55 protein-coding genes (2 of these 55 cut by a window edge) are annotated in these 57,137 nt (G+C 55.9%); 25 read left to right on the top strand and 30 right to left on the bottom strand.

The annotated features are described in order from the left end of the window. Window positions 1-201 carry the 3' portion of an AraC family transcriptional regulator gene (locus ACCD05_RS06160; RefSeq protein WP_413391760.1) on the top strand. Its footprint begins 792 nt before the window's first position, so the window shows 201 of its 993 coding nt (coding positions 793-993); the start codon falls outside the window, past its left edge; the stop codon is at window positions 199-201. 51 nt (window positions 202-252) lie between these two features. Here ACCD05_RS06160 and ACCD05_RS06165 read toward each other — a convergent pair whose 3' ends face one another. From ACCD05_RS06165 to ACCD05_RS06195, 7 genes are all read right to left on the bottom strand, one after another. Beyond that, the gene (locus tag ACCD05_RS06165) at window positions 253-1,239 is read right to left on the bottom strand and encodes an alpha/beta fold hydrolase (RefSeq protein WP_413391762.1); all 987 of its coding nucleotides are present in this window, start codon (window positions 1,237-1,239) and stop codon (window positions 253-255) included. Between the two features lie 71 nt (window positions 1,240-1,310). Continuing rightward, a complete protein-coding gene (locus ACCD05_RS06170) occupies window positions 1,311-2,159 on the bottom strand; it encodes an enoyl-CoA hydratase/isomerase family protein (RefSeq protein ID WP_413391764.1) in 849 nt (282 codons plus the stop codon). A gap of 108 nt (window positions 2,160-2,267) precedes the next feature. Further along, window positions 2,268-2,696 (bottom strand): OsmC family peroxiredoxin, encoded by a 429-nt coding sequence (locus ACCD05_RS06175; RefSeq protein WP_413391766.1) that lies wholly within the window; start codon window positions 2,694-2,696, stop codon window positions 2,268-2,270. Between the two features lie 393 nt (window positions 2,697-3,089). Then, window positions 3,090-4,625 (bottom strand): MFS transporter, encoded by a 1,536-nt coding sequence (locus ACCD05_RS06180; RefSeq protein WP_413391768.1) that lies wholly within the window; start codon window positions 4,623-4,625, stop codon window positions 3,090-3,092. A gap of 168 nt (window positions 4,626-4,793) precedes the next feature. After that, complete coding sequence (locus ACCD05_RS06185; protein ID WP_413391770.1) at window positions 4,794-5,450, bottom strand: response regulator transcription factor; 657 nt, start codon at window positions 5,448-5,450, stop codon at window positions 4,794-4,796. Window positions 5,451-5,550: 100 nt separating this feature from the next. Continuing rightward, window positions 5,551-5,922: a response regulator transcription factor gene (locus tag ACCD05_RS06190; protein ID WP_413391772.1), complete on the bottom strand. Its 372-nt coding sequence runs from the start codon at window positions 5,920-5,922 to the stop codon at window positions 5,551-5,553. 33 nt (window positions 5,923-5,955) lie between these two features. Beyond that, window positions 5,956-7,587, bottom strand: coding sequence for an ATP-binding protein (locus tag ACCD05_RS06195; protein WP_413391774.1), 1,632 nt, complete (start codon window positions 7,585-7,587; stop codon window positions 5,956-5,958). A 501-nt stretch (window positions 7,588-8,088) separates the two neighbouring features. On the opposite strand from ACCD05_RS06195, the gene ACCD05_RS06200 reads away from it, so the two are divergent. Further along, on the top strand, window positions 8,089-8,586 hold the full coding sequence (locus ACCD05_RS06200; protein WP_413391927.1) for a Dps family protein: 498 nt from the start codon (window positions 8,089-8,091) through the stop codon (window positions 8,584-8,586). 28 nt (window positions 8,587-8,614) lie between these two features. Here ACCD05_RS06200 and ACCD05_RS06205 read toward each other — a convergent pair whose 3' ends face one another. Beyond that, window positions 8,615-9,799, bottom strand: a complete 1,185-nt coding sequence (locus ACCD05_RS06205) for a thiolase family protein (RefSeq protein WP_413391776.1) — start codon at window positions 9,797-9,799, stop codon at window positions 8,615-8,617. Window positions 9,800-9,974: 175 nt separating this feature from the next. Here ACCD05_RS06205 and ACCD05_RS06210 point away from each other — a divergent pair, with 175 nt between their 5' ends. Beyond that, a complete protein-coding gene (locus tag ACCD05_RS06210; RefSeq protein WP_413391778.1) occupies window positions 9,975-10,433 on the top strand; it encodes a DUF4126 domain-containing protein in 459 nt (152 codons plus the stop codon). Between the two features lie 5 nt (window positions 10,434-10,438). Here ACCD05_RS06210 and ACCD05_RS06215 read toward each other — a convergent pair whose 3' ends face one another. Next, window positions 10,439-10,999, bottom strand: a complete 561-nt coding sequence (locus tag ACCD05_RS06215) for a TetR/AcrR family transcriptional regulator (protein ID WP_413391780.1) — start codon at window positions 10,997-10,999, stop codon at window positions 10,439-10,441. Window positions 11,000-11,152: 153 nt separating this feature from the next. Between ACCD05_RS06215 and ACCD05_RS06220 the strand changes: the two genes are divergently transcribed. Next, a complete protein-coding gene (locus tag ACCD05_RS06220; protein WP_413391782.1) occupies window positions 11,153-11,956 on the top strand; it encodes an SDR family NAD(P)-dependent oxidoreductase in 804 nt (267 codons plus the stop codon). An 88-nt stretch (window positions 11,957-12,044) separates the two neighbouring features. On the opposite strand, the gene ACCD05_RS06225 is transcribed toward ACCD05_RS06220, so the two are convergent. The 3 genes from ACCD05_RS06225 to ACCD05_RS06235 form a co-directional block, all read right to left on the bottom strand. After that, window positions 12,045-13,559: a mechanosensitive ion channel domain-containing protein gene (locus tag ACCD05_RS06225; protein ID WP_413391784.1), complete on the bottom strand. Its 1,515-nt coding sequence runs from the start codon at window positions 13,557-13,559 to the stop codon at window positions 12,045-12,047. Between the two features lie 90 nt (window positions 13,560-13,649). Next, window positions 13,650-15,542 carry a monovalent cation:proton antiporter-2 (CPA2) family protein gene (locus ACCD05_RS06230; protein ID WP_413391786.1) on the bottom strand — a complete coding sequence of 631 codons (1,893 nt, stop codon included), beginning with the start codon at window positions 15,540-15,542 and terminating at the stop codon, window positions 13,650-13,652. Beyond that, window positions 15,539-16,153: an NAD(P)H-dependent oxidoreductase gene (locus tag ACCD05_RS06235; protein WP_413391788.1), complete on the bottom strand. Its 615-nt coding sequence runs from the start codon at window positions 16,151-16,153 to the stop codon at window positions 15,539-15,541. The genes ACCD05_RS06230 and ACCD05_RS06235 overlap by 4 nt, the downstream gene beginning before the upstream one ends. Before the next feature lie 213 nt (window positions 16,154-16,366). On the opposite strand from ACCD05_RS06235, the gene ACCD05_RS06240 reads away from it, so the two are divergent. The 5 genes from ACCD05_RS06240 (at window position 16,367) to ACCD05_RS06260 (ending at window position 23,275) form a co-directional block, all read left to right on the top strand. Continuing rightward, the gene (locus tag ACCD05_RS06240; protein ID WP_413391790.1) at window positions 16,367-16,996 is read left to right on the top strand and encodes an isochorismatase family cysteine hydrolase; all 630 of its coding nucleotides are present in this window, start codon (window positions 16,367-16,369) and stop codon (window positions 16,994-16,996) included. Between the two features lie 16 nt (window positions 16,997-17,012). Next, window positions 17,013-17,624, top strand: coding sequence for an isochorismatase family cysteine hydrolase (locus ACCD05_RS06245; RefSeq protein WP_413391792.1), 612 nt, complete (start codon window positions 17,013-17,015; stop codon window positions 17,622-17,624). A gap of 101 nt (window positions 17,625-17,725) precedes the next feature. Beyond that, window positions 17,726-18,892 (top strand): efflux RND transporter periplasmic adaptor subunit, encoded by a 1,167-nt coding sequence (locus ACCD05_RS06250; protein ID WP_413391794.1) that lies wholly within the window; start codon window positions 17,726-17,728, stop codon window positions 18,890-18,892. Next, the gene (locus ACCD05_RS06255; protein ID WP_413391796.1) at window positions 18,889-22,107 is read left to right on the top strand and encodes an efflux RND transporter permease subunit; all 3,219 of its coding nucleotides are present in this window, start codon (window positions 18,889-18,891) and stop codon (window positions 22,105-22,107) included. Before ACCD05_RS06250 ends, ACCD05_RS06255 begins: the two co-directional genes overlap by 4 nt. A 178-nt stretch (window positions 22,108-22,285) precedes the next feature. After that, window positions 22,286-23,275, top strand: coding sequence for an NADPH:quinone reductase (locus ACCD05_RS06260; protein ID WP_413391798.1), 990 nt, complete (start codon window positions 22,286-22,288; stop codon window positions 23,273-23,275). An 87-nt stretch (window positions 23,276-23,362) separates the two neighbouring features. On the opposite strand, the gene ACCD05_RS06265 is transcribed toward ACCD05_RS06260, so the two are convergent. Then, window positions 23,363-23,851 carry a hypothetical protein gene (locus tag ACCD05_RS06265; RefSeq protein ID WP_413391800.1) on the bottom strand — a complete coding sequence of 163 codons (489 nt, stop codon included), beginning with the start codon at window positions 23,849-23,851 and terminating at the stop codon, window positions 23,363-23,365. Window positions 23,852-23,993: 142 nt separating this feature from the next. Between ACCD05_RS06265 and ACCD05_RS06270 the strand changes: the two genes are divergently transcribed. Then, complete coding sequence (locus ACCD05_RS06270) at window positions 23,994-24,521, top strand: winged helix-turn-helix transcriptional regulator (protein WP_413391802.1); 528 nt, start codon at window positions 23,994-23,996, stop codon at window positions 24,519-24,521. A 15-nt stretch (window positions 24,522-24,536) separates the two neighbouring features. Here ACCD05_RS06270 and ACCD05_RS06275 read toward each other — a convergent pair whose 3' ends face one another. The 4 genes from ACCD05_RS06275 to ACCD05_RS06290 all read right to left on the bottom strand — a co-directional run bounded on the left by ACCD05_RS06275 (window position 24,537) and on the right by ACCD05_RS06290 (window position 30,039). Continuing rightward, a complete protein-coding gene (locus ACCD05_RS06275) occupies window positions 24,537-25,601 on the bottom strand; it encodes an HlyD family secretion protein (RefSeq protein WP_413391804.1) in 1,065 nt (354 codons plus the stop codon). Window positions 25,602-25,614: 13 nt separating this feature from the next. Beyond that, window positions 25,615-27,189, bottom strand: coding sequence for an MFS transporter (locus ACCD05_RS06280; RefSeq protein WP_413391928.1), 1,575 nt, complete (start codon window positions 27,187-27,189; stop codon window positions 25,615-25,617). Window positions 27,190-27,323: 134 nt separating this feature from the next. Next, complete coding sequence (locus tag ACCD05_RS06285) at window positions 27,324-28,994, bottom strand: FAD-dependent oxidoreductase (protein WP_413391806.1); 1,671 nt, start codon at window positions 28,992-28,994, stop codon at window positions 27,324-27,326. 16 nt (window positions 28,995-29,010) lie between these two features. Beyond that, a complete protein-coding gene (locus tag ACCD05_RS06290; protein WP_413391808.1) occupies window positions 29,011-30,039 on the bottom strand; it encodes an NADP-dependent oxidoreductase in 1,029 nt (342 codons plus the stop codon). A 202-nt stretch (window positions 30,040-30,241) separates the two neighbouring features. Between ACCD05_RS06290 and ACCD05_RS06295 the strand changes: the two genes are divergently transcribed. The 10 genes from ACCD05_RS06295 (at window position 30,242) to ACCD05_RS06340 (ending at window position 39,700) form a co-directional block, all read left to right on the top strand. Continuing rightward, window positions 30,242-30,571 (top strand): XdhC family protein, encoded by a 330-nt coding sequence (locus ACCD05_RS06295; protein WP_413391810.1) that lies wholly within the window; start codon window positions 30,242-30,244, stop codon window positions 30,569-30,571. Beyond that, complete coding sequence (locus tag ACCD05_RS06300) at window positions 30,571-31,260, top strand: XdhC family protein (RefSeq protein WP_413391812.1); 690 nt, start codon at window positions 30,571-30,573, stop codon at window positions 31,258-31,260. The genes ACCD05_RS06295 and ACCD05_RS06300 overlap by 1 nt, the downstream gene beginning before the upstream one ends. After that, the gene (locus tag ACCD05_RS06305) at window positions 31,257-31,862 is read left to right on the top strand and encodes a hypothetical protein (protein WP_413391814.1); all 606 of its coding nucleotides are present in this window, start codon (window positions 31,257-31,259) and stop codon (window positions 31,860-31,862) included. The genes ACCD05_RS06300 and ACCD05_RS06305 overlap by 4 nt, the downstream gene beginning before the upstream one ends. Window positions 31,863-31,949: 87 nt before the next feature. Then, window positions 31,950-32,897, top strand: a complete 948-nt coding sequence (locus tag ACCD05_RS06310; protein WP_413391816.1) for an NTP transferase domain-containing protein — start codon at window positions 31,950-31,952, stop codon at window positions 32,895-32,897. Window positions 32,898-33,067: 170 nt separating this feature from the next. Continuing rightward, a complete protein-coding gene (locus ACCD05_RS06315; RefSeq protein ID WP_413391818.1) occupies window positions 33,068-35,458 on the top strand; it encodes a xanthine dehydrogenase family protein molybdopterin-binding subunit in 2,391 nt (796 codons plus the stop codon). Next, complete coding sequence (locus ACCD05_RS06320; protein ID WP_413391820.1) at window positions 35,455-36,303, top strand: FAD binding domain-containing protein; 849 nt, start codon at window positions 35,455-35,457, stop codon at window positions 36,301-36,303. Before ACCD05_RS06315 ends, ACCD05_RS06320 begins: the two co-directional genes overlap by 4 nt. After that, window positions 36,296-36,757 (top strand): (2Fe-2S)-binding protein, encoded by a 462-nt coding sequence (locus ACCD05_RS06325; protein WP_413391821.1) that lies wholly within the window; start codon window positions 36,296-36,298, stop codon window positions 36,755-36,757. Before ACCD05_RS06320 ends, ACCD05_RS06325 begins: the two co-directional genes overlap by 8 nt. 11 nt (window positions 36,758-36,768) lie before the next feature. Further along, entirely contained in the window at window positions 36,769-37,560 is a 792-nt protein-coding gene (locus ACCD05_RS06330) for a cyclase family protein (RefSeq protein ID WP_413391822.1), read from the top strand. 27 nt (window positions 37,561-37,587) lie between these two features. Further along, window positions 37,588-38,907, top strand: coding sequence for an MFS transporter (locus ACCD05_RS06335; protein WP_413391823.1), 1,320 nt, complete (start codon window positions 37,588-37,590; stop codon window positions 38,905-38,907). 136 nt (window positions 38,908-39,043) lie between these two features. Continuing rightward, window positions 39,044-39,700 (top strand): TetR/AcrR family transcriptional regulator, encoded by a 657-nt coding sequence (locus ACCD05_RS06340; protein ID WP_413391824.1) that lies wholly within the window; start codon window positions 39,044-39,046, stop codon window positions 39,698-39,700. A 6-nt stretch (window positions 39,701-39,706) separates the two neighbouring features. On the opposite strand, the gene ACCD05_RS06345 is transcribed toward ACCD05_RS06340, so the two are convergent. The 3 genes from ACCD05_RS06345 to ACCD05_RS06355 are packed head-to-tail and all read right to left on the bottom strand — an operon-like array spanning window position 39,707 to window position 42,116. Beyond that, window positions 39,707-40,357, bottom strand: coding sequence for a CoA transferase subunit B (locus ACCD05_RS06345; RefSeq protein ID WP_413391825.1), 651 nt, complete (start codon window positions 40,355-40,357; stop codon window positions 39,707-39,709). 9 nt (window positions 40,358-40,366) lie between these two features. Continuing rightward, window positions 40,367-41,074 carry a CoA transferase subunit A gene (locus ACCD05_RS06350; protein ID WP_413391826.1) on the bottom strand — a complete coding sequence of 236 codons (708 nt, stop codon included), beginning with the start codon at window positions 41,072-41,074 and terminating at the stop codon, window positions 40,367-40,369. A 25-nt stretch (window positions 41,075-41,099) separates the two neighbouring features. Continuing rightward, window positions 41,100-42,116, bottom strand: a complete 1,017-nt coding sequence (locus ACCD05_RS06355; protein ID WP_413391827.1) for a fumarylacetoacetate hydrolase family protein — start codon at window positions 42,114-42,116, stop codon at window positions 41,100-41,102. 261 nt (window positions 42,117-42,377) lie between these two features. On the opposite strand from ACCD05_RS06355, the gene ACCD05_RS06360 reads away from it, so the two are divergent. The 5 genes from ACCD05_RS06360 to ACCD05_RS06380 all read left to right on the top strand — a co-directional run bounded on the left by ACCD05_RS06360 (window position 42,378) and on the right by ACCD05_RS06380 (window position 46,976). Next, complete coding sequence (locus tag ACCD05_RS06360; protein ID WP_413391828.1) at window positions 42,378-42,941, top strand: TetR/AcrR family transcriptional regulator; 564 nt, start codon at window positions 42,378-42,380, stop codon at window positions 42,939-42,941. A gap of 274 nt (window positions 42,942-43,215) precedes the next feature. Then, window positions 43,216-43,893, top strand: a complete 678-nt coding sequence (locus ACCD05_RS06365) for a glutathione S-transferase family protein (RefSeq protein WP_413391829.1) — start codon at window positions 43,216-43,218, stop codon at window positions 43,891-43,893. A 94-nt stretch (window positions 43,894-43,987) separates the two neighbouring features. After that, complete coding sequence (locus ACCD05_RS06370) at window positions 43,988-45,187, top strand: MFS transporter (protein ID WP_413391830.1); 1,200 nt, start codon at window positions 43,988-43,990, stop codon at window positions 45,185-45,187. 16 nt (window positions 45,188-45,203) lie between these two features. Beyond that, window positions 45,204-45,893, top strand: a complete 690-nt coding sequence (locus tag ACCD05_RS06375; RefSeq protein WP_413391831.1) for an SDR family NAD(P)-dependent oxidoreductase — start codon at window positions 45,204-45,206, stop codon at window positions 45,891-45,893. Window positions 45,894-45,986: 93 nt separating this feature from the next. Further along, entirely contained in the window at window positions 45,987-46,976 is a 990-nt protein-coding gene (locus tag ACCD05_RS06380; RefSeq protein ID WP_413391832.1) for a quinone oxidoreductase family protein, read from the top strand. 92 nt (window positions 46,977-47,068) lie between these two features. Here ACCD05_RS06380 and ACCD05_RS06385 read toward each other — a convergent pair whose 3' ends face one another. From ACCD05_RS06385 to ACCD05_RS06430, 10 genes are all read right to left on the bottom strand, one after another. Continuing rightward, complete coding sequence (locus ACCD05_RS06385; RefSeq protein ID WP_413391833.1) at window positions 47,069-47,947, bottom strand: HNH endonuclease; 879 nt, start codon at window positions 47,945-47,947, stop codon at window positions 47,069-47,071. Further along, window positions 47,944-49,479 carry an AAA family ATPase gene (locus tag ACCD05_RS06390; RefSeq protein WP_413391834.1) on the bottom strand — a complete coding sequence of 512 codons (1,536 nt, stop codon included), beginning with the start codon at window positions 49,477-49,479 and terminating at the stop codon, window positions 47,944-47,946. The genes ACCD05_RS06385 and ACCD05_RS06390 overlap by 4 nt, the downstream gene beginning before the upstream one ends. A 115-nt stretch (window positions 49,480-49,594) precedes the next feature. After that, window positions 49,595-50,977: a c-type cytochrome gene (locus ACCD05_RS06395; protein WP_413391835.1), complete on the bottom strand. Its 1,383-nt coding sequence runs from the start codon at window positions 50,975-50,977 to the stop codon at window positions 49,595-49,597. Next, entirely contained in the window at window positions 50,974-53,259 is a 2,286-nt protein-coding gene (locus ACCD05_RS06400; RefSeq protein WP_413391836.1) for a molybdopterin cofactor-binding domain-containing protein, read from the bottom strand. The genes ACCD05_RS06395 and ACCD05_RS06400 overlap by 4 nt, the downstream gene beginning before the upstream one ends. Continuing rightward, window positions 53,256-53,708, bottom strand: coding sequence for a (2Fe-2S)-binding protein (locus ACCD05_RS06405; protein ID WP_413391837.1), 453 nt, complete (start codon window positions 53,706-53,708; stop codon window positions 53,256-53,258). Before ACCD05_RS06405 ends, ACCD05_RS06400 begins: the two co-directional genes overlap by 4 nt. 154 nt (window positions 53,709-53,862) lie before the next feature. Further along, window positions 53,863-54,612, bottom strand: a complete 750-nt coding sequence (locus ACCD05_RS06410) for an alpha/beta fold hydrolase (protein ID WP_413391838.1) — start codon at window positions 54,610-54,612, stop codon at window positions 53,863-53,865. Window positions 54,613-54,664: 52 nt separating this feature from the next. Continuing rightward, the gene (locus tag ACCD05_RS06415; protein WP_413391839.1) at window positions 54,665-55,489 is read right to left on the bottom strand and encodes an enoyl-CoA hydratase/isomerase family protein; all 825 of its coding nucleotides are present in this window, start codon (window positions 55,487-55,489) and stop codon (window positions 54,665-54,667) included. Window positions 55,490-55,519: 30 nt separating this feature from the next. Continuing rightward, complete coding sequence (locus ACCD05_RS06420) at window positions 55,520-55,942, bottom strand: OsmC family peroxiredoxin (protein ID WP_413391840.1); 423 nt, start codon at window positions 55,940-55,942, stop codon at window positions 55,520-55,522. A 247-nt stretch (window positions 55,943-56,189) separates the two neighbouring features. Continuing rightward, complete coding sequence (locus tag ACCD05_RS06425; RefSeq protein WP_413391841.1) at window positions 56,190-56,894, bottom strand: SDR family NAD(P)-dependent oxidoreductase; 705 nt, start codon at window positions 56,892-56,894, stop codon at window positions 56,190-56,192. Window positions 56,895-56,978: 84 nt separating this feature from the next. Next, window positions 56,979-57,137, bottom strand: partial view of an isochorismatase family cysteine hydrolase gene (locus ACCD05_RS06430; RefSeq protein ID WP_413391842.1) — the end only. It continues 468 nt past the right edge of the window; 159 of the gene's 627 nt are visible here — the last part of the coding sequence; the start codon falls outside the window, past its right edge; the stop codon is at window positions 56,979-56,981.

The following is a 57,137-nucleotide window of genomic DNA, read 5'->3' on the forward strand; positions in this document are numbered from 1 at the left end:
CTGTTTCTTACAACGGTTGGAGAGGCACCACTGCGCTACCTTCATAAGTGGCGTTTGGCGACCGCTTCTGACTTGCTGAAGCGGTCGAGTCTTGCGGTGGGAGAGATAGCGCACAGGATCGGGTACGAATCCGAAGCTGCTTTCAGTCGAGCGTACAAGGCACAGTACGGTGTCAGTCCAAGAGATGCACGAACACTCTAAGCAGGGCGGCAGGGGTTCTGCAAAATCGAGAAGGACCCCTGCGCCGTGTCGTTACTTGCTCAGGAAGTCCTTCAAGTAACCGAGCAGCGCCTCGGGCTTTTCCTCGGCGATGAAGTGACCACTTCCCTCGACGTGAAACGTGTTGGAACCAGGAGCCCGATCATCGAGCGATGCCTTGAGCCGCTTGAATCCTGGCCCGCCAAGGCCGAGAACCGGCATCGTCAGCTTTCCGTAGGTCCCGTCGTCAGCAATGTCTTGAAGGAACGCCTGATACCATCCATTCGTAGCGCGGATTGCATCGCTGCTAGCGTAGGCGTTTGAGTAGACCGCTCGGTCGGTTGCGTCGATCGCAGTTTCGTCCTTCGCCATATAATGGAAGAACCATTCCTGCTCCAAGTGCTCGCGGCCGTCCATGAGCTTCTCGGGAAGGCCCTTCACCTGATGGAAGGCAAACCACCACAGATAGACGTTATCTTCATCTGCCTTATCATTGAACGAACCCGGGGCAGGGAGCATCGGGATCTTGAAGTAGCCAGCGGATGGGTGGCCAACGTCCAGCATCACCAGCTTGGTCGTCTGTTCGGGATGGTTGGCGGCGAAGCTGAATGCAACCATCGCACCGATATCGTGACCGACGATGGTCGCTGATTTCAGGCCGAGCTGCTTGACGAGTTCGGAGATGTCCAATGCCATCGTCTTCTTGTCGAACCCGCCGTCCGGGCGATCCGAGGCACCCATCCCACGCAGATCGACGGAGATGACACGATGCGTCTTCGCCAACTCAGGCATTATCTTATGGTACGACCACCAAGTCTCCGGCCAGCCAGGGAGGAGGATGATCGGATCGCCGTCACCACCTGCGACGTAGTGAAGCTTGATTCCGTTCACATTCGCGAAATTGTCCGTAAAGCCGGGGAGGGTCTTGACCAGCGCGGTGTCAGAGATGTCTTGGGTCGTCTGTGATGCTGTTTGAGCCGATGCCATGCTGACACTCGACAGAGCCAGGCCAACGGCAAGAATATACGGGCGAATACTCATGTCTGAAATCCTGCTTGAGTTATTGATGAAGACGAAAGAGCCTCCCGCTAACACGGAAGGCTCGTGAGTGGTCAGTTCTTCTCTGGGAAGATCGTGCCGACTTCGCGGCCGAGATTGTATTCAAGGTCACCGCGTGTTTGCAGACCGCGATCAAGGAGCTGCTTCGTGATCGACGGGAACTCCGGACGGCTCGCTGCACCCCAGAAGGCGTCGGAATGAAGCGGGTATTCAGCGTCGGGCAGCAGTGTATACTTGTTGACGTACTGCTTGATCTCTTCGAGCACGCGACGCTCCCACTTCGACACACGAAGTGCATAGGCATCGACGAATGCGGCAAAGTCCTTGTCCGGAATAGCACGGTTCACGTAGCCGTACTTCTCAGCGATCTCAGCGTTGAAATCGTCACCACCGTACAGGATTTCGAAGGTGCGTCCACGGCCTACGAGGGTCGGCAGGCGACCGGCTGCGCCACCGCCCGGAAGTGCCGTGAAGCCAACTTCCATCTGCCCAAGGATCGCCTTCTCAAGGCTTGCGAAGCGAAGGTCGGTCGCGAGCAGGAATTCGCTACCTGCGCCGCGTGCGATGCCTCGGATGGCAGTGATGGTGACGACCGGCAGATGCTGCATGCGTACCAGAATGTCGACCCAGGCAGCGTAACCCGTCGGGCTCGGCAGGGCTTCCGCGATGGCCGGATCCGCAACGAGGTCATAGTGCGCCAGGAAAAAGTCCTCGTCTGCGCTTTCGAAGACAACGACATTCACGGTCTTGTTGGTTTCAAGCTCCGTGAGAAGGAGCTTCATTTCGCGCATCATGTCAGGACCAATGACGTTGACGGGCGGGTTGTTGAAGGCGACCTTCCAATACTGCGGCGTCACTTCCGTGAGGTGGAACTGTGTGGGCTTGAATTCTTTGATAAACATTTGAATCTCCTAGTGCTGGACACGCGCTGACGTAGAGACACGCGAGCCAGAGAATGAATCTATCTCCAATCGAAAGATCGGAGCCTGTGATTGCTGCAGCCGCTCCGATTAAGCGATGAGCGTAGCTTTCATGCCGATGTCGAGCTTGAGGATCACGGCGATGGTGCATGTGGTCCGCGCACGCTCTGCGCAATATTCGAACCGCTCCTGAGAGATGCCCGGAACTTTCGCTTCGACCGTTACGAACGAGCTTTTGATCGCCGGATGACCGTTGTCACCATAGCCAAGCTCAACTTCGACAGAGGTCTTGATGCTCTCGGCTTCGAAGCCGATCATTCCGAAGTTGTTAGCGAGAGCCTGATTGAAGCAACCTGCCTGAGCAGTCGCCAACAGCTCTTCAGGGCTTCCGCCTGGCGTGCCTTCAAAGCGGCTCGAGAAGCTGTAGGGCTTGTCCTTGAACATGTTTGTTCCAGTCGAGAGAGTTCCCGAACCCTGCTTCCAATTGCCCTTCCATTCTGAAAGTCCAGTTGCCTTCATCGTCCAATTCCTTATCAACGTTTGGCACTTGCGCCGGATATCTCCTGGGGTCAGGAGCTACCGACGGCCGGAGATGTGCGGTTTCCGGCTATAGGCGCGAGGTTGACACGCCAAAGGGTTGCCACGCCGGACACGGCGCGGTTGCGTTTCGGTCAAAACTCGAAGTCTGGCATTAGCCGGTGTTTCGCCAACACGCGGGCATCCATCTGGCTACCTCGCGATGGGCTGGGCTGACACCCACACGGCTTGAACGAGCCGATCATCCCGCGTTCCCTGCTCTGTCATCGAGAGGTTGCTTTCATCTGCTGTACGAAACCTCATTGGGATGGGCTATCATACATAGGTCGTAGCGACTTTGGGCCCGACTGGCGGGCCCATAGCGACTTCCGAGAGTCAGGCTGTTTCCAAAGTTTCGGCTTCCGACAGTGCCTCCGAGGTAACCTTGCGCAAGGAAGCGAACACGACGCAGGCAGTCACCACTGTGATCGCCATCAGGATCCACAATAGCGACGTGAACGAGGTTCCGTAGTCGAGTGTCAGGTCGACAGCCGAGCCAGCTGGTAACAACGTACGAGCGCCAGCAATGTCGCCGGTCACGAGCTGCTGTGCGACGTCAGCGGAACTTGCGCCGACGCTAGCAGGAAGATTCCCTTTGATAAGGGCGGACAAAACCGCTGTGACGATGGCTAGAGCAACGCCTTCTCCAGCGACCCGCGTCGTGCTGAAAATACCAGTGGCCATACCAGCCCGTTCTTTCGGGACAACGCTGACTGCCAGACCATCCATAAGCCCCCAAGGCAGACTGATGCCAACGCCAATCATGAGCAACGGGACCGTAAGAGCAGTTGGCGTGGACCCGACTGGCGTTTGACTCAGATAGTAGAGCCCGCAAGCTGAGATAAGCAGACCGACACTGCAGACTAACGCGGGAGAGAACCATCTCGTGAGGAGACCCGCAGCTATGGGGAGCACGAGAAGGGGTCCCGACAGCGCCATCATGAGCTGGCCAGCAGCGATCTCGTTCATGCCCTCTATCCCGACAAATCGAACGGGGAGAAGCACGAGGAGTACAACAAATGCGTAGGCGGGCGCGGCCGCGAGAAGCTGGACGCCGACAAAGCGTGGATAGCGGAAGAGCGTGAGATCCAGCATGGGATGTTTTGCTGAGCGCTCTACGAAATAAAACGCGATCATTAAGAGCACAGAACCGGCGAGCGGCCCAGCGACGGTAACATCGCTCCAGCCGACGGCGGGTCCTCTAAGGACGCCAAACGTGAAGAGGGTGAGCGCAAGCGTGAAGGTTGTCGCACCCATCCAATCAAGTCCAGCCGCGCCGGGGTTCTTGGTTTCGTGCAGAAGCGGAAGTCCAAGCGAGATTGCAATGACGGCGAGGAGCACCACCAGGGCAAATATTGAGGGCCATCCCAGCGCTTCGATCATAGCGCCTGACGCAATGGGCCCAAATGCAAGGCCTACGCCAAAGCTTGCCCCGACAACGCTGAATGCCCGCATCTGCGCCGGACCTTCAAACTCCTGAGCAAGCGAAGCCATGCCAGCGGAGAAGGCGGCAGCAGCTCCGAAGCCCTGAAGTGCGCGAAGACAATCAAGAGCCAAAATGTTCGGCGCAAAAGCGAGTGCGGCCGAGAACACAGCGAACGCAGTCAGACCAAGGATATAGACACGCTTTCTTCCATAAAAGTCCGCCAGGGCACCAAAAGCCATGAGGGTGCTTCCGAAGGTGAGCATGAACGCATTGGTCACCCAGTTCAGTGCGACCGGATCACCTCCAAGCGATCTGCTGATTGCCGGTATTGCCACTGCTGGCCCGGTGAAGGTGAGCGGCATCGCAGCTGATGAGCAGCAGATTGCGAATAGAACAAATAGTCGTTTCGCCAGCCCACGGGGGCTTTGAGCATGTGTACTGTCCATGGAGGACTCCAAATAGGGTTGAGATTGCGTCGGGAGGACGGGCTAGAAGATACTGGGAGTTACCTTGAAGCCCTGAGCAGCGGGTTATGCCGCTTGTTGGTAATAGGACTAGAGGCGCAGCAAACTGGATGAGCGCGTCGCGGCGACAGGGTGGAAACGGTATTGCCCTTAGGCTGCTTGGGCTTCCACGATTAGATCAGTTCTCCGAATTAGCTCGGCCACAGACCTGACCTTCATTTTTTTCATAACGTTTCCACGGTGGATCTTCACGGTCACTTCGCTGATGCCAAGCTCGTAGGCGATCTGTTTGTTCATCAGGCCCTTGCAAACGACGGTCATAACTTCACGTTCACGTGGAGTTAGTGTGGCTGCTAGTGCTCGAACTTCGTCAGCTTCGGATGCGCTTTTGACCTCCTCGGCGCTTTTCGTTAGTGCAATCGAAATGGCACCTAGCAGCACGTCTTCGCGGAACGGCTTCTCGATGAAATCTGATGCCCCGGCCTTAAGTGCTTGAACGGCAACAGGAACGTCACCGTGTCCCGTTATGAAAATGATCGGGATCTTGCGGCCTTGGCGATCAAGATGCTGCTGAAGCTCAAGTCCGCTGAGGCCCGGCATTCGCAAATCAAGCAAGATGCATGCGGGACCCTCGATGTGGCCCTCGTCAAGGAACGCCTTCGCCGATCCATAGGCGCGGGTTTTCATATCAAGGGACTGCAGTAGATCAACGATGCCGGTACGAAACTCGTCATCGTCATCGATGACAAAGATTGTCGCGCTGGAATCGAGCTGGGAGCTATGGCGGTGCTGTATCCTTACGTCCATGATATTTTTCTCTCCGCTGAGAAGATCAACTGGATCGAGGATGTTGCAAGGACCGAGACGTTAACTGAGGTGTTGCATTCGACCGGCTCGCGGGCGATTGTCATTTGGTCCCGAGCAATTTCTCCAGGTGGCTGATCAGAAGGTTGAGATCCACGGGCTTTCCTAGAAACGCATGCGCTCCGGCTGCCATCGCGGCTCGCCTGATTGCGTCTTCTTGATGTGATGTCATGAAGATAATAGGGGTCGGGCTTGAGCCGCCTCTCAAGATTGCCTGCAATTCCAGACCGGATAGACCATGCATTTTGACGTCGAGCAGGATGCAGTCGATCAATCCACGCTCGCCGTATGTTAGAAAGTCTTCGGCAGAGGAAAACGAACAGCTCTCGTAGCCATACGACCGCAGAAAATCTCCCATAGCTTCGCGAATCGACTGGTCGTCGTCCACAATCGCAATGATGCAATTGGATTTCATCGTCTTCTATGCCTTTGACTGTATTCGAAGGCTTCATCCTATCTGCGCCACCATTTGCGGGACATCATACATACGTGTGAGACGACCCTGGTTCTCAACCGGAAGTGCGATTTCGAACGTCGCGCCGACCGTTTCATTATTTCTGGCTGTGAGCTTTCCGCCCCGTGCCTCGACTGTTGATTTACAAATGGCCAAACCCATCCCCATTCCGGACGGCTTGGTGGTGAAGTACGGCTCGAAGACGTTCTCGATTGCCTCATCCGACAGGCCAGGACCTGTATCGCCAATAGTCATCACCACGAAGCCGGTGTCGGACGTTGAAAGACGGATGGAGATACGACGGGTCTTCGACCCAGCCTCCTCCATCGCCTGCATGGCGTTCGTGATCAGATTGATCAGAACTTGCTGGATCTCGCTCTTGGACGCGTTGGCTGGGGGAACATCAGGTGGTGAGGTGAGATCTATCGAGATATTTTGACGATCAATCTCGTATTCGAGAAGCGATCTTGTCTCTTCCACAAGACTTGGGAGATCGACTTTTTCAGAAGCTATCGGGCTACGTGACAGCATCGCCTTCGTTGTCTTCACGATCTGACTTGCCCGTTCCCCATCGCGCATAGTGCGTTCCGCAGCACGGATAGCAGCATTGAGATCGGGCGGGTTCCGGCTCAGCCAGCGCAGGCAGGCTTGAGCGTTCATGAGCAGGGCACCCAAAGGCTGGTTAAGCTCGTGTGCCAAGGAAGCTGAAAGTGCTCCAACAGCAGAAGCACGGGAGGCACGAGCCAGCTCTGCTTGCGCGGCCATCATCGTGGCTTGAGCCTCTTCTCTTTCGGTAATATCGACAAGGCCGATAACAATACGATCCAGTCCGGACTGGTCATCGGGGAATTCCACCGCCATGAGGATCACAGATTCTTCGCCGTGATAGTCTCGTATGCGTCCCTTCGCCTCAAACCGTCTCTGTCCGTGAAAAAAGGCCTTCACGAAGCCAAACAGCGACGGACAATCATGTGGAATAAAACGCGCTATAGGACCGATTGCCTGTTCGTGAGTGATGTTCCCTAGCAGCTCAAGCGCGGCGTCATTGACTGCGACTGTGCGGATGGCATCAACGCAAGCCTTGGGGAAGTCCGGATGCGTGCGCGTATAAGCGCAGAGGTCCACCACGCCTTGGGCGCGTAGGTTTTCCAGCAGGCGGTTAAGCTCTGTCAGGTCCTGTTCCCAGAGGGCGATACCACTTTGTTTGAAGATTGATCGGTAGCGATATTCGCTGCTCTTGGTGCGGTGGTGAGATGCGAGAAGTGCAAGGCGACCAGTCTCATTCTTGTAGAGCAGTGCCGTAGTGATCAGGAGCGCTGACAATGAGCCCACCAAGCGCAGGAAGGTGGCGAGATCATTATCCAGACCGTGCGACAGGAAGAAGGAAATTACACATAGTCCCGTGCACAACGCCCCGGCAGCCAGCACACCGAAGCGCGACAGGAAGTCCGCAGAAAGGAGCATGATAATGACGTAGAAGACCGCGACGGCACTTTCGATACTGGTGAAGGTATCGATTATGAAAACAGCAAACGCGTTTGATCCTGCCGCAATCGCTAAGGCGGTGTCGTTCTCACGCTCAATGGCAGATCGCTCCCCAGGGAGCCATTTCCATAGCCTGACCAAGACAGGTTTCCTTCAAGCAAAGACGCCGGAGCCGTCGCTGCCCGCGAGAAGCGAGCCATCAACAGCTATACATTTCAAGCCTGATAGTCATCAGGTTAGAAATATATAGTAGCTTTCGATTGATGGGGGAACCCAAATTTTGTCCTCGGGTCTGGCTTCTACAGCCCCGATCTCTGACTTTTGCGTGATGCGTTCGTGGAGAATCGAAAGACCGCTCCTGAGGGAGCGGTCTTTGCGGATAGCTCCGCTGGCCGGGCGAGGGGTGATACCCGGCCACAGGTGGATGGGGGAAGTGCTCCACCTTCGCCCCGGCTGGGAGATGCGGGGCGATGTATTGACGGTAAGCAAAATCACCGGTGCGGCATATCATACACAAGTGTGAGATCGCTCAACGGCCTGGGGCATTAAAGGTCGCTTCGAGCCGTTCAACAGCTCCGATTACTCGATTGATGGGCGCACCGATCTCCGAGCAATTCCCCTCAAAGCTAAATGAAGGATATGATGATGTCAGCGACGCGTACTTCTCGCCCCGTGCTGGGCGCTTTTGATGATAAGGCTGTTTCCGAAATTTCATCCGCCCTGGCTGTACTGCTCGCAGACACTTTTGCGCTCTACATCAAAACCAAAAATTTTCATTGGCATGTACGTGGTGGTCACTTCCGAGATTATCATCGGATGTTGGACGAACAGGGCGAGCAGATCTTCGCAATGACGGATGCGCTTGCCGAACGCGCTCGCAAAATCGGCGGTACGACAATTCGCTCAATCGGTCACATCGCCCGGCTTCAGACAATAAGGGATAACGATCTGGAGCTGGTCGATCCCGCTGCGATGATTTCAGAGTTGTGCGAAGACAACAAAAAGCTAGCGGCCGACATGCGGCGCACCCATGAGTTGACGTCGGGTTTCAATGATTTCGCAACAACGAGCGTGTTAGAAAACTGGATTGAAGAAACGGAAGGCCGTGCTTGGTTCCTTTACGAGACGACGGCCGACTGACGCAACACTAGCGAGACGAATTGCTCGATCAATCGAGCAATTCGAACGCCAGGGCGATCCCTTGGCCACCGCCGATGCAAAGAGCGACTAGACCCTTCTTGAGGCCATCCCGGCGCATTGAATGCAAAATCCTGGTCGTGAGGATCGCGCCAGTTGCACCGATCGGATGACCGTGAGCGACTGCTCCGCCTTCAACGTTCACAATGTCTTCCGGAATGCCAAGAGATTTCATCACGGCAAGAGGAACGGCGGCATACGCCTCGTTGATCTCAAGTCGATCCAACTCCGACAGCTTCCAGCCTGCTCGCTGAAGAGCGAGATTGATGGCTGGAATCGGACCCAAAGCGAACCTCTCTGGCTCTACTGCCCCAACGGCATAAGAGACGATGCGGGCAATTGGGCTGAGCCCTTCTCGCTCGGCGTAATCCTGATCTGCGACGATCATTGCAGATGCGCCACTGTTCAAGCCTGGTGCGTTACCGGCGGTGATCGAGCCATCAGGTCTGAACACGGGCTTCAGGCGTGACAAGACCTCGATAGTCGTGCCCGGTCGCGGGGCTTCGTCGACATCGAATGTGACGAGTTCTTTCTTCGATGCGATGGATATGGGCGTGATCTCTGCCTCGAACTTCCGATCTAGCTGAGCAGTGATGAACCGCTCGTGAGAGCGAGCTGCCCAGCGATCCTGATCTTCGCGGCTGATGTTGAGTTCGTTGATAACGTCCTCAGTGTGCCACCCAGAATGTTTGCCCGAGAATGCGTCATGGAGGCCGTCTGCGAGCATGCTGTCGATAATTTCAGCGTTCCCCATCCGGTATCCACCCCGACCCTTGGACAGAAGATATGGAGCTCGGTCCATGTTCTCCATCCCCCCGGCGATCGCAAGTTCTGCGTTGCCGAGTAGAACATCTTTCGCGGCGGAGACAATCGCCTCGGCCCCGGAGCCACACACCCTGTTCACTGTGGACGCCGTTGCGCTGACCGGCAGCCCTCCACCCAGCGCAGCTTGGCGTGCGGGGTTCATCTTGTTGCCAGCCTGGATCACATTGCCGAAGTAAACGCTTGTGACATCGCTACTTTTAACGCCCGATCGAGATACTGTTTCTTTGATAACTGCGGCACCCAGCTCGGTTGCGGCTACCGTTTGAAGGCTGCCTTCAAATTTGCCGATCGCGGTGCGGACTGGTTCGATGATGACAACACGGTGAGTCATGGACGTCTCCAATTTCGACAAAGGGCAAGAACCGAGGCGCAAGAAGCGCCCCATCACATAATTATCTTGCTTCAAAAAATGAAGTAAATAATACTAAATTGTAAGTCAGGGTTCTTCTCGCTCACGGCGGACGCACTCGCGCCATCAACCGAATCTGAAAAGCAGCGAGGCCGATATGATGTTTTTACTTGCCCTTCTGATTGGCGTCGTTGCTGGGCTTAGAGCATTAGTAGCGCCGTCTGCGGTGGCTTGGGGTGCTGCCATGGCGATCGTCGCGGTAGGTGAAACGCCATTGGCATTTATGGGCTACCGGTTTACGCCGTGGATTTTCACCGCGTTTGCAGCAATAGAACTCGTCAGCGACAAGCTGCCGTCGACGCCAAGCCGTAAGGTGCCCGTTCAATTTCTCACTAGAATTCTCATGGGCGGCCTGTCAGGCGCTACTATCGGGGCGGCGGGTGGGTCGCTCGCAGCTGGACTAGCGCTAGGGATCATGGGAAGCGCGATTGGGACATTTGCTGGTTCGGCAATGCGATCCCGGCTGGCAGCGTTCTTCCGTTCAGATCGGCCAGCTGCGGTAACCGAAGACGTGTTGACCATCATCCTCGCCGTAGTCGTGGTCATACTCTGCTAAGACCGTTAAGGCTTAACCAGCCCATCGGCGACTACTGAGAGAATTTCGTTTGCGAGTTCATCGTCATCGACCGCTCTGGCGAGCACAAGGGCACCGACCATGGCTGCGAGCGTGCGAAGCGCCTCCTTCTTCGCACGCGACCTGGATGTCCATGGAAAGCGCTCGGCCATTTTGGCGATGACTCCCGTCACGTGACGCGTGAAGGTCGGCTTGAACGCAGGTTCGCGAGCAATTTCGGGTCCCAGAGATGCCATCAGGCAGCCTTTGCCAGAGTCATTCCGGTGTGCCTCCGACAAATAGGCCCGGACGAAATCCGCTTTTCCCTTCCCGCTAGCTTCAAATCCGTCAGTTAGATTCACACTGCTGTCGGAGATGTGCTGCAAGGCCGCAGAGATGAGCGCATCTTTCGAGGTGAAATGGTTATAGAACGGGCCGTGGGTCAAGCCCGTGGCCTTCATGATCTCCGCTACACTGACGCCCGAGAACCCTTTCTGGCGATACGCTTGGGCGGCCGCTTCAAGTATCCGTGTATGCTTTTCTGCCGTCTCTGCTGCCGGGTATCGCACCATCATCTCCTTAAAAATTCTGATTGACACTATACATGATAACCGTCATGCATCAACTGCCAAGCATGATAACCATCATGCTTAGAAATTCGGCGATCGCCGCTTTTGGAAATTCAAACAGGGCCGTTAGCTATCGACCCAAACGGAGTGACAATGACTACGAACGAAAACAAGGGCACTGCCGTTATCACGGGTGCCTCCGCTGGTATCGGCAAGATCTATGCACAGCGTCTCGCTAAGCGTGGATACGACCTGATTCTCGTCGCCCGCCGCGCTAATCTCCTGGAGGAAGTGGCGACCTCCATCCGCGCCGACTTCAGCGTCAAGGTGAAGACTGTAGTAGCAGACCTCGCGATTGGTGCTGATCTCGATGCTGTCGCTGATCTGTTTTCGAATGACGACAGCATTTCGCTTCTCGTCAACAACGCGGGTACGTCGACCCTGGGCTCGCTGACAGCGGTCAAGCAGGCCGAAGTTGATGCGATGACCGGCCTGAACATCGGCGCTCTCGTGCGTCTTAGCCTTGCTGCCCTTCTCGCATTCAAGTCCAGGGACAAAGGCACGATCATCAACATTGGCTCCGTGCTTGGCTTCCACACACTGCCGATCAGCAGCATCTACAGCGGTACCAAGGGCTTCGTGAATAACTTCACACGCGGGCTCCAGGACGAAGTAGCAGAGACGAACGTGAAGGTTCAGCTCGTGCTGCCAGCCGCAACCGCCACTGATATTTGGCCTCTGTCTGGTGTGCCTATCTCTGCTCTGGACCCGAACACGGTTATGGACGCAGAGCACATGGTTGATGCAGCCTTGGCCGGTCTCGATCAGGGAGAAACGATTACGCTTCCTTCAGTTGAGGACCACCAGCTGTTCGCTGAGTATGACGCTGCTCGCTTGAAGCTCCTGCTCGCGTCGCAGAGCAGCAAGTCGGCTTCCAGATACGCGGCCGGAAAATAACAAAAGGAATGCTAGGTGGCAGCCATGACAGCTGCCACCTGGTAAACAAACTGCCCTAGCTACCGGCCCTGGATTGCTGGACGTCGTGTCAGCCCGCACGTTGCAGTTTAAACAGGTGCCGGATTTTTTGGGCCAGGCTATGGGGATGGTTGTCGTTCGAAGAGCTTCGGAATGCGCCGATTAGCTTGTGTTCGGCCTCAAGTCTCTGGGAAAGCATGACCCCAAGCTCCTCAGCTAGTGCTGGCCGCTCGCGCATCAGCTCCGCGAGGGTTTCTTGGGAGATCTCGTATACCACGGCAAAGGTAAGAGCTGTAATTTTGCCGACCTCCTCGACGTCCGTCAGAACCCCACCTTCGCCAAAGCAATCGCCCGGGGCCAATCGCGTCAATTCCGTCTCCGCACCGAGCTCGTAGCGCGTGACGAGGAGGACACCACTGCGGACGATCATTAACGAACGTAGTGTCGAGCTTTGCTCCGCTATGACGGCTCCCCTCGGAAAAACTTGCCGAGACATATTGGTGGAGAGCGTTTCGCGCTCGCCGTCGGTCAACGGCGCGAACAAGGGTATGGAAGCCAGCAAGCGTGAGGCAGATCCAGTTTGGGCTGTGTGAGCTTGGTCGCCATGCTGATTAGGTCCTGGTTGCGGTAGGAGGGGCAGGTCTTGTCCAGCCAGGGGTAGACCGGCTGCCCGACAGTGACGGAACGCGAGGTCGTAAAGCTCATTCTTGGCGGAAGCCGCCAAGGTCCTGTCGGCTACTCGACACGAGAGTTCGACCTCAATGGCACTGTTGGAGATACTTGCGATGGTCACCGACGGGGGCGGGAATTTTAGAATCGAGTTACTGCTAAGAAGGACGTTTCGCATCACATCCTCTGTTGCAGCCGGTGTTCGCACCGGCGCAACACTTAGCGTAAGAGTGATGCCGTGACTTTCATCCGGCGTCGAGAAGTTAGTCAACGTTGCCTTCGCGAGCGAACTGTTCGGGATAACAATGAGATCGTTTGATCCGCTCAGGAGATGAGTGGAGCGCCAGTTGGTCTCGACGACACGGCCCTTTGCCCCATCCGCTAATTCAATCCAGTCTCCCACGCTGTAGGGGCGTCCGAGGTTCAAGGCGATTCCGGAAAAAACGTCATTGAGAGTGCTCTGCAAGGCCAGGCCGAGAATAACCGCCAGCACTCCCGACGTAGCGAATACGGTTCCAACTGGAACGCTGAAGACATTCGCGACCACCGACAGTCCAGCGCCAAGGTAGATTGACCCGACCAAAACGTCCTGGAGAAGCCTGCCTTCCCGGGAATGTTTCTCGAAAGTTCGAACCATGCGGACGACGCTGACCAACACCATTGCGCCGCCTATCCACCAAACGGTTTTGGCCATTCCGGCGAACAGTCCTTGAGCCATGCTGACGTCTTCGCCGCCCGGTCTATATGGCTCTATCCCATTGGCGATAAGCAGCGTGGTCAAGGACGCGAAGAAGGCGATGTGGACGAGCAGCCTGGATAATGGATGTTGTCTAAGAATTGCTGCGCTGAGGATGATGTCTAGTGCGACAAGAGCGAGGAACTGCGAGACAGGGCTGTGAGCAATAGAAAAAGACATTCATTCAGCCCTCTGACAGCGAGCAACTACCCGCGTCCTGCCATCGATATAGCTTTAATAAAGGAAGCTAAATGCGGCGCTTTTCGGTCGCTAAGCCGCCGGGGTGGCCGGAGGTGTCCAACCTCGGTCGAGTTCCTCCAAGAGCGCGCCTCGGTTGCCCAGCATCGCTTCCTCGATAGCGCCGGTAATCTCCTTGACCTTTGCGACATATTCCGGATTATCGAACACCGGAACGTCTTCCCGCCAAAGGGGAGCCAATTGGCGTAGTCCGTCGCGGTCGTGCTGCACGAACACGTTCTTGCTCTTCTCGACATCGTAGGGATGCATGCCTGTCGCACTCAAAGCGTAGCCCGCCGCCCGAACAGAACTGTCGAAAACTTCACGGACGATATCCGTGGCACCTGCCTGATATAGCCTGTAGACATCTGCGCGGTCTCCGGCGCGAGCGACGATATGCAGGCTGCTGTTTTCTCGTCGCGCATGTTTGACGATCTCAAGCGCTCTCGGCATGTCGTCAATCGCGACGACGAGAACTTTGGCTTCATGGAGCCCTGCCGAATGCAGCAGATCTGGCCTACTTGCGTCGCCGAAAAATGATCGCATCCCCATCTTTCTGAGGCCGTCAACAATGTCCGCGCGGTAGTCCAGAACGACCGTCTTGTGCCCATTAGCGACCAGGATGCGGTTGATAACTTGGCCGAACCGTCCAAGCCCTGCGATGATGATGTGTGCTTGCTCGGCTATCTTATCCGCTTGCTTGCTTTCCACGCGGTTGAACCGAGGGATAATCACCTTGTCCAGCAGAATGAACAACAAGGGGGTGAGCATCATGGAAAGGGCGATGACGAGGAGCAGTATCGCGGCTATTCCCTCAGCAAGGACTGCGCTTTGGACCGTGAATGACAGCAGCACAAAGCCGAACTCCCCGGCCTGGGCAACACCAAGCGCGAACAACCATCGATCAGAGCCCTGAAGGTTGAAGAGGCGTCCAAGTCCGTACAACACTGCAGCCTTCGTCGCCATCACGGCAGCCGTCAAGGCAGCGACCAAGGGAAGTTGATCCCACAATAGAGCGAAGTTTACGCTAGCCCCGACGGTGATGAAGAAGAGGCCTAAGAGTAGACCTTTAAAAGGTTCGATGTCGCTCTCGAGCTCATGACGAAACTCGCTATTCGCGAGGACCACGCCCGCCAGGAATGTGCCCAGCGCTGGCGAAAGACCCACTGTGGTCATCAACAGAGCGATGGCTATAACGAGCAGAAGACCCGCAGCGGTGAAGACTTCTCTGAGCTTTGAAGCGGCTATAATCCGGAAAAAGGGCCGCGAGAGGTAGTTCCCTGCGATCACAACGAATGCGACGGCAGCCACCGTTATCAGGGCGACTTCCCAACCCGGCATGCCTTTCATCCAATCTGCTGCCTGCGATCCGTGACCACCAGCGTGTGATGTCGATTGAGACGCAATCAGCTCTGGTCGAGCCAGAAGCGGGATTACTGCCAAAATAGGGATAACCGAAATGTCCTGGAAAAGAAGGACCGAGAAGCACGACTGACCGCCATCTGACTTGAGAAGGCCTTTTTCGCCAAGAGTTTGCAGGACAATCGCCGTCGAGGACATTGATAGCACGAAACCAGCGACCATAGAGACGTCCCAAGAGACCCCTACGGCCACACCCAGGCCGGTCAGGACACCGCCTGTCACAAGGACCTGAAGGCCGCCAAGACCAACCAGCTTCGTCCTCATCTGCCAAAGCGTCCGAGGCTGAAGCTCCAAACCTACCAGGAAAAGCATCATGACAACGCCGAACTCGGCAAATGTCTGTAGATCTTCTGTTTCGTTTCCGACCAGATGCAGGAGAGGGCCGATCACTACCCCAGCTATAAGGTAGCCAAGCACCGATCCAAGGCCGAGCCTTTTGGCGATGAGAACTGCGACAACCGCTGCCAGCAAATAGATGAAGGCCTGAAAAAGAAAACCATTCACGCTTCGATCCCCGCGTTCATCGGTATGAGGTCGTAGTTCAAGAACTCACCATGCTCTCGTGCGTTGGTGTCGATTGTATCGTCACGCAGCGCCTCCAAAAGCGAGCGATACGCGAGAGTATGCAAAGGCGCTCGGCCATCGGTGTGGGCATCGATAGCACCGAACAAGACAAAGGGCGGGAGAAACGTCATTCCACACACTTCCACCGATCTCTGCAGGGGGCTCAGTAGCGATCTCAGCCCGTGCATTTGATTGACTGCAGGATCATAGGCAGCCGGTCGCCCGCCGGTCGTCACTACCGCAAGAAACTTCTTGCCGTGGAGCTTGTCACCACTGGGCCCGTAAGCAAACCCATACTCAAGTACGAGATCCTGCCACTCTTTCAGGAGAGAAGGTGTCGAATACCAATAAAGCGGAAACTGAAACACAATAGTGTCGTGCGCTAGGAGCCTTCCCTGCTCGACATCGATATTGATGCCGAAGGTTGGATATTCGGCGTACAGATCGGCGAACGTTATATCGGCGACAGACCCAGCGGCCTTTGCCATCGCGAGGTTCACCTTTGAGTGCCGCTGGCCGGGGTGTGCGAACAGAACCAAGACACGGCTCATCGAGACCTCACTACTTTGATCGGAAAGGCTTTGGCGGCGACGTCCAGCGGGACGATCGCCAGGGTCAGCTGAATCCAAAGCCACCTAAACGGCATTATCAACACAATCGGTTGCGGACAAGTAGCTTTAGATTTTGAAGCAGGTTGACAGATTGTACAATTAGCTTTTTATTTTGAAGCTTAATTCCCGTCTCGATAGGAAGTGACTCTGCCAATGCCCGACCTCCTGTACCCGAGTCACGAAACCGCGCTCCTCATGCTCGATCCGTATAATGATTTCCTCAGCGAGGGTGGGAAGCTCCACGATCGTATCAAGGATGTCGCTCAAACTGTTGGTCTGTATGACAATCTTCGGCAGATCACGAAGGCGGCGAGAGAGAACAATATCCAGATATTCATCGTACCGCATCATCGATCGCGCGATGGAGACTACGCTCACTGGAAGCACATGAACCCCACGCACACGATTTCGGACCGCCTGAAGACGTTCGCGGAGGGAAGCTGGGGCGGGGAATGGCATCCAGAATTCGGCCCTCAGCCGGGAGACGTCGTTGTCAAGGAACACTGGTCCCAAAGCGGCTTCGCCAATACGGATCTGAACGAGCAGCTCCGCCAGCACGGAATCGAGAAGATCATACTTGTCGGCTTGCGAGCTAATACCTGTTTGGAATCGACTGGCCGGTTTGGGATGGAATTGGGATATCACGTCACGCTGGTCAAAGATGCGACAGCTTCATTCTCTTTGGAAGAGATGCATGCTGCTCACGAAGTGAACGGGCCGATGTTTGCTCACGAGATCCTGACTACCAGCGAAGTTGTCTCGAATTTCTTCTCGGCGGCATGACGGACGAGTGAACTCCATGACAAAATATGAAACTGATCGCACAGCGCTTTTGATCGTTGACCCTTACAACGACTTTATGACCGAAGGCGGCAAGCTTTTCGAAGCGATCCGAGACACGGCAGAATCCGTGAACTTCTTCGATAATCTCCGCCGAATTATCAGCGCCGTCCGAGCTGCGGGTATATCGGTGTTGATCCTGCCTCACCATCGCGCTCACGATCATGCCTTCGTGAACTGGAAACACATGACACCTTTCCAGAAGTCGGGCGCACCTCTGAAGGCGTTTGAAGTTGGAACGTGGGGCGGGGAGTTCAACAGTGAATTTGGCCCTAAGGACGGTGACGTCGTTGTCCAGGAGCATTGGGCTCAGAGTGGCTTTGCCAACACCGACCTTGATCTCCAACTTCGACAACGAGGCATCGAAAAGATCATTCTCGTGGGAGTGATCGCCAATAGCTGTATCGAGTCAACTGCTCGGTTCGGCATGGAACTTGGCTATCACGTCACACTTGTCAAAGACGGTGCTGCAGCATTCAGCCATGAGGGCATGGATGTCGCGTTCAGGATCAACGGCCCGACCTATGCTCACGCGATTCTGACAACGGACGAGCTTCTGGCACGGCTGTAGACCATCCAGAACCCGCAGTATTGGCGGGTATTAGCGCGACCCCCCGAAATTCCTGCCATCGTGATCATCCACTCTGCTCAACCCTGAGAGTACCGCAGCCAATGCAGCTGAAGACCCTTTTATTTGCCTTATCTTTCGCTCCCGCCATTGTCGGGACTGTCGCTAACGCACAGAGTGCGCCACCACCTGTAACCGTTGCGAAGCCCGTCGTTCGTGAAGTTGTTGATAACGACGATTTTATCGGACGATTTCAGCCGGTGGATCAAGTTTCGGTAAGGGCTCGGGTCGGCGGATATCTCCAAGAAATTCATTTCACAGACGGAGCGCTCGTCAAGAAAGGCGATCTCCTTTTCGTGATTGACCAGCGTCCCTTCATCACAGCCCTCAATCAAGCGAACGCCGCGCTTGAGGTCGCGAAATCAAGCCTGACCTACGCTGAAGCCCAGTTCAAGCGAGCGGAATCATTGGCGACAAATGGGAGCCAATCTGTTTCCATTCTCGATGACCGCCGCCGTGAGTGGATTTCGGCGGAAGCTAACGTTCGTGGGTCGCAGGCTGCAGCCGATCGCGCTGCGCTCGACCTTGAATATACCAAGATAACTGCCCCGATCAGCGGCCGCATCGATCGCCGACTGATCTCGACTGGAAATCTGATCCAAGCGGACCAATCCGAGCTGACGACGATCGTCTCTCTTGATCCGATCGACTTCTACTTCGATGTGGATGAGCGGCGGCTCCTTAATTTTGCCGATACCGCTCGCAAGCGGGGAAGCGACCTTCAGCTTGGAGGAGGCGGCGTCCCCGTCCAAGTATCGATCTCGGATGCAAACCATCAACCATTCAAAGGCAGCTTGAACTTTGCCGAAAACCGGATCGACAGCGATTCTGGGACAATCAGAGTTCGGGCGCGGTTCAGCAACCCGGATCTCATCCTTCAACCAGGTCTGTTTGGCCGCGTGCAGGTCGAGGCATCGAATAAATACACAGCCGTTCTCGTGCCTGACGAGGCAATTGGGTCGGACCAAAACCAGCGTGTCGTTTATGTCGTTGGTCCTGACGGAACAGTAAGCACAAAGCCGGTGCGCCCAGGGCCACGTCTTTACGGGTATCGCGCGATCCGAGAGGGATTGACCGGGGACGAGACGATCGTCGTGACAGGTTTGATGCGAGCACGACCTGGCACGAAGGTCACGCCTCAGATGACAGAACTTCCACAGACCCGCGAAGATTTGCCGCCTGAGGCGGCGTCAATGGAGGTTGGTCGATGAGGTTTGCTCATTTCTTTGTCGACCGTCCAATTTTTGCGTCGGTCCTGTCGATCATTCTCCTGATCGTTGGCGGAATTGCATATACGACGCTGCCGATCGCCCAATTCCCGGAAATCGCGCCGCCAACCATTGTTGTACGGACTTCATATCCCGGAGCTGATGCACAGACCATTGCGGACACTGTCGCGACCCCTATCGAGCAGGAAATCAACGGCGTCGAGGACATGTTGTACATGTCCTCGTATTCTACGGCCGATGGCTCGATTGCTCTTACTATCACGTTCGCCGCTGGCACCGATCTTGATAAGGCGCAGGTGCTCGTGCAAAACCGAGTGGCGATCGCTCAACCTCGGCTTCCCCCTGAAGTCCAACGAGTTGGCGTAACCACCACAAAAAGCTCCCCTGATCTTATGATGGTCGTCCATCTGCTGTCCCCCAACAACCGGTACGACCAGCTCTACATTTCGAATTACGCGCGTACACGGGTCAGAGATGAGCTGATCCGCTTAAAGGGTGTCGGCGACATTAACCTTGTTGGTGAACGCGAATACTCAATCCGTATCTGGCTCGACCCTGAGAAGCTGTCTGGATATGGCATGACGTCCAGCGACGTTGTCGCTGCGCTTCGTGACCAGAACGTTCAAGTCTCTGGCGGAAGTCTGGGAAGCCCCCCAAACCCCGGAGCTAACGCTTTCCAATATACGGTTACGACACAGGGACGCTTCTCCGATGCACGCCAGTTCCGCTATGTGATCGTAAAGACCACGCCACAAGGGCGCTTGGTTGAGCTTCAGGACGTTGCACGCATCGAGCTGGGCGCGAAGGATTACGTCACCAACAGCTATCTGTCTGGAAAGACCGCTATTGCATTGGCGATTTTCTCTCGCCCCGGAACGAATGCCCTACAGGCTGCCGAAGACATCAAGAAGACGATGGTCGAGGTCTCAAAAGAGTTCCCGGATGGGTTAGAGTACCGCATCGTCTATAATCCGACAGAATTCATCGCTGACTCCATCTCAGACGTCTATCGGACAATTTTCGAGGCCGCCGTTCTAGTTGCGATCGTTGTGCTCGTCTTTCTGCAGTCGTGGCGCACGGCGATCATACCCATTATCGCAATTCCGGTTTCACTCATAGGAACGTTCGCATTCCTAGCGGCTTTTGGCTTCTCTCTCAATCTGCTGACCCTGTTTGGCCTCGTGCTCGCAATCGGCATCGTTGTCGACGATGCCATTGTTGTTGTCGAAAACGTCGAGCGAAATCTTGCGAGAGGGATGAGCCCTCTTGATGCCGCCCACGTCACGATGAACGAAGTGGGCACCGCCGTCCTGGCAATTTCGCTGGTCCTAATAGCGGTCTTTCTGCCAACCGCCTTTGTGCCTGGCATTTCTGGCCAGTTTTACCGACAGTTCGCCGTGACGATCTCGGTCGCGACCGCGATTTCCGCGCTGAACTCGCTGACACTCTCACCAGCAATTGCTGCATTAGTCTTGAGGCCGCACGGCCAGCACGCCCGTAAGAATATCGTTGCAAGGTCAGCGGGTTTCTTCGCTGATGGGTTCAATCGTGGCTTCGACCGTATGAGCCAAGGCTACGCTTGGCTTGTCCGACGGTTGGTTAGCACTCGCTTGGCGCTGACCGGATCGCTGGTTATCTTCGCGCTACTGTTGGGTGCGACGCTCTATATGGCGAAGATCGTTCCGCAAGGATTTATCCCAACGATCGATAGAGGATACGCAATCGTCGTTATTCAGTTGCCAGACGGTGCATCTTTGGCGAGGACGGATTCTGTCGTAAGGCAGGCATCAGATGTTATCCGCACGGTGCCCGGTGTCGTAAACGCCGTCTCATTTGCAGGGTTCAGTGGAGCTACGTTCACGAACGCCTCCAACGCAGGGGTTGTTTTCGCCAGCTTTGACAGCTTCGAGAACCGGCTCAAACAGGGTCAATCTGCCGACCAGCTGATCAAGCAGATGTACGGCAAGCTTCAGAGCATTCAGGAGGCGTTCATCATCGTCGTGCCGCCGCCTGCTGTCAGCGGGATAGGCAATTCCGGTGGGTTCAAAATGCAGATTATGGACCGTCAGAACTCGGACATGTCACGCCTTTTGCCGGTCGCCTATCAACTGATGGGGCAGGCAAACAAAACCCCGGGCCTCTCCGGTGTCTACACAACTTCATCCGCAAGCAGTCCGCAGTATTATCTCGATATTGACCGTGACAAGGCTCGCGTCCTGAACGTCCCAATTCCAAACATTTTCGACACGCTGTCTGTGAATTTAGGAACGTCATATGTGAACGATTTCAATGCTTTCGGGCGCGTCTTCCAAGTGCGAGCGCAAGCTGACACAAAGTATCGGATGGATAGGGATGACATCCTTGGGCTGAAGGTGCGATCCGCAACGGGCGCACTGGTGCCGCTTGGAACGTTGGTCGATATCAAGGATTCCAGCGGCCCGACCCTCGTTCAGCGCTACAACATGTATGTGTCGGTACCTCTACAGGGAACGGCGGCCCCGGGCTATTCCACGGGGAGCGCCCTCGCGACCATGGAAAAGTTGGCGGCAGATATTCTCCCGCCCGGGATGACGGTTCAATGGACTGAACTTGCCTATCAGCAGAAAAATACCGGCAACACGGCGATCTATATATTCGCGCTTTCCGTGGTCTTTGTATTTCTCGCTCTCGCGGCCCAGTACGAAAGCTGGATCCTCCCGTTGGCAATCATCCTAATCGTTCCCTTGGCGGTTCTCGCGGCCCTGGTGGGTGTCGACCTGCGCGGCATGGACAACAACATCCTCACTCAAATCGGGCTGATTGTTCTGATCGGTCTCGCGGCGAAGAACGCGATCCTCATCGTCGAGTTTGCCCGGCAGGCGCAGTTGGAAGGGAAGAGCGCGGTGGACGCTGCGGTAGAAGCGAGCCATCTGCGACTGCGCCCTATCCTTATGACGGCGTTTGCCTTCATTCTCGGCGTGGTTCCGTTGATGTTTGCGGAGGGGCCCGGGGCCGAGATGCGTCAATCGCTGGGGACCGCAGTGTTTTCAGGAATGCTCGGCGTGACAATTTTTGGTCTGTTCCTCACACCGGTCTTCTATGTTGTCCTTCGGTCAGGTCGGAAAGCTAGGGCAGGTGATGTGGCCTCTCATGCAGAGGTGCGGGTAGGGCCGTGGCCATGGCAGGTCCGGAAGGCCGACATCTCGGAAGCAGCTTAGTATCGAAGCTCATGGACCAAAAGAGATTGGGTCTTTCGATCTAGGACTTAGATTGACATCAGGGAATAAAGCTTCAATAAATGAAGTGAAATTCGCTGCCGTCTGTTGACGGTACGTCATGGGTCGGATGTGTCACACGCTTCTGTGGCACCTACTCACGCAAACGACGAGAGACAGTATGAAGGCTGCATTTTACGATCGTCAGGGTAATGCGAAGGATGTCCTGCAGGTTGGCGCTTTGGCTGATCCCGCACCTGGCCCGGGCGAAGTGCGGGTCTTCGTTCGGGTCTCGAGCGTCAATCCCACGGACCTTAAGGCGCGTGCTGGGTATGGAGGCGCTCCGATGGCGTTTCCTCGGATCATTCCACATCAAGATGGTGCCGGGATAATCGACGCCGTGGGGGAAGGGGTGTCAGAAACCCGAGTGGGCGAGAGAGTATGGATCTACGAGGCACAAGCTGGACGCCCAAGTGGCACGGCCGCTCAATATACCGTAGTACCGGCCGAGCGAGCAGTCCCATTGCCAGACAACGTCTCGTTCGAAATCGGTGCTTGTCTTGGCATTCCGGCGCTCACCGCGCATCGTTGCCTATTTGCGGACGGTGACATTCGGGGGAAGCGTGTGCTCGTACAGGGAGGCGCGGGCGCTGTCGGCACAGCCGCGATCTTGTTGGCGAAGTGGGCTGGAGCGTGGGTAGCCACAACTATTAGCCGCCCGGAACAGGCGGATGTCGCTAGGAACGCAGGCGCGGATCTTATAATCAATCGTCGAACAGATGATATTCCCACCGTCGTCATGATGGCCACCGGCGGGGGTGGCGTTGATCGAATTGTAGAAGTTGACCTGGCAGCGAACATCCAAACAGATCTGTCGTGCATTGCAACGAACGGCGTGATTTCCAGTTATGCTGCCGCTGACGCCAAGGAAGCTGTCGCCCTGCCTGCTCTCAGAGCGATGCTGAAGGCAGTCTTAGTCCGATTCGTTTTCGTCTACTCGGTGCCAGGCGATGCCAAAAAAACGGCGGTGGAAGCGCTTACTGCCTGCCTTCAGGCTGGCGCGTACAATCCTGCTATCGCCGCGAGATATCCGCTAGATCAAATTGCTGCTGCCCACGAGGCTCAAGAGTCTGGCAAACTCATCGGCAAAGTCCTAGTGACCGCCGAGTAAATCGAAAATGGAGAAGTGCGTCTCCAATATCAGCTGATATGTGGGGAGAATGTGCGGCCACGCTATTTGCGCCCGCACACAGCTCTCTTACAGGGAAAGAGCAGACATCGCGTCATTGGCGCTGCTAGCTTGCTGTTTGGCTTGCTCTTCAACCTGCTTCTTAATCTCATCCTCGATTTGCTGGCGGACATCGGGCGGAAGCTGTGCCAGTGCATCTTCAGATAGATTGTGGGACGAGAGGTACTTGGCGCGGATCATCTCCGCAGGATTCATGTTGGCCCATTTGTGCAGCTCATCCACCAAATCCTGGTGATGCGCATCTGGATCATCACCTGAGGCAGAAAGGCCGTCCTCTCCGCTTGAAGTGGCGATATCGTCTGAAACGCTCTCAGTTGAAGCAGAGCTCCCGACCGAATCCATGAAAGCGCTGAATGCAGATTCATCGCTGCTTTGGGATTTGGGCTTGGATGTTGACGTTGAAAAAACGCTTGAGCTATCACTGATCTTCATAAAATCCTCGAAAATATGATGGAAGCGGAGCGGCTTGACCGAAGAAAATGCGAATCTTCGGTTCAATTTTTGAAGTTTCTCTTGCGGTTGTCAACGGATTTGCCCATTTTATTCGTGGGTGAAATGTTGAATGCACGGGAAGTTGGTGTTCGAACGGGTGGGACCGCTTCGGATCTCAATTGCATTCTTATGACAAAGGAAGACTTAGATGAGCTGGGATGGTGTATCGGACACAACGTGTCCTATCGCCCGAGGACTGTCTATCGTAGGTGAACGATGGACTCTTCTCATTATGAGAGAGCTTGGCATGGGCTCTCGACGGTTTGATGACATACAGGCGCAGACCGGAATGTCATCCCACCTCCTGTCGCTTCGACTGAAGCAGTTGGAAGCGGATGGAGTGATTGAGCGTCGCCTTCCTGAGGGTGGCTCTAAACGCTTCGAATACTACGCTACGCAGAAGGGGCAGGAACTGGATCGTGTCCTTCTGGCAGTAAGGGCGTGGGGCCTCAAATGGGGTGAATACGGCCCGGATGAAGAGCCCGCGACCAAGCTCGTCTACAAAGAGACGGGCAAGCCGGTTCGCGACAACTTCATGACTTTCGGCGATAGCGATCTGGAGAGATTTGCTAAGACCGAGGTTGTCATGAGCGAAGCCTTTTCACAGGAGCGACAGCGAAAGCTGACCTCCTTCAAGGAGGCAAAGAGCATCAAGAACGCGGCCGCTCACGCCTGACCCAGGGCAGCGTGTCTATTTCGATGCGAGCGATGCGCCCGGCGAAGAGTCTTTGTCGACCGACACCACAACTGAAAGCCCAGGAGCCAATTGGGTCAGAAGTGGTTGTGATCTGTCGACGGAAACTCTTACGCCGACCCGCTGTGCAACCTTCGTGAAATTCCCTGTCGCGTTGTCTGGCTTCACAACCGCGAACTCAGACCCTGCAGCGGGCGAGAAGCTTTCGATTTGTCCCTTCAACTCCGCATGACCAAGGGAGTCCACGGTAAACGTTACCGGCTGGCCGACTTTCATCCCCTCCAGCTGTGTCTCTTTGAAGTTTGCGATGACCCACACGTCTTGCGGAACTAGGGCCACCAGCTGGGTGCCTGCGGTCACGTATTGCCCAAGCCTGACACCGACTTCGCCGAGCTTTCCCGACTTCGCCGCCATAATCGACGTGTGTTGAAGATCAATGTCGGCGAGATGCACAGCTGCTTCCGCGCCGCTGACAGCTGCCTGTAAAGAGGCTCGGTTGACGATGATTGCCGCTAGATTCTGTTTAGATACCTCAAGCGCCGCTTGGGCTTGGTTGACCGCAGCTTTCGCCTGATCGAGCCCTGCTTGAGCCGCGTCAGAATCGCTCGCTGTCGAAATGCCTTTTGCCAGCAAGTTTTCCACGCGGTCCCAAGACAATTGGGCGTGCTTTTCGGCCGCCTTGGCACTATCGATTTGAGCTTCGCTGGATGCGATGCTTGCTCGAGCGGAACGCTCCTGCTGCTGGGAATTCAACAAGGCGGCTCTCTGCCCTTCAAGCCCCGACCGCGCTTGTTCCAGTCGTTGAACGTATATCTGATCATCAATTTTCGCGATCAGCTGTCCCTCTTGCACAGTTTGGTAGTCCTTCACTGGCACGTTGGTGATGTACCCACTGACCTGAGGGCTGACGATCGTCACATAACCCTTCACGTACGCATTGTCGGTTGTTTCGACGGAAGTGTCGAAGGGCGGCAAATGCCATGCGTATAGCAAAAGCAGTACGCCGCCGATCCCGACGATCGCCGCAATCACTTCAAGTGGAGAACGAATTAGCTTGTTCATGCAAAGGGGTCTTTCACGCGGCTACGGCAGAAGATGCGGACGGCCTCGCGATCTTCGAGCGGACGAACTGATAGGCTAGGTGGGCGAGCATCATGAGGAGAGCGACTACGGCGATCGCTCCTGCAACGAGGAACGCGTCACCAAAAGCAAGGCTGTTGGCCTCTCGTGTTACCTGGGCTGACAAGAGTGACAGGCCTTCGCCATTCATCTGAACTGGGTCCCCAAGCACTTTTGCGTATGGAGCGACGAGAGTGCTCAGGCGGTTTGCGACAAGTGGATTGGTGAGAGTGATTTGTTCAGACAGGATGTTAGAATGGAACTTCTCACGTATCGTTATGAACGTTCCGTAGGAGGCCGTTGCAATCAGCGCCCCGATGACTTGGGTGAACATGAAAACCACAAAGAAGGTCACAACGTACGCAGGCCCTTTTGCAAAGGCGGAATTGAAAAAGTCAGCCAAAGTGGGCGGGACAAACATTGCCGACCCCATCGAAACGAGGGCCTGGCTGAGGTACATCTGCTCTGGGCGCGTTAGGCTCGTCGTTTGACTATCGAGAAACGCGCCTGTGGCGAGCATCACCAACGCGACTATCTGAATGCTTCGGCTGTATCCACGGTTCAGTAATGCCGCGCAGACGAATCCCCCAGTCACCGTGAACACCAGGATTATAACGTAGAGCATCTGGAGCTGATCGAAGAGCAGTCCGACGTTTTGGTACCACAGCATCACAATCGCGGATTGCTCACCTGCTAGGAGCCGGAAGATCAGCAGGATCCCGAAAATGTGGATGTTGCGCCACGACAGCAGCCACCGAAAATCGATCAATGGATGTTCGCGTCCGAGTTCGATCATCGCGGCGATGAACAACGATGCTACGGCGACAACCAGCGTGGTGCCGAGCCATGGTGCTTCGAACCACCAATAGGGACGACCCACTGAAAGCGCGACTGCGACGCAACCGTAGCCGATCGCAATGAACATGTAGCTGATGATGTCTGTGCGGACGATGACTTTGACGCGTGGAGGTGCGGTCAGCGGGAGGAGGAAGATGATTGGCAGAACGAACAGTGCAAGCGACATCTCCAATGTGTAGAGACCTCGCCATCCCCCAAAATCGATTAGTGTGGGCGAGACCAGCCGCGTCAATGGGGCCCCAAGCATCGAGTTCATCGTCACAAGACACAAGCCCACCGTTCCTCGCTTCTGGGGCGGGAAAATCTCGAGCATGTAAAGGAAACCCAACGTTGCAAGCGGGGCCGCAGCGATTCCGCTAAGGAAGCGCACGACGATTGCTGATTGGAGATCCGAGATAAAGAGGTTGAGGACTGACGCACCAATGAAGCACATGACGGCTACTTTGGCCAATGCGCGAACGCCGTACTGCATTCGGACCTTCACCAGGAGAATGCCCAAGCTGACGTTTGGGGCCATATAGGCGGCTGACAACCACGCCGCCTCTGTCGTTGTCGCAGCGATTGACCCTTGGATTTGGTTGAGGTTTGCAAGAGCCAGATTCATTCCCAACCCCTGGGTCAGGAAGAACATTACAGACGATAGGAAATAGAGAACCGATCGCCATGCAGGCATCTGCACGAACGGTGGTGGACTAGGGGGGGCCTCGGTGGAAGGTGTTTGATCCGCCGTGGTGACGACACCCCAGTTGTTCTTCTTCTGATCGTCTCTTTCCGTCTGGGTCTCCAGCGCTCCGGCGACGGCCATTGTCAGGCCACCGACGCCGGACGAAGGGATAGAAATCGATGAAGCGCCGCCACAACTTGTGCGCCTTCGCCGATCGCCGCACCGACCCTCTTTGTCGATCCAGATCTCACATCGCCAATGGCGAAAACGCCGTGAACCGAAGTTTCCAGCTCGGTTGCGGACGGAAATGCTTCCGTCGCGCCGGTCGTGACAAAGCCAGCTTGGTCAAGCGTGACGCCGCAACCCGTCAACCATTCGGTCGTTGGATCCGCGCCAATGAAAAGAAAGAGATTTCGCGTATCGACTTTCCGCTTTTGGCTGGATGCCTTATCGACAAGTGTCAATCCGGTCAGCCCAGAGGCATCACTGTGCAACTGGCCTATCTCGGTATTATAGTGCACGGTAACGTTCGGTGCCGATTGAATGCGATCAACGAGATAGCTCGACATACTTGCAGCAAGACTTTCACCGCGTACAAGCATTTGAACAGTCCGTGCGTGCGAGGAGAGGTAGACCACGGCTTGGCCAGCTGAGTTGCCGCCGCCTATCAGATAGACGTCTTGGTCTTTGCACAGATTGGCCTCGATTGGGGAGGCCCAGTACCAAACGCCGCGTCCTTCCAAGTCCTTCAAACCATCGATCTCGGGGCGGCGGTAATAAGCTCCGCTTGCGATGACGACAGACCTCGAACGGACTTCGTGGCCATCGGTGGTCTTCAAAACGAAATATCCCTGCGGTCGAGTGCAATCCAAAGATTTGATCTCGGTAGGGATCATCATTTCAGCGCCAAATTTCTGGGCCTGATTGTACGCACGAGCCGTTAGCGCAAATCCGGAAATCCCTGTCGGGAAACCAAAGTAGTTCTCAATCCGCGCGCTAGCTCCAGCTTGTCCACCAAACGATTTGGCGTCGCAAACTGCTACGCTGAGCCCTTCGGATGCCGCGTAAACCGCTGTCGAAAGTCCAGATGGGCCTGCTCCGATAACGGCAACATCGTAGTGGTTGCGGCTTGCTTCCGCCATCATCCCAAGGATCGAAGCTACTTTCTCCGTCGACGGATTCTCAAGTATTGTGCCGTCGGCGAGCACAACGAGTGGCAACGACGTGGAATTTGCGTGAGCGCGGCTCAAAAGTTCAGCTGCATCATCATCCTCTGAGGGGTCGATGGCGACAAAAGGATGCCCATTGCGCCTGAAGAATCCCTGCAGTCGCACGACGTCGTGATTGTCCCTCGATCCAATAATCGTCGGGCCGACGGTCGCACCCTCAATCAGGTTGACCCGTCTCAAGATCAAGGCCCTCATGATGCGTTCGCCGATCTCTGCATTGGCAATAAGAAGGGACCGAAGTCGATCGGGCTCGATCAACAGAGCCTGCGTTTCGCCTTCCGCATGACCATCCACCAAGGCTGTTCGGCCAGACAAATTTCCTGTCTCGCCCATAAACCCACCCGGGCCATATTCCGCGATCGGTGTTACTTGGCCGAAAATATTCTTGACCTCAACGGTGGCGTGTCCTTCGAGGAAGACAAAGAGTCCAGGGCTCTTTTCGCCAGCTTTCAAGATTGTCTCGCCATCTTGAAATGTTACGAGCTTTCCGAAGCCTTTGAGAATCTCAAGTTCATGTGGATTGAAAACCGGGAAAGTTTGCTCGTGCCTTGGACCCGTAGCGTTCAGTGGTGCGGTGTTTGACATCAATTGCTCCTGGGAATTAGCGGACGTTCACTCGGACAATCAATTTGCCGAAGTTGTTGCCTTCGAGGAGGCCGATCAGTCCGACTGGGGCATTCTCCAAGCCGTCGATGAAGTCCTCGCGATAGCGAATTTCTCCAGAGGCAACGGCTCCGCCGATCTCTCCAAGAAATGAGGGGTAAAGCTCTCCGGCGAATTCAGAGTTGATGTAGCCGCGCAGCGTCAGGCTTCTTGCCAAGACAGTATGCATGGTCTGGGCGAGAAGCGCTTGGCTATCCCCAGCTGGGAAGGAATTGTATTGAGAGATCAAGCCGCAGACGGGAACGCGAGCATAGGTGTTCAGAAGCGGGAGTACGGCCTGCCATACCGCGCCGCCCACATTTTCAAAATAGACGTCGATACCCTTCGGGCAAACCTCTGCCAGCTGCTGAGCAAAGTCAGCCGACTTATGATCCACAACTTCATCGAACCCGAACATCGATTTTGCAAATGCGCATTTCTCTTTGCCACCGGCAATCCCGACCGACCGCGCTCCGGCTCGTTTCGCAATCTGGCCCACTAAAGACCCGACGGGACCCGAAGCTGCGGCTACGACGACAGTATCGCCCTGCTTTGGCTTGCCGATCATTTTCATACCGCTATAGGCGGTGAAGCCGGGCATGCCAAGGACGCCGAGCGCGGTGGTGACGGGTGCCAAAGTGTCGTCGAGTTTTCGCAGGCCAGCCGCATCTGACACCGCGTGTGTTCTCCAGCCCGTCCTGGCCAGAACAACATCGCCTTCGCGGAAGTCGGGATGTTTGGATTCGAGCACGGTCGCGACGCCCGAACCTTCCATGAGGCCACCAACTGGTGTCGGTTCGGCATACGATTTCGCACCGCTCATGCGTCCCCGCATGTACGGATCAAGCGAGAGGTAGTCGGTTCTCAAGAGGAGTTGACCCGGGGAGATTGCCGGTAACGAGGTAGTCTCGAGCCGGAAATTATCCGTCGTTGGCCTCCCATCGGGTCGGGAAGCTAGAACGATTTGCGTAGCATCGATTCCACTCATGCCGAAGTCCTACTGGGTTCAGCCTGGACCTTCTAAGGAGGATTCCCGAGGTGCCGCTGCGGCGCATATAGCGACTGCAACAGGCACAACGCAACGAAAACTTCAAAAAATGAAGTAACCACTAAATATGATGCCATTAATGATGATGATCAGGTATAATCCCCCAAATCTCCGTCCTCGAATTGGGAGAAGTGCAATCGCGATGCAAGAAGAACGGCTGGGGTGCGATCCGCTCATCGTTGCGGAAAGCTGGAAAAGTGAGGGGCGACAGGTCGCTTTGGCGACGGTAATTTCAACGTGGGGTTCTGCGCCAAGGCCGATAGGCAGCCATCTTGCCATAGATGAGATGGGAAATTTCGAGGGTTCAGTATCTGGTGGTTGTGTCGAGGCCGCCGTGATTTTTGAAGCGCAAGAAGCGATTGCTGACGGCCGTTCGCGCGTTGTGGACTTCGGCGTTGCTGATGAGACGGCATGGCGCGTTGGGTTGTCATGTGGCGGTCGTATCAGCGTTTACGTCGAAAGGATCGACTGATGAAGCTGTCCGATCTGGCACGTATCAATGCAGCTAGGAGTCAGCGACAGAAGGTCGTGACTCTTACCAATCTGGCAACTGGAGAACAAAGCGTTCTGATCGGGCAGGACGCCTTTGAATATGAGCTGAGCGCGTTAGAGTCTATGCCCCAGATTGGAGGTAGCCCCGACAATCCTTCGCGAGAGCATTCCAGCTTTGTGAACGTCTACCAACCCAACCGTCGAATTGTCGTTATCGGCGCTGTGCACATAACGCAGGCGCTGGCAGCAATGGCGCAGATTGCTGAGTTTGATGTCGTAGTCGTAGACCCGAGAACCGCTTTCGCAACGCCGGAGCGTTTCCGAGGAGTCAACGTCGTTGCTGAATGGCCCGAAGACGCTTTTCGAACACTATCGCTGGACGAATTTACCGCGCTCGTCGCTTTGAGTCATGACCCAAAAATCGATGACTTTGCCATAGCTACGGCGCTGCGACAGGAATGCTTCTATGTCGGCGCTCTGGGAAGCCGGAAGACTCACGCGAAACGCTTGGAGCGGTTGGCGGCGCAGGGCGTGGCAGCGTCGGATCTTGCGAGAATTCGCGGCCCCGTCGGCGTCGACATTGGTGCGAAATCGCCATCCGAGATCGCCGTGGCCATTCTTGCCGATTTGATTAACGCCTGGCGTCAGCCGAGTAGGGCCTTGGCATGAGATTCGGCCTGAAAGATACGCGGGACGCTATCGACAGCATTCTTGCACATGCGGTGAAAACCGCGAACCGGTCGTTTGCTAAAGGAGTAATCCTTAACCAGAGCGCCGTAGACGCGTTGCTAGCCGGTGGCGTAGCTACGTTGACTGTCGCAACCCTGGAAGATGGAGACGTGCCGGAAAATGACGCCGCCGACGCGCTTGCGCATGCTCTGGGTACTTCGGGCGTGCGGATTTCGCGTGCGGCAACGGGCAGGGTGAATTTTTACGCGAAAAAGAGCGGAGTTTTCTGGCCTGACAAAGGAGCCGTTGATCTCTTCAACAGTGTCGATCCCGGGATTACTCTGGCAACTTTGGCTGAAGGCAGATCCGTTCACAGCGGTGAGATGGTCGCCACAATCAAAATCATACCTCTTGCGGTCACCAGCCGATCGATAAGCGCGACGCTCGCTGTGCTTGGCGATCGCGAGGTGTTTTCGGTGAAGGAGTACCTGAGCCACGACGTCGTGCTCATCTCGACATTGCTTCCTAATCTAAAGCTATCCGTTGTCGGAAAGACGACACGGAACCTTTTGCGCAGGCTCGAAAGTTCGCAGAGTAGGTGAGCGAGTGAGCGGGTCTCTGATCACAATCCATATGCTTTGGCCGCGCAGATCCAGAAGGCATTGAAGATGGGGTCGCCGAGGCCGCGCTTGATTGTCGCGTTCGGCGCATCTGCTGTCACGGACGAGCGTGACGTTATACCGGAAGCCATTCGCCTCGCCGGTGGACGGGTGATACGAGTTGGGATGCCTGTCGATCCAGGCAACTTGCTGGTGCTTGGGGAGGTCGAGGGCGTGCCAATCATAGGAGCGCCAGGGTGCGCACGAAGCCCAACAGAAAATGGTTTCGATTGGGTTCTCAACAGAGTGCTGACGGGCGAGCGGCCTGACTCAATTCATATTGCTGGCATGGGGGTAGGGGGTCTCCTCAAGGAAATTCCGACACGCCCAAGCCCGCGCCAACAAGTCCACTTTGCAAAACCGTCGATATCAGTCGCCGCTGTGCTTCTTGCAGCAGGCACCTCGAGCCGCATGGGGGACGTCGGCAAGCACAAGCTCCTTGCGACGTTCGATGGTGTGCCGTTGGTCCGACGCTCGGCTTTGGCCGCCTTACACAGCAACGTCGCAAGACTCCATGTGGTGACGGGCTGCCGAAGCGATGAGATCGAACGGGCTCTCGAAGGGCTTGAACTGGAGTTGGTCCATAATCCACTGTTTGCCGATGGGATATCAAGCTCTCTGGGTTGCGGGATTGCCCGAGCGATCGACGAGGATCCAGACGGCGTTCTGGTCCTGCTCGCTGATATGCCGAATGTCACCTCAAGCGATATCTGCTTGTTGATCCGCAGCTTCAACGACGCAGGTGGATCAGCGGTAGTTCGGGCCAGTGCGCAGGGCAAACGCGGGAACCCGGTGATTATCCCTCGGAGCCTATTTTCCGAGGTCTTGGCCCTACAAGGCGACGTGGGCGCAAGACATGTCATTGAGAACACCGGCCATGACATCGTGGATGTCGAAATCGGTGCTGCCGCGCTCTTGGATGTCGATACGCCGGAAGCGCTTGCGAATGCCGGGGGCGCGTTTAGCGAGCACGCGTAGCAACGCCGCGCTCAAAAGCGGTCCCAGCAAGTTTGACAAATTAAAACACATGTTTTAAACACTTGTATGACTGAGGAGGAGCTGATGTCATATTTCATTCGCCAGATGGCGCATGCGCTGTTTCGGGAGCCTCTGCGAAGCGGAAGCGCTGAACTGGGCGGGCTGTCCCAATGAGCGACAAGGCGTCGGTCGGCCACCTTTCAAACGGCCCGTTCTCTGTTGGAATCAGCGTTCCCCGGCTCAACGCGGAGGGCTTTGTCCGTGGAGAGTCTGTATATTCCGCCGACATCATTCCGGAAAACGCCTTGCGGCTTCGGCTGGTGAGAAGCGTCCATCCAAGAGCGAGAATTCTCCGTGTCGACACTTCGGCAGCCGAGAAAGTCCCCGGCTTCGTCACACTGGTGACCGCGCATGAAATGTGGCCGCTCACCGAGCCAACCCCGTCTCGGTTCTCAAAAGATCGCTTCCCTGGACCTCTCGATGTTCGCCCTCTAGCTCGCGATGAGGTTCGCTATGTCGGGGAGCCAATCGTCGCGATTGTTGCCGATAGCGAAGCCAGCGCACGGTTGGCGGCAGACAAGGTGGTTATCGAATATGAGATCCTTCCGCCGCTTCTAGATCCGTCGGGTGCGATTACCTCGGATACATTTGTGCATCCATTGTGGAAAACGAACGTAGCCGCACACGACGTCATTCGCGTTGGCAATCCGGAGTCCGCATTTTTCGAGAGCGACGTCATCACGGTATCGGGTGAGCTTTCTGTGGACTGCTCAACGAGTGCGCCAATGGAAATGCGATCTTATGTGGCTCACTGGGATCCGAGATCGGCACGATTGAAGGTCGAGGGAGCATTTCAAATGCCTCATCCCTCGCGCTGGACCATCGCACACGCACTCCGTCTAAAGGAGAGCCAGGTTCAGATCGTAGCGCCCAACATTGGCGGTACCTTTGGTCTGAAGATGGTGGGTCACCCAGAAGAAGTTCTGGTGGGGTTCCTCGCAATGAAGACACGTCGTCCGGTCGCGTTTGTTGAGGATCGGGACGAGTGCTTTCTGGCGCGAGGCCGTGAACAGAAGCATTCCTTTCAGATCGCAGCAAAGCCAGACGGCCAGATTGTCGCGTTTCGTGACCGGATGGTTGCCGACATTGGTGCTGTCGGCGCTGGAGGAGGTTGGCAGATGGCCCTCGTGGCCGCTGCAGTGATGCCGACCGTCTACAGGATCGAGAACTGTCTGATTGATTGTTATCTCGCCACGACCAACAAATCCCCATGGCAAGGGATCAGGGGATACGGCAAGGAGATTGGAAACCTTGTTGTCGAGCGAGCCATCGAGCTGCTGGCACAAGAACTCGGCATGAGTTCCAACAGCCTACGTCGGAAAAACCTGGTTCCTTCGGAAGCGTTCCCGTATCGGCTTCCGTCGGGAATGATGGTCGATAGCGGCGACTACGAGCCTGCACTGGACGAAATTGAGGAAATGACTGCTCGGTGGGTGCAAGACGTACCGACAGCGGACGATGAACATATCATTGGTCGCGGATACGCGTTCGAACTGACACCCGAGGGAGCAGCGTTTCCCGGCGCGGTTCCAAGCGGCTTTGAAACCGCGACCGTGAAGGTTGATCCAAGCGGTGAGATAACCGTGCTAGCAAGCATAACGTCCCCTGGTGGCGGCAATGAGACTGGCCTGGCGCAGCTCGTTGCGGACGTCTTTGGCGCTCCGCCGTCCTCGATCACGATCCGGCAAGGTGATACTGATGTCACGCCATTCGGTGGTGGAAATAGTAGTAGCCGAAGCCTCATGCTCTGTGGTGCCGCAGCAGTCTCCGCTGCGCAGGACGTCAGAACAAAGTTGGCAAGGTGTGCTGCGAACCTGCTGAAATGTGAGCCTACCCATATCGCGTTTCACGACGGTGAAGTCTTTTCAACTTCGGCATCCGACAGCCGATTGCCGTTCCCAGCCGTCGCGCTCGCGGTCTACACGCATCCCTTTACTTCGGGCGACGGAGTGGAGTTGCCACTTCAATCGACGAAAAGCTACAAGGCCCAGAACGTAAGGCATTCGCCAGATGAGCACGGCCGTATCAGCGCCTACCCATCATACCCCTATTCTGTACATGCTGCGGAGGTCGAGGTGTCTCGGGACACTGGAGTTGTCCGTGTCCTAAAATACTCGGTGGTTCATGACTGTGGCACCGTGATCAATCCTGCATTGGTCGACGGCCAAATGCGTGGCGCTGTCGTCATGGGTATCGGTGCTGCGCTCTGGGAGCGCATGCAGATGGGCGAGAGCGGTCATAAGATAACCGACCGCCTAAAGAACTATCTCCTTCCTCGGGCGTCAGACATTCCTCCAATAGAGATCGGGCATCGGGTCACGCCGAGCGCCTTTCACCCACTTGGTATGAAAGGGGCTGGGGAGTCGGGTGTCGGTGGCGCGATGGCTGCAGTCATCAACGCCGTAGGGAATGCCATCGGTCCAGCAGCGGCTCGAAGACTCAATGCTGTCCCGGCAACCCCAGAGCGGGTGTTGGATGCGATGATTGGCGGGCGATCATGATAGCTAATCCATTCAGCTATTCAGCGCCGGAGACCATCGAAGAGGCGGCTTCTCTGCTCGCCAATTTCGACGGCGATGCGATGGTCATCGGCGGTGGAACAATGCTTGTTCCGGCCATGACAAGAGGGGAGTCTAAACCGGAGCTGCTCGTCGATTTGCGCCGGATCGGCCTGAAGCAAATCTCCCTGGAGACCGCTGACATCGTGATTGAGGCGCGAGTAAGCTACGACGATGTCCTTTCCTCGGCCTTGATTGCTAAGGAAGCTCCGCTGTTGGTCCACATGGCGTCGGGCGTTACCGGGGGCCGGAGCATAACGGGACAGGGAACACTCCTCGGGTCGGCATGTTTTGCCAATCCGGCATCCGACGTACCCGTATGCCTGGCTGCACTCGGGGCCAAAATCAGACTTGTCGGCGTTGAGGGTATCCGCGACGTCCCGATGGCAGAGTTTTTCCTTGGCGGATTTCTGACGTCTCGCAGGAATGATGAGGTTGGTGTCGCTTTGATCCTTCCACGTCCACGGGGGCGAGTATCAAGCTCTTATAGAAAAGTGAAGCCGAGCGGTAGCTCGTGGCCGATCATCACCGTCGCGTGCGTCGTAGAGCTAACAGCAGAGGGCACCTCCACCAGCTTGGCCATAGGTGGACTGGATTCCACGCCGTTGCAGATATCTGCCAATGGCGTCTTATCACCGCGAGACCAGGAGGGGTTGGTGTCCAAGCTCGTTTCGATGATGAGGGAGCCTTGGGAAGACGCACTCGCTGACGCCGAATATCGCCTGCGAGTTGCTCCCGCAATCGCGCTCAGGGTCATGCGCGAAGCCATTGGAGAGCACCATGACTAAGGACGCTGTCACACTTTCAGTCAATGGTTCTCAACGAGAAATCGCTAGCGATACCCGTCAGCTACTGGTCGACGTGCTCCGCGAAGATCTCGATCTCAAAGCAACTCACGTCGGCTGCCTCAGCGGGGACTGCGGCGCATGTTCGGTATTGGTCGATGGCGAGGTCCGAAAGTCATGCCTCAACCTCGCCGTTAGCATGCAAGGTGCGGATATCCGGACACTCGACGGTTGGGCCGACAACGTTCTGGCGCGACTTCAAGCGGCGTTCATTTCTACCAACGCCTTTCAATGCGGCTTTTGCACCTCCGGGATGCTGATGGCCGCTTACGACCTTCTTCGAAGAAATCCACGTCCCGACACCCTCGAAATTAGGAAGGCGATCAGCGGCAACCTGTGTCGTTGCACAGGTTACGAGCCGATCATTCGAGCCATCCAACAAGCAATAGATGAATGAACGGAGATAGCATGACGGAGACAGTTTTTATTGCAGGCCGCGAGTTGCGAGTTCTGGACCTAAGTGACAGGCTCGAGAACGCTACAGCCGATTTTGAGCCTACTCCCCATCACATTGGATATCTGACGCCAGAAAATTCCCCCAGTGTTGTGAAGGAAAAACGTGGGATACCGACCGACGTGTGGCCGAATGGCCTTGGCTGGTCGTCCGAGATCACGACTATGCCAACGCATTCTGGCACTCATGTAGATGCACCCTCGCATTACGGTCCGCGCGTCGATGGCAAGCCAGCACGCACAATCGACGAAGTCCCGTTGCGTTGGTGCATGAGCGACGGCCTCGTTCTGGATTTCTCGAGCTTTGCTCCTGGCTATGGCATCACGGCTACAGACATCGAAAACAAGCTCGCGGAAATCGAATACTCGCTCAAGCCGTTCGATATCGTTCTGATCAGGACTGATGTCTCGAGGCGCTTCAAGGAGCCCGGGTACGAGAACCTTCATCCCGGCCTAACGCGTGCTGCGACGGAGTATCTCGTCGACCGTGGCGTAAAACTCATCGGTATTGATGCCTGGGGGCTGGATCGCCCTTTCGAGGCGATGCTGGCCGATCCGAGGGATTCCCCTTCTCACTTCTGGGAAGCTCATTTGCTGGGACGCGAGAAGGAATATTGCCAGATCGAAAAGCTCTGCAACTTGGCCGACATCCCGAGACCTAGCGGTTTCACCGTGTTGGCACTGCCCATCAAGCTCGCCGATGCCAGCGCGGGCTGGTCGCGAGTGGTGGCACTCATCGACGATTAATCAAACCATCTTCAGGAGGAGGATGAAATGGGAACTCAAACTGCATCTCAGATGGCGACCGCCCGCAAGACGGCGATTGCCAGCCTGATTGGAACGTGCATCGAGTGGTACGACTTCTACATTTACGGAACGGCCGCTGCACTTGTCTTCAGCACGCTCTTCTTTCCGTCGTACGATGCAACGGTTGGAACGATGCTTTCGTTCGCGACATTCGCGATCGGCGCATTGATGCGACCTCTGGGAGGGCTGATCTGCGGCCATTACGGCGACAAAGTCGGCCGCAAGTCTATGCTGGTGATCACACTGCTTGGGATGGGATTGGTCACGTTCCTGATCGGCCTTCTGCCGACCTACAATCAGGTTGGCATCATCGCCCCAATCCTCTTGATCATTCTTCGAATGCTGCAGGGTGTCGCCTTTGGTGGTGAGTGGGGCGGAGCCGTGCTGATGGCGGTCGAACATGCCCCAAAGGAGAAGAAAGGCTTCTTCGGAAGTTTCCCGCATATGGGTTCGCCGATTGCGCTCTTCCTGTCCACGGGAACGTTCGCGCTGCTCGCGCTTCTCCCAAAGGAGGACTTCATGTCATGGGGCTGGCGCGTGCCATTTCTTCTCAGCGCTCTCCTCGTCGTGGTCGGCCTGGTGCTTCGCCTTCAACTCTTTGAGTCTCCGGACTTTCAGAAGGTTCTTGATAGCGACAAAGTTGTCGAGCGACCCGTAGTCGAGGTCTTCCGTAAGCATTGGTGGCAGATCGTAATTGGCGTCTGCGTTGCGGTTGGCCCAATTGTAGCCTTCTACGTTCAGACATTGTTCGTCGTTTCGTACGCCACCCAATCGGCGGGGATAGGCCGAGATGTCGTCCTGAAAGCCGTCCTGATCGGATCTGCTGTCGAACTCGTCCTACTGGGTGTCTTCGCATGGCTCTCAGACATAATCGGTCGAAAGCCGGTCGCACTCTTCGGCGCGGGCTTTACCGCCGTAACAGCCTACCCTTTCTTCCTGCTCGTTGATGGTGGAACGCTTGCGAGCGTGTCCGCTGCGGTCTGCTTGGCCATGGTTGGCATCTCGGCGATCTACGCGGTTCTTCCCGCCTACCTGGCCGACCTCTTTGAGCCACACGTCCGATACAGTGGGATTTCTGCCTCCTTCACCATCGCATCGGGTGTTCTCGGCGGCTTCACGCCAGCGATTGCCACTGCGTTGTATGCATGGTCGCAGTCCTCGGTACCAGTAGCGGTTTATCTGGGCATAATAAGTTTGGTTAGCTTCTTCGCCGTGCTCGGTGCGAAGCAGCGAGGTCTTATGTCCCAAGCGCCGTCCCAGCCGTCTACGCTCAGAAGCGTGAACTGACGTCACAACTATCTACTCTGGGGCCAGCCGCGACCGCAGCTGGCCTCAGAGCCGTTCAAGGCGATTTCGTTGCAAAGCAGGGGCGGGTTCTGTATGAAATGCCCGCAGTGGATGAGGGACCCTGACCGGGAGCGACATGGATAATCAACGGGATTTCACTATCGGCTCGGAAGTATCCGACCGAATCCTGGAGACAGCTGAATCGCTGTTCGCTCGTAAGGGGTTTGGCGTTTCTCTCCGAGAAATCACCGCAGCGGCTGACGTGAATGTCGCTGCTGTGAATTACTATTTCGGCTCTAAAACCAAGCTCACCGAAGCGGTGTTCGACCGCCTTTCCTCTCGCGTGAACTCTGAACGCCTCGCCGCGCTCGAGGCGTTGATCGCGAGCGCGAAGGATGGTGATATCAGGCCAGACGTCCGCGATATCATCAAGATCTTTGTGAAGCCGTATCTTTATCCTGCGGAAAAGGGTCAGCTCCTGGCGCGGCTCATATTGCAGCACCGGATTGAGCGCTCAGCGCTGACAAGTACCATCATTCAACGCCACTTTGATCCAATGGCGTCCAAGTTCATCGAGGCGTTAAGCTTCGCGACGCAGGCACCAAGGACGGAATCCTTTTATTGGCGTTATGTGTTTATGGTGGGCGCGATCGTTCTCACTGTCACGGACGTAGGTCCGGGCAGCCGCCTGGAGAGGCTGTCCGACGGGAATGTCCGAGCAGGAGTCGAGGCTATGGAGCGTGAGGTTGTCGACTTTCTCGTCGGCGGCATGACCGCAGATACTGCCGGTTGACCGGCGTCAGTGCGCTTTGAGCGCGATTTCGAATTCGGCTTCAGTTTTAGCCACGACTTCGTCGATCTTGATTCCGGGCGCAAGTTCTATCAACTCAAGCCGCGTAGGACCTGATCGAGCCACTTGAAACACTGCTAGATCGGTAATGATGAGATCGACGACCCGGCTTCCGGTAAGGGGCAGGCTGCATCGTTCTTTGATTTTTGGACTGCCCTTTGCCTCATGTTCCATAAGGACAACGACGCGTTTGACGCCAGCGACGAGATCCATCGCTCCGCCCATACCCTTGGCCATTTTGCCCGGGATCATCCAGTTCGCGAGGTCGCCATTACGTGAAACCTCCATTGCGCCAAGGATAGACAAGTCTATGTGACCTCCACGGATCATGGCAAAGCTGTCGGCGCTGGAGAAGTAGCTGGTCATCGGCAGCTCGGTGATCGTCTGCTTTCCCGCGTTGATGAGATCAGCGTCTTCCTTTCCCTCTTCTGGAAAAGGCCCCATTCCCAACATTCCGTTTTCGCTTTGCAGCCTTACTGTCAGGCCATTGGGGATATAGTTTGCGACTAGGGTTGGGATACCGATGCCGAGGTTGACGTAGAAGCCATCGTGGATTTCTTGTGCCGCTCGTGCGGCCATCTGTTCGCGAGTCCAGGCCATTGTAGCTCCTCAGGCGACACTTTTGGTGATTACGGTACGCTGCTCAATCCGCTTGGCCGGGGAGGACACATGAACAATTCTGGAAACAAAGATCCCGGGAGTATGGACATGATCGGGATCGATGGATCCTGCTCGGTCTAGAAACTCGACCTCCGCTACGGTGTGTTTGGCAGCCGTGGCCATTATCGGGTTAAAGTTTCGGGCAGTCTTCCGAAACACCAGATTGCCTTCGTCGTCAGCGCGATAGGCGTGAACGATAGCTAGGTCCGCGAACAGAGACCGCTCAAGGACGTATGTCTCACCGTCGAACTCTTTCGTTTGCTTTCCCTCGGCCACGACGGTGCCGACGCCCGTCTTTGTGTAGAATGCCGGTATTCCGGCCCCTCCGGCACGGATGCGCTCCGCGAGAGTGCCCTGAGGCGTGAATTCGACCTCCAGCTCGCCTGCCAGGTACCGGGAGGCGAAAAGCTTATTCTCCCCGACGTAAGACGAGATCATTTTTCGAATCTGACCGGATTCTATCAACTGCCCCAAGCCGACACCGTCTATCCCGGCGTTGTTGGATATAACGGTGAGATCTCGTGCACCTGAGGCCCTTACGGCGTCAATAAGAGCTTCCGGTATGCCGCATAGGCCAAACCCTCCGCTCATTATCGTCATTCCATCGCAAAGCAATCCCGACAGGCTCTCCGCAGCCGAGCTATAGATTTTTGTCATGTTCAAGTTCCATGCTGCGGAGGGACTAGCGGGCCTGTGTCACCACAACCGTCTGCTCAATTCGCCCGAAGATGGAGTGCTGTTTGGGGTCCAGCATTTCAATGCGAACGACGTCTCCATCACGCAGGTACGGAGTCTTTGGCTCGCCTTGGAGAATTGTTTCGACCATGCGAATTTCTGAGATGCAGGAATAACCCGCACCACCGTCCTGGATCGGCTTTCCCGGGCCGCCGTGATTGTCTCGGTTGGAAACCGTTCCAGAGCCAATAATCGTTCCCGCGACGAGCGCTCTTGTTCGGGCGGCGTGTGAGATCAAGTCGGGGAAATCGAAGGTCATCTCCTTACCAGCATTCGGTTTGCCGAATTGAGAGCCATTCACATAGCTCAGCAGAGGGAGGTGTAGCCTAGCTCCGTCCCAATCGGTCCCGAGTTCGTCAGGCGTTACGGCGATCGGCGAGAAAGCCGAAGCCGGTTTAGATTGGAAAAAGCCAAACCCTTTGCCGATCTCTTGAGGGATGAGATTTCTCAGAGAGACGTCATTTACGAGCATCACGAGCTTGATAGCTCTCGCGGCAATCTCTCTACCAGCGCCAGCTGGGACGTCGTCCACGATGACGGCTATTTCGCCTTCGAAATCGATACCCCAAGCTTCGTCGCCTGCAGGGATATCGCCTCTCGGGCTGAGAAACGTGTCAGAGCCACCTTGGTACATCAGTGGATCGGTCCAGAAACTGTCGGGCATCGTGGCATTGCGAGCTTTGCGAACAAGCTCGACATGGTTGACGTAGGCTGAGCCATCAGCCCATTGAAATGCCCGGGGGAGCGGGCTTGAGCATGCCGTCTCGTCGAACGGAAAGCGCGATCCTTCTGACCTGTTGAGGCGATCGTATTTTTCCCTGAGTTTCGGCTCAGCGTCTTTCCAATCGTCCAAGGCGGACTGCATGGTCGCGTAGACGTCGGAAGCATCGGTTGCCCATTCGTTGTCCCGACTGACGACAATCAAGCGGCCATCGCGGCCTGACTTCAAGCTGGCAAGTTTCAAGGCTTCCTCCTCCTTGGTCCGATAGCGGGGGCGGTAGAAATCAACCGAAATCCGCAAAGATAAGTCAAACATATGTTTCAATCGCGTGTTTGAAGTCAAGTATTTTCGCATTTCTGATGATTTTTGGCATTTTTGGGCGCTATCGCGGGCTGCCGTCGCTCGACCCACCCCCCGATTTCAGATAATCATGGAGCTGAAAATACACGCGTCTCCATTGCAGGGTGACGTCAAAAAAACGAATAGATTCAGTAGGGGTGAGGGATGCGGTATCCCGCAGCGGAAACTGCCGAGAAGCACGAGCGGATCCTAAATCAGGCAGCTAAACTCTTTCGAGAGCGTGGCGTCAGCGAAGTGTCGGTTAACGACCTCATGAAGGCTGCTCAACTTACTCACGGATCTTTCTACCATCACTTCGACTCAAAGCAGCATTTGGTCTCGGACTGCGTGGATTACGTGAATACGTCCGCCCTACAGCGCATCGCAAGCAATGAGCCCACCAAGGAAGGCCGAGCCAAGTTCGCCTCGTCGTACCTCAGTGCAGAGGCTAGAGATAATCCAGGCGCTTATTGTCTCATGTCATCTTTGGTCTCCGAACTGACGCGCGATCCCTCCGCGCGTCCTGCTGTTACCCGATACATTGGCGCATTTATCAATAAGATAGCTACGCATTTCCGCTGGCCACGAAGTAGTGACCCGCGCCGGAAGGCAATTCGAATGACGGCGTCCCTCGTTGGGGCAATGGTCCTCGCGCGTGCCGTGGACGACGAAGCTTTCTCGAAAGAGATTTTGGAAGAAGTCATCGGGCAGCTGTCCGGCGATTTCTGACGCTATTGAGGGGGCGATCGGTCGTTCTGACCAGCCCCCAAGCGAAGCTATCTTTGGGCTTGAAGCTTCAGAAATTGAAGCTATAACGAGGCGTCACGATATGGTGGACGCCCCGCAGGTCGTGCAAGTCGGAATGCCGACGTCGACCTAATCCAGTTCCTTCCAGCTCCGATCTCGCTCATTAGGCTGCTGCGATAACGCCGGGTGCGCTTTCCAAATCGTCGACGCCGAAAGTTTCATCGATAACCTCCGCACTCCGAGGGAAGGTACCTAGATGCTCACACTGTATTTCCACGCCACGCCGAACTCAATGAAAGCCGCTCTGTTGATTCAAGAGCTTGAGCTGCCGGTTGAGATCAAGCCAATTGATATCTTCAAAGGGGAGCAACACTCCGAAGCGTTCCGGCTGATTAATCCGAACGCAAAAGTGCCCGCCATAGTCGACAGCGATGTAACCGTTTTCGATTCCCACGCCATCCTTCTCTACCTTGCGGAAAAGCACGGGAGATTCCTGCCGACCGGCGCAAAAGAGCGGGCGGCAGCCCTGTCATGGCTCGAGTTCATTGCGAGTGGGCTTTCGCCGTTTTCGGGTCAGGCTGTCCACTTCCTCCATTTTGCTCCTGGCGATCTCGAATATGCGAAGAACCGATATCTCAAGGAAGTGGAGCGTCATTATCGCGTTCTGGATGAACGTTTCGCCACGAATGAGTTTCTCGCTGGCTCCGAATACTCGATAGCGGATATGGCTCTATGGGGTTGGGCATCGATCGCCGGATTTATATTCGGCGAGAAAGGGTTGCAGGACTACCCGAATGTTCAACGCTTCATGGATACCATTGCTCAACGCCCGGCTGCTGCTCGCGCTTTGGCGATGAAGGAGAATCTGACCTTCAAGTCCGAAGTAGACGAGGAAACCTTACAGGCGCTGTTCCCTCAAAATAAGGCCGCGTAGCCCGATCCTCGCGGATTGACAGAGCAATTGCGATCCATCAAGGATGCTCAAGCATGATGGCTATCATGCTTGAGCATCCAACCGAGAGATTTCGATGGATTTGGACGTAGCGGTACGAACGGCATCCCCAGAACAGGATGTGCGCAAGTCGACACGGAAAGAATGGCTTTCTGTGTTTGCTGTAGCACTTGGAGCGTTTTCCTTGGTCACCACCGAGTTTCTCCCAGTGGGGCTACTCCCCGAGGTAGCTAGAACGCTTGATGTGTCGCTGGGAAGCAGCGGTCTGATGATAACCGCTCCGGGGATGATTGCTACGATGGCGGCTCCCACTATATTAATCGGTACCAGGGAGGCAGACCGTCGCTCGGTCATGTTAGCCTTAAGTGGCCTGCTATTCCTTTCCAATTTGGCAGCAGCAATTGCGCCGAACTTTCTGGTGTTGTTGATAGCGAGGGCATTGCTCGGCATTTGTCTCGGAGGGTTCTGGACAGTTGCCCTGGCGACTAGCGGTAGCCTTGTCCGGGCGCAAGACTCCTCCCGTGCGATGTCTATCGTTTTTTCAGCCGTCACTGCGGCTACGGTTATCGGAGTGCCTCTCGGGACCTATTTCGGTTCTATCTCGACGTGGAGGGCATCGTTCGTGGCGACCGCTGTTCTTGTCGCCATCGCCTTCGTCGGACAGTTGGTATTCTTGCCATCACTTGTACCGCAAAGCCGTCAAACCTGGTCGGCCATCCGCTCTGCCCTGGTGTCTCGTGGTACACTGTTGAGCCTTATTGCTACGGCTCTGATAATCGCCTCCCATCTTGCCGCATACACATATATTGCGCCCTTCCTGATCAATAGCGTTGGGATGCCTCCACTGTCGATTCCTTGGGTTCTTTTGGGATTCGGAGCGATCGGCTTCATTGCCAACCTCAGCGCACCGTCATTTCTAGCCCGAAACGCCTTTGGTGTTTATCTTACGCTGGTCGTTCTGTTCGCGGCCTGTTTTCTTGCTCTGCCGTTCACTGCGGGGTCGCTTGTTACGACACTGATAATCTTGGTGGTCTGGGCCGTTTGCAACGGTGCCGTCTTGTTGGGCATGAACTCTTGGGTGCTACGTAGGTCCCCAGAACATGCGGAAGCGGCCTCGGCATTGTTTGTAAGCACGGTGCAGATAGGGATTGCGTTCGGTGCAATATCGGGGGGCGCTGTAGTGGATGTTTTTGGAGTGCCTGCCAACTTCGTTCTCGCGCTCCTGCTCGCTGCGCTAACGGCTCTACCGCTCATCGCTGAGCGGAGCAAACTCTGACGAAAAGGAAACACACATGCTCAACTTCAAGACGGCATTGGTTATAGGCGCGGGACCGGGCATCAGCGCGTCATTGACGCGCTTGCTGACAGCGGCGGGCGTGAACGTTGCAATGGCGGCTCGCAACGTAGACAAGCTCGGCGACCTCGTGAAGGAGACCGGGGCGAGAGCATTTCCAATCGTTGACGCCGCCGACCCGTTCTCGGTCGAGCAACTTTTTGACGAAGTAGACGAAGCTATCGGTGCACCGGATATTGTCGTCTATAATGCGAGCGCAAGGGCTCACGGTCCTTTGGCAGAGTTGAACCCCGCTGATGTCCACCGGGCGCTCGACATTACAGCGTTCGGCGGCTTCTTAGCTGTGCATCACGCCGCCCGAAGAATGGTCGATCAGGGGCACGGAGCTATCCTGCTTACGGGCGCTTCCGCATCCATCAAAGGTTTTCCCCAGTCAGCTGCGTTCGCGATGGGGAAATTTGCCTTGCGGGGACTTGCTCAGAGTGCTGCACGCGAACTTGGTCCCAAGGGCATACACGTAGCGCATTTCATCATTGACGGCGGAGTTAGGAAGGTCGGGGCCAGCGACCAAAACGACGGATTGCTCACACCTGACGCGATCGCTCAGACGTACCTGGACGTGCTCAAACAACCTCGTGACGCCTGGTCGCAGGAAGTCGATTTGAGACCTTGGGCCGAAAAATTCTGATCTTTATCCAGGCAGCGCTCTGAGGCGTCTCGATCACATAAACTGTGGAATAGAGCCTGATACCCATCAGGTATCTGTAGAAGGAAATTTTGAATGAAGACTGTTCGCTTTCACAAGACGGGTGGCCCTGAAGTCCTGATTTACGAAGACGTTCCAGACCCGACACCCGGCCCAGGTCAGGTGCTCATCAAGGTCGAAGCGGTGGGGGTCAACTTCGCTGACGTTCTGAGGCGTCGTGGGGATCCTTACCCGATGCCATCGCCGGTGCCATTTACCCTGGGCGGCGAGATTGCCGGAACTGTTGAAGCTCTTGGGGACGGGGTCTCAGCTCTTTCTGTGGGAACGCCGGTCTACGTTACCTGCAGAGAAGGTGGTTACGCACAATACATTGTTGTGCCCGCTGAAACTGTCGTCCCGCTTCCGCAGGGCATTTCGCCAGCTGAAGCGACCACCCTTGTTATTCAGGGCCTGACCGCCGTTTTCGCCATCAAGGAAAATGGCCGGTTCGTCAAAGGGGAGACCGTGCTGATCGAGGCGGCAGCTGGCGGAGTTGGTTCGTTCGCGGTGCAACTGGCGAAGGAATATGGCGCTGGGAAGGTCATCGCAGCGGCCAGCAGTGAAGAGAAACGACAGTTCGCCCTCGATCTCGGCGCTGACCTCGCCGTCGACTACACTGATCCAAATTGGGCTCAAGCCGTCAAGGATATGACCGACGGCAAAGGAGCCGACATAATTCTGGAAGTAGCTGGCGGGCAGACCGTTTTCCAAGCCCTGGACGCCTTGGCACCGTTCGGGCGGATGGTTGTGTACGGTATGGCGAGCGGAGAGGCCGTTCAGGTCGATCCCCAGGCCTTGGTTATTGAAAACCAGTCGATCACCGGCTTTTACATTGGCGGCTATTTCCGGAGGAAGCCTGAACTTGTGAAGGCAGAGATCGCGGAACTCGTTGGGCTGGTGGGGCAGGGCCGACTGAAACTACCCGTCGGAACTGTGCTTCCTCTTTCTGAAGCCGTAAAAGCCCATCAGTTGCTTGAAGGACGGAAGACGACAGGGAAAATGGTTCTCGAGCCGTGGGCGGCATGAAAGTGTTGGGCGGACAGGAATGCCCGCCCAACTTCCCGCCATATCGAGGTCCAAAGCAAAGTTAACGGGAGGGCGTACTGACAGCGCCCGACCTATGATCCCACAGTGGGTAGCACAAAGGTCGAGTTATAAAACCAGGCTGTGTTAGCGAGCGCGAAATACATCGTGCGGTTCCAGCCGTTCACATCGAAACCTGAGCTCGCAGCGCCTTCCACAAGGTATGCTCGAAAATCCTCGGCCAAGAGATTTCTCAAACTTCCCCTCCGAGCATCTATGACCTTCGCGAGCTCCGCGCCTGCTTGTACGCCAAACCGATAGCCGAGATCATAGTCTTCGAAGTGGCTGAGCAGGCGACTGCGCTCTACCGCAGGCCAGGCTTGAGGTGGAGCGCAAATATATTTGATCGATATTGGGGTAGTCTGTTCCACTTCCGCATAGACCCAACGCTCGTTGAAAAACTTCGGTTCGTCAAGGTAAGGGTGAAGTGGTTGGTCCCCCGGAGACATTCCGAAGGATGCGCTTTTCCCGGTATTGCAGTCCTTGCAGCAAGGCACGAGGTTCGCAGGAAGAACCGAATACAGTGGAAATGTGGATTTCGGCAGGTAGTGATCCAGAGTTGATACGAGCCCAATCCCTCCGCAAAAGGGACACTTGCCATTTGCCGCAACCATGATCTCATCGTAAGTGGTTCGGGCTGCCATGTTGGTTGGCACCATATAACTCGTATAAAGATCCGTAAGACTGCTCTTAGAGAGAGACCCAACGACGATAGCGTCCACCTGGCCCCATGCGGCTCTGGGGAGGCCATGCCATGATTTCGCTTGCGAAGCCGCCGCGTAGTCGTTGATGGACTTCACTATATGGACATGGTTAGCGGCATAGTTATCCCGAGCAAGGGCGTCTGGGACTGCGTTGACACAGGTCGCGAAGACCTCAACCGCATTGTGCGGCGGGATGGATAACTGCCTCATGAACGTTGCGGATCCGATTTTGGGGCAGACAGCATGGCGCGAAGGATACCTCGGGCTTCCTGACCAAGTTGCCCGTTGTAATCCGCGACAATGGCGTCGTAGTTATCCGATTGGTTCACGTCGCGCTCTAGCAGCGAATGAAATCCCGACTTTGATACCTCTAGACCGAATACCTCTCGGGTTAGGACGCCGACATTCTCACCAAACGTTTCGATGTTGGGACGTTGTGCGGAGAGCGCCAGACGCGAGCGGGTTATCACCGTTACACAAGACCGAGGGACTTCCTGCAATACAACCGGCGAATGGGTAGCGACAATGGCCACGCCGTTTCGGCTGTGCAAGAGTTCACTCAGTGCTCTGGTGAAGGCGGACAGAAGCGGAGGATGCAAGTGACTCTCAGGCTCGTCCAAAAGCACAATGGTCTTCTCTTCGACCCTTGCTACCAGCTTTGAGACGGTCAGCAGCACCAATGCATGTCCGGCACTCATATTAGAGACCAGCCACGCAGCCACGCGCTGCCGCTCGTCTTCACTATAGTTCAGAAGGGTATGCAGTTCCATCTGAGCGAAGTTGCCGTCTGACCCCAATGTTCTGATCACGTTTAGCCAACGATCCCGCTTTCGAGTGTCAGCGAAGCATTCGTTGAGGCTGTCCAAACACTCTTGCCTTAGCGCTTGGAGGGTCTTCAATTTGCCAGCCTGGTCGCTAGGATCTTTCAAGCCGACATAAGAGTATCGCGTCCCACGTTCCGGGTCAGTTTGCTCGAGCGGCGGAGTGAAGGGATCAAAGGCACTGAATGAAACTGATACCAAGCTCGAAAAATAAACAGGCGACAGAGGTGTTACCACCTGAAACGGACCTATGGTCGAAAAACCGCCAAGAGCTCCTGTTCTTCGCATGATCAGATTGATCATGTCGTTCAAAAGTGTGGTTTTGCCCACCCCATTGCGGCCTATGATCGCATGGATGTTCGTGCTGGGCTTCGATCCTGCAGTCACAGCGAAATTGAGGGTAATACCGGCGAAGCGTTCACTCTGGGGCCGAACGTAGTCAAACCGGAAGTTGGTGAGCGGAGCGTCACCGCCGAGAACCCGCTTATACTGCTCCGAGACCGTTGAGATGCTCACATAGCGCAGCAATGACGTCTTAAAAACCTCTTGTCCCGTCGCCTGGCTCAACGCCTGATCGAGAAAGACGATATCTCGAACACCGTTTAGGAAGTTGGCACGACAGGATGCTGAGACGTTGCTCAGCACCCGGTAATATTCGACATCGGTGCCCAGCGAAAAATATTGATCGTTCAGACCAGGGAATGTGGAAGGCAGCGTCGTGTACGTGTCGATAGCGGTAGTTTGCCCTACGAAACCGATCTTGGTGTCGCCCAACTCATGCTGTTGTCCAAATTCGTCGAACAGCGTGACATTGAACATGGTCACGAAGCTGAAGTCATTCCAATGATCGATCCAAAGATATGCGTGATCGACCCCTTGCGTGGGAACTCTCTGGTTGCGGGGCACAATGGTGAAAAGCAATGTGTATGCTCTCTTTTGGAAAAATGTTGACCGATTCTCTACTGAGTGCCGTAGACATTTAAACCTTAGAGTTGCGCAACTTTCAATGCTTTCGTCACCTTGCGCGGGTGCTCACTTAGCTGACCTCTGTAGCTGGCCGGTGAGACTTCCGACTAGCGATCCAGGCAGCGATAAGCGCCGCGAGCACCAAGAATCCAACTATCGCTGCCACGATTGCAGCGTTGATGTAGGGCTTCAGGTCTAGCGCTGCGGGACCGAGCCGTGCTTTGCCAACGTCGTCTGGCGTAACGGAAGCCTGCTGCCCGCCAAAACGATCGATTGCGTAGTTCGCGACAGCAGCAACTTCAGCATCGCTAAGCGATTTGCCGAACGCAGGCATGCGCATCTGTCCGGCTGCCGTATTCGCGGAAGCACCATTCAGGACGACTTGAATGAGATTCATTGCCTGAAGATCATTGACCGCACCGCTTCCCTTGAGATCGGCATGGGGCGTCTGGATGCCAACACCGTCCCAGCCATGGCAGCTAGCGCACGAGCCCTCAAAGACAGTCTTTCCGAGGGAGTTGGAACCGCCAGGAACGTACGAAGTTTCCTGCAGCGCCGGTGGGCTCGTGTTTACGACGGGATCATGTTCGGCCGATTGAGGTGCCAAGGAACGGAGATATTCGGCAAGAGCGTGGATGTCCGGCTGGGTGAGATGGCTGAGGCTCAGGCGAACGACTTCTTCCATTGGGCCAGCTGCGGCTCCACGCCCTTCGGCGTGACCCGTGGATAGGTAGGATTCAAGCTGCGCGTCCGTCCAACTGCCCAAGCCTCGATCTTTATCAGACGTCAGATTATAGGCTCGCCATCCCTCGATCTCTGCGCCAGCGAATGGACGACTGGTATCTAAGCCGAATGAGAGGGTGCGCGGTGTGTGGCATTCCCCACAGTGACCGAGCGCATTTGCCAGATAGTTGCCCCGGTTCCAATCATCGCTTTGCTTAGGATCCGGTGAGAACCTTTTGTCGACCAGATTCACGAGGTTCCAGAACGCCATTCCCCAGCGCTGGTTGAATGGGAAGGCCAAGGTGTTTTCCTTGGTTTCCTGCTTCACTGCTGGGAGGCTGAACAGGTAAGCCTTGATCGCGAGCGCGTCATCCCGGCTCAAGCCCGTGTACGACGCGTAGGGGAACGCGGGATAGAGATGCTCGCCGTCCTTGCCGATGCCCTGATGAAGCGCCCGCACGAATTCATCATCCGACCAAGAACCAATGCCCGTTTTGACGTCCGGAGTGATGTTGGGGGAAAATATGACGCCGAAGGGAAGCGTGAAGGCTCGTCCGCCGATGTATGGCTTTCCGCCTTCGACAGTATGACAGGCTTCACAATCGGCAGCGTGGGTAAGATATTCGCCGCGCTTGATCAGATCGGCGTTCGCCGCCGTTTGCGCCACAGCAGGCACGACGAGACAGAGGCCAGCGACAATGGCAAAGGCCGCTACAGCGAGCTTCTTCATTCGTTGTCTCCGGAGTTGGTTTGACCTGTCACTTTGCCGAGCGCCGCCAAGGCCAGCGAGACGCCAGCTGTAGGCGCGAGGCTTCCGAGGACCGGTTTGTCCGACGATTGTGAAACCAGCTGCCTATGATCGAAAGGTGTTGCCCTGAGGCGGACGCCTGTCGCTGCAAACAAAGCATTGCCAAGGGCAGGGAAAGCAGAAGCCGTCCCTACCTCACCAATGCCGCCGGGGTTTTCCGCGTTCTGGATGTGATGGACAGTCATTCGCGGGGCTTCATCAATTCGCAATATGCGGTAATCGTGGAAATTGCTCTGGACAGTTTTGCCGCCTTCAAACTCGATTCCGCTGAATAGCGCTGCCGACAGCCCGAACAACGTGCCGCCCTCAATCTGCGCAACCATCGTGTCTGGATTCACCGTGAAGCCGCAGTCGATCGCAGCGGTGGCCTTTACCAGCTTAATTGTACCTTCCGGCCAGACAGCGACCTCAACGACAAGAGCGCAGAAGCTACCAAAAGCCTGGTGAAGGCTGACGCCGCGCCCATGCCGTGCCGGTAGAGGTGTGCCCCATTGCGACTCTTTCTCGGCAAGTCTCAAGACAGCGAGAGCACGAGGATTATGGGCCAGCATCTTCGCGCGATACTCGATGGGATCTTGACCCGCCTTGTGTGCAAGCTCGTCAATGAAGGTCTCTATTACAAAGACGTTATGGGCGGGGCCTACTCCGCGCCACCATGAGAATGGCAGGCCTTTCGGGGGATCGTGACGAACCCAATCCACTCGTCGCTTGGGAATGTCGTAGGGGATTTCGACTGATCCTTCGACAACATCGCTGTCGAGACCGTCCGGACCCATCGCGGCAGGAGCGAACCGGGCGAGCACAGAGCCGCCGGTCGTCCTATGCCACATAGCGACCGGCAGATCACCAGCGCCGAGAGCTGCCGATACATGATCATGATACGCCGGTCGGAAATAGTCTTGCCTGATATCCTCTTCACGGGTCCAGACCACCTGCAGCGGATAGTCGACCTGTTTGGCAAAAGCGGTGGCCTGCGCGATCGAATCCGCTTCAAGACGGCGACCAAAGCCTCCGCCGATCAGCTGATTGTGCATCCGCACCTTTTCCTGAGGCAAACCAGTGATCTGCGCCGCCAGCATCACCGCCGTGGCCGGAACTTGTGTCCCACACCAGATGTCACAAGCATCAGGCTGAACGTGGACGATTGTATTAATCGGTTCCATCGTGGCATGAGCCAGAAACGGGAGTTCATAAGTGGCATCAACGCGCTTCGTGCCCTTTGACAAGCCCTCCACTGCGCCATCTTGGTTTAATGCTACGATGGGCGTTCCGTCTTTTGAAGCGGTAGCCAGCTCGGCTCTTATGGATGCGGTTGAGACGTTGATGTTGTGTCCGTCATCCCAAAGAATTCTCAGTGCAGCTGCCGCGCGATTGGCTGCCCATGTATTGTCGGCAACCGCCGCTACTGCGTTCGGTATCGAAATCGTGCGAAGGTAACCGGGAATCTTCATTGCTTCCGAGTCATCGACGGAGCGAAGGGTTCCACCGAAAACAGGTGAGGCGATGACACTGGCAACTTTCATGCCGGGGACGCGGACATCCAGGCCAAAAATGGCGGAGCCATCGACTTTTCCTGGCATGTCTACACGCTTTGCAGATTTTCCAACCAACTTAAATGTCGCAGGGTCTTTGAGGATCACGTCGGCTGGCGGTGGAAGGGCGGCTGCTTCAGCCGCTATTTCGGTATACGCGAGAGATCTTCCGGTTTCACCGTGCACAATCCGGCCGTCTGCCGCCACGCAGCCAGCTGGCTCAACACTCCAGCGATTAGCTGCTGCCATCAGCAACATTGACCGCGTTGTTGCACCCGCCTTCCGTAGTGGCTCCCACCAGCTCCTGATAGACGTTGAGCCCCCCGTGCCCTGGAAATGCAGGAGGGGTGTCATGTAAAGGTCAGGATTGGGAGGTGCGGGGACCACTTTGATCTGGTCGAGACGAACCTCAAGCTCCTCGGCGATGAGCATAGCCTCGGCAGTGTATATTCCTTGCCCCATTTCGACGTTCGGGATTATGAACGAGATGTCCTGCGCATCGATCCGAATGAAGCCATTAGGCATCATTACTTCACCGGTTGGCGAAAGCGGAGCCGCGCCAGGAGCTAGATTGGCGGCTTTCAGTTTGGTCGCAACTGGCAGCGCAAAACCTAGAACCAATGCGCCTTTTAACAGCGAGCGGCGAGAAAGTTCGGAAGCGGCCTTACTCATAGGGTCACCGCCTCTTTGATCGCGCGTCTGATACGTTCGTAGGTCGCGCACCGACAGATGTTGCCAGACATTGCAGCATCAATTTCGGAATCGCTAGGACTAGGGACGTGCGTGATGAGGGCGGCGGCTGACATGATCTGCCCAGACTGACAGTAACCGCATTGCGCCACTTCTTCCTGCAGCCACGCGGTCTGTATACGCCGACCAGCTTCAGTCTTTCCGACGGCCTCGATAGTCGTGACTTCACGGTCACCCACCGCTGACACCGGCATAACGCAGGATCGAACAGCCCGACCGTCTATATGGACAGTGCACGCTCCGCATTGGGCGATCCCGCAACCAAACTTTGTACCCGTCATCCCTAGAAGGTCTCTGATGACCCAGAGAAGGGGCATTTCGCTTGGCGCGTCGACCTCCACTGCTTGGCCGTTGACCTTTATCGATGTCATGAAAATCGCCTTCTAATGTGGAAGGAAGCCGGACGTGTGCTGTTCAATGACACGATACGTCGGCGCTTCAATAAATGAAGTAATACTGAGGTATGATTGCGAGGGGGGTAATCAGCACGGGTGTGACGTCTGAAATCGACGCCACATGTTTGTCCTAAGGCTGGATGCCTTCAATATGCATCAAGTCGTCGGTGGCCTGAGCTGCCTCATCGATCAGGCTCGCCACGGCCAGCGGATTGGAAACCATGACAACGTGCGACGCGCCAGCAATCACAACGGTCTTCCTAGAATCAGCTCTTTCAGCCATCCAGCCGAGGCCCTGCGGCGGCAAGCAAACGTCTGCGTCGCCGTAGATGAAATAAGACGGGATTGTCTTCCATAGTGGCTCACTAGAAGCTCCGTTCAAAGCGCTTCCTGCAGCATGCCTCTGCGTAGCGGCCATTAAAGCCGCCTCAGCTTCGCTCATGTCCGCTGCGAACTGGGCGTGAAATGCATCGTGTCGGATCCAGAGATCAACATCACCACCTTCCAGAGGTATTGGTTGCGCAAGTGCTTGTTCAAGCGTGCTCCCAGGATACTTCCCAGCCAGCGCAGCTCCACTTTCGCCTCTATCCGGAGCGAATGCAGCAACATAGACCAGCGATTTGATGTTACCGCTATCCGCGACATTGCTGATCACCTGGCCGCCGTAGGAGTGACCAACGAGCACCACCGGCCCGTCCACGGCCGCGACAACCCGCGAGACAGTAGCGGCGTCGCCCTCAACGGAACGGAGGGGATTTGGAGTTGCAATAGTCGCGTAGCCACGCATTTGAAGCTCGACGATCACCCCGCTCCAACTGGCGGACTCCGCGAAAGCGCCGTGCACGAGGACAATGGTCGGTTTGGGGGAGCTATGCGCCACGAGGAGATCCTTTACAGTTTTAGAACGGTGCGCGAATTTCGTCGCCGGGTGGCTATTCCGAAATCTCGCCGAGGAGTTTTCCGAAGTTGAGTTCGGTTTCACCACGGGTTTGCATTCCGCTCTTGGCGATCGCGCCAATCCGCTTCTTATTTTCGGGATCTTGTGCGCCAAGGCCGAAGAGGTCAGAATCCCGGCGGAAGTCATCTTCAGAAGCGAGATTGATCGCGCTCATACGCTCTTTGATGGCTTGAACGCCGCCGGGCGGGAAATGAGCTATTCGCTTGGCGAGTGCAGCGACAAATGGCGCAAGCTCGGCGTCGGGGAGGGACCGATTGATCCACCCGTATCGCTCAGCGGTGTCCGCATCGAAGTCGTTTGAACTGAGGAGGGCCTCAAGCGCTCGGCCGCGCCCCATCAGGCGGGCGAGGTGCTGAATTCCTCCTGCGCCGGGCGAAAGCCCAAACCCGGCCTCAATCTGCCCAAAGATTGCGCGTTCCCGAGAGGCAAATCGCATATCGCATGCCAAGGCAAACTCGCTTCCTGCGCCGCGAGCACGCCCCGAAATCTGGGCGATCGTGACTGCCTTAGACGTGCTGAGACGGCGAAACAGCAGTCCAATTGATGGCTCGCCGACCAATTGCGCTGCAATCTGGCGGTATTCAGCGATTTTCGTCATATCGACGTGGGGAATGAAAAAGTCTGGATCGGCGCTCGAAAAGACGACGACCCGTGGACCATCTTCCTCGTCAAGTTTCGGTATCAGCGTGACAAGGTCCTGAACCAACGCCGGACCCAGGAGGTTCATCGGCGGACTGTCGATTTCAGCAAAGAGTACACCGTTCTCAAATCGAGTTCTGAGGGTTTGGTAATCGGTCATGTCGGCCTAGCCTCCGTCTTTGCAGTGCGCTCAGTCGACCAGTTGGGCTTCAAGCGTGATTTCGGACTTGAGGGCTTTGGAAATCGAGCAATTCGTTCGGGCACGCTCCGCGCAACCAGCAAACTGCTCTTTGGTTATTCCCGGAGCGCTGGCCCGCGTCGTGATGTGGATGCCCGCTATCGTTGGACGACCGTCTACGAACTGTAGGTCCACGTTGATGGATGTCTCGATGGATTGGGCTTCGAACCCGATCATGCCGAAGTTGTTCGCCAAGGCTTGATTGAAGCAGCCCGCGTGGGCGGCTGCCAGCAACTCCTCGGGGCTGGCTCCAGCCGCGTCTTCGAAGCGGCTTGCGTAGCTATACGGAATAGCGGGAAGTGTTCCACTCTCTGTCGAGATCGTGCCGCTTCCCTGCTTCCAAGTTCCCTTCCAAGTCGACGAACCTACGGGCATTTGCATCTCCGAATAATGCTTCATTTATTGAAGCTATTAGCCCGACGCTAGTTGATTGGCAACCGTTCGCGGTCATCAACACAATTTGATGACCGATGACCGCGATGCCTTCACATGCAGGAAGACGCCTGCGTACTGCTGTCGTGCCGCAGGGTTTTGCGTTCAGTTCGAATGGTATCGAGCTGCAATGTGATCGCGCGATGTATTCGCCGCGACGGCGCTTTCAGCTTTGACGTACGCGTTCCAATCACTGATTTGAGGCAGCGAAGGGATGCAGACTGGCTCCTCTTTTTCCAGCGCTCGAAGCGATGACCAGATCGTCTGGTTTCATCACCCGCTCCGGCGGAAAATTAGAAAGGTCACCACCAGCGACCGCGTGAAAATCGGTTGAAACCAATCCCGGCACCAGCAGCTGAACCCTCACGCCGGTGCCTTCGGCTTCCAGGTGCATGTGCCTGGTGAATGCGATCACGAAGTTCTTAGACGCACCGTACCCAGCATTCCCGGCGAACTGCATGAACGCGGTACCGGAGCCAACGTTGATAATGCTCCCGCGACCTTCGGCAATCATCCGACCCATCGCGTAATGCGACAAGCGGCTTAGCGCCATAATGTTCACACGCAGCATGTGGTCGAGAGCGTCTGCGTCGAGTTCGGCGACCTTACCACGGGATGCGTATCCGGCATTGTTGACTAGCAGATCGATTGGCGGCCCATCGGTGATGCGGGTGACGACGTTTCCGACCCCCTCATCCGTCGATAGATCTGCGGTCAGAACTTCAACGTCAACCCCGCTTTCGTTTCGGAGTTTCGCCGCGAGACCCTCTAGAAGATCGGTGCGACGCGCTACCAGGACCAGGTCATGGCCGGTGTGTGCAAGGTGTTCAGCGAAGCTTTTGCCGATCCCGGCCGATGCACCAGTGATCAGTGCGCTACGTGTCTGTCGTGTCATGAAATTTCCCGATTGGAACATGATCACGGGGGAGGACATATCCCCCGTGATCGTTGATGTGATGCTGTGAACCACGGTATTTCGTTACGCAGGAACTCGTTCAACTGCCGCAAGAAATTCGTCGATCGTGGTGACGTTGTGACCGAAAGTCGGATAGCTCAGATTGATAGCCGCGTTATGCGCCTCCTCCGTGAATTCGGCGACGGCGTCTTTGAGAAAGGTAACGTGGAAGCCTTCTTCGAG

The sequence above is a fragment of the Rhizobium sp. Rhizsp42 genome (assembly GCF_047304155.1).
Taxonomy (GTDB): domain Bacteria; phylum Pseudomonadota; class Alphaproteobacteria; order Rhizobiales; family Rhizobiaceae; genus Rhizobium.

Bases quoted from the DNA above. Each gene is read 5' to 3' on its own strand.
- ACCD05_RS06380 (WP_413391832.1), top strand. From the start codon at position 45,987: ATGAAGACTGTTCGCTTTCACAAGACGGGTGGCCCTGAAGTCCTGATT.
- ACCD05_RS06315 (WP_413391818.1), top strand. From the start codon at position 33,068: ATGAGCGACAAGGCGTCGGTCGGCCACCTTTCAAACGGCCCGTTCTCT.
- ACCD05_RS06290 (WP_413391808.1), bottom strand. From the start codon at position 30,039: ATGAGTGGAATCGATGCTACGCAAATCGTTCTAGCTTCCCGACCCGAT.
- ACCD05_RS06240 (WP_413391790.1), top strand. From the start codon at position 16,367: ATGCCCGACCTCCTGTACCCGAGTCACGAAACCGCGCTCCTCATGCTC.
- ACCD05_RS06285 (WP_413391806.1), bottom strand. From the start codon at position 28,994: ATGTCAAACACCGCACCACTGAACGCTACGGGTCCAAGGCACGAGCAA.
- ACCD05_RS06375 (WP_413391831.1), top strand. From the start codon at position 45,204: ATGCTCAACTTCAAGACGGCATTGGTTATAGGCGCGGGACCGGGCATC.
- ACCD05_RS06190 (WP_413391772.1), bottom strand. From the start codon at position 5,922: ATGAAATCCAATTGCATCATTGCGATTGTGGACGACGACCAGTCGATT.
- ACCD05_RS06330 (WP_413391822.1), top strand. From the start codon at position 36,769: ATGACGGAGACAGTTTTTATTGCAGGCCGCGAGTTGCGAGTTCTGGAC.
- ACCD05_RS06350 (WP_413391826.1), bottom strand. From the start codon at position 41,074: ATGACAAAAATCTATAGCTCGGCTGCGGAGAGCCTGTCGGGATTGCTT.
- ACCD05_RS06425 (WP_413391841.1), bottom strand. From the start codon at position 56,894: ATGACACGACAGACACGTAGCGCACTGATCACTGGTGCATCGGCCGGG.
- ACCD05_RS06260 (WP_413391798.1), top strand. From the start codon at position 22,286: ATGAAGGCTGCATTTTACGATCGTCAGGGTAATGCGAAGGATGTCCTG.
- ACCD05_RS06335 (WP_413391823.1), top strand. From the start codon at position 37,588: ATGGGAACTCAAACTGCATCTCAGATGGCGACCGCCCGCAAGACGGCG.
- ACCD05_RS06205 (WP_413391776.1), bottom strand. From the start codon at position 9,799: ATGACTCACCGTGTTGTCATCATCGAACCAGTCCGCACCGCGATCGGC.
- ACCD05_RS06235 (WP_413391788.1), bottom strand. From the start codon at position 16,153: ATGAGCCGTGTCTTGGTTCTGTTCGCACACCCCGGCCAGCGGCACTCA.
- ACCD05_RS06210 (WP_413391778.1), top strand. From the start codon at position 9,975: ATGATGTTTTTACTTGCCCTTCTGATTGGCGTCGTTGCTGGGCTTAGA.
- ACCD05_RS06270 (WP_413391802.1), top strand. From the start codon at position 23,994: ATGAGCTGGGATGGTGTATCGGACACAACGTGTCCTATCGCCCGAGGA.
- ACCD05_RS06405 (WP_413391837.1), bottom strand. From the start codon at position 53,708: ATGACATCGATAAAGGTCAACGGCCAAGCAGTGGAGGTCGACGCGCCA.
- ACCD05_RS06250 (WP_413391794.1), top strand. From the start codon at position 17,726: ATGCAGCTGAAGACCCTTTTATTTGCCTTATCTTTCGCTCCCGCCATT.
- ACCD05_RS06395 (WP_413391835.1), bottom strand. From the start codon at position 50,977: ATGAAGAAGCTCGCTGTAGCGGCCTTTGCCATTGTCGCTGGCCTCTGT.
- ACCD05_RS06295 (WP_413391810.1), top strand. From the start codon at position 30,242: ATGCAAGAAGAACGGCTGGGGTGCGATCCGCTCATCGTTGCGGAAAGC.
- ACCD05_RS06165 (WP_413391762.1), bottom strand. From the start codon at position 1,239: ATGAGTATTCGCCCGTATATTCTTGCCGTTGGCCTGGCTCTGTCGAGT.
- ACCD05_RS06180 (WP_413391768.1), bottom strand. From the start codon at position 4,625: ATGGACAGTACACATGCTCAAAGCCCCCGTGGGCTGGCGAAACGACTA.
- ACCD05_RS06175 (WP_413391766.1), bottom strand. From the start codon at position 2,696: ATGAAGGCAACTGGACTTTCAGAATGGAAGGGCAATTGGAAGCAGGGT.
- ACCD05_RS06275 (WP_413391804.1), bottom strand. From the start codon at position 25,601: ATGAACAAGCTAATTCGTTCTCCACTTGAAGTGATTGCGGCGATCGTC.
- ACCD05_RS06245 (WP_413391792.1), top strand. From the start codon at position 17,013: ATGACAAAATATGAAACTGATCGCACAGCGCTTTTGATCGTTGACCCT.
- ACCD05_RS06415 (WP_413391839.1), bottom strand. From the start codon at position 55,489: ATGACCGATTACCAAACCCTCAGAACTCGATTTGAGAACGGTGTACTC.
- ACCD05_RS06320 (WP_413391820.1), top strand. From the start codon at position 35,455: ATGATAGCTAATCCATTCAGCTATTCAGCGCCGGAGACCATCGAAGAG.
- ACCD05_RS06360 (WP_413391828.1), top strand. From the start codon at position 42,378: ATGCGGTATCCCGCAGCGGAAACTGCCGAGAAGCACGAGCGGATCCTA.
- ACCD05_RS06170 (WP_413391764.1), bottom strand. From the start codon at position 2,159: ATGTTTATCAAAGAATTCAAGCCCACACAGTTCCACCTCACGGAAGTG.
- ACCD05_RS06325 (WP_413391821.1), top strand. From the start codon at position 36,296: ATGACTAAGGACGCTGTCACACTTTCAGTCAATGGTTCTCAACGAGAA.
- ACCD05_RS06305 (WP_413391814.1), top strand. From the start codon at position 31,257: ATGAGATTCGGCCTGAAAGATACGCGGGACGCTATCGACAGCATTCTT.
- ACCD05_RS06255 (WP_413391796.1), top strand. From the start codon at position 18,889: ATGAGGTTTGCTCATTTCTTTGTCGACCGTCCAATTTTTGCGTCGGTC.
- ACCD05_RS06365 (WP_413391829.1), top strand. From the start codon at position 43,216: ATGCTCACACTGTATTTCCACGCCACGCCGAACTCAATGAAAGCCGCT.
- ACCD05_RS06340 (WP_413391824.1), top strand. From the start codon at position 39,044: ATGGATAATCAACGGGATTTCACTATCGGCTCGGAAGTATCCGACCGA.
- ACCD05_RS06280 (WP_413391928.1), bottom strand. From the start codon at position 27,189: ATGCCTGCATGGCGATCGGTTCTCTATTTCCTATCGTCTGTAATGTTC.
- ACCD05_RS06220 (WP_413391782.1), top strand. From the start codon at position 11,153: ATGACTACGAACGAAAACAAGGGCACTGCCGTTATCACGGGTGCCTCC.
- ACCD05_RS06400 (WP_413391836.1), bottom strand. From the start codon at position 53,259: ATGAGTAAGGCCGCTTCCGAACTTTCTCGCCGCTCGCTGTTAAAAGGC.
- ACCD05_RS06370 (WP_413391830.1), top strand. From the start codon at position 43,988: ATGGATTTGGACGTAGCGGTACGAACGGCATCCCCAGAACAGGATGTG.
- ACCD05_RS06200 (WP_413391927.1), top strand. From the start codon at position 8,089: ATGATGTCAGCGACGCGTACTTCTCGCCCCGTGCTGGGCGCTTTTGAT.
- ACCD05_RS06345 (WP_413391825.1), bottom strand. From the start codon at position 40,357: ATGGCCTGGACTCGCGAACAGATGGCCGCACGAGCGGCACAAGAAATC.
- ACCD05_RS06225 (WP_413391784.1), bottom strand. From the start codon at position 13,559: ATGTCTTTTTCTATTGCTCACAGCCCTGTCTCGCAGTTCCTCGCTCTT.
- ACCD05_RS06420 (WP_413391840.1), bottom strand. From the start codon at position 55,942: ATGCCCGTAGGTTCGTCGACTTGGAAGGGAACTTGGAAGCAGGGAAGC.
- ACCD05_RS06300 (WP_413391812.1), top strand. From the start codon at position 30,571: ATGAAGCTGTCCGATCTGGCACGTATCAATGCAGCTAGGAGTCAGCGA.
- ACCD05_RS06185 (WP_413391770.1), bottom strand. From the start codon at position 5,450: ATGGACGTAAGGATACAGCACCGCCATAGCTCCCAGCTCGATTCCAGC.
- ACCD05_RS06385 (WP_413391833.1), bottom strand. From the start codon at position 47,947: ATGAGGCAGTTATCCATCCCGCCGCACAATGCGGTTGAGGTCTTCGCG.